At 70.8% G+C, this 57,671-nt stretch carries 47 protein-coding genes (2 of these 47 running past the window's edge); 33 read left to right on the plus strand and 14 right to left on the minus strand.

Annotated features, from left to right (window positions below):
* Both JYJ93_RS34255 and JYJ93_RS34260 read left to right on the plus strand, forming a co-directional pair.
* Positions 1-325 carry the 3' end of a hypothetical protein gene (locus JYJ93_RS34255; RefSeq protein ID WP_206798722.1) on the plus strand. It extends 740 nt beyond the left edge of the window, so the window shows 325 of its 1,065 coding nt (coding positions 741-1,065); its start codon lies beyond the left edge, outside the window; it ends in the stop codon at positions 323-325.
* Between the two features lie 25 nt (positions 326-350).
* Positions 351-1,625: a hypothetical protein gene (locus JYJ93_RS34260; protein WP_206798723.1), complete on the plus strand. Its 1,275-nt coding sequence runs from the start codon at positions 351-353 to the stop codon at positions 1,623-1,625.
* A 59-nt stretch (positions 1,626-1,684) separates the two neighbouring features.
* Here JYJ93_RS34260 and JYJ93_RS34265 read toward each other — a convergent pair whose 3' ends face one another.
* The 4 genes from JYJ93_RS34265 to JYJ93_RS34280 form a co-directional block, all read right to left on the minus strand.
* Positions 1,685-2,620 carry a hypothetical protein gene (locus JYJ93_RS34265; RefSeq protein ID WP_206798724.1) on the minus strand — a complete coding sequence of 312 codons (936 nt, stop codon included), beginning with the start codon at positions 2,618-2,620 and terminating at the stop codon, positions 1,685-1,687.
* Between the two features lie 58 nt (positions 2,621-2,678).
* A complete protein-coding gene (locus JYJ93_RS34270) occupies positions 2,679-3,941 on the minus strand; it encodes a sigma 54-interacting transcriptional regulator (RefSeq protein ID WP_242544852.1) in 1,263 nt (420 codons plus the stop codon).
* 135 nt (positions 3,942-4,076) lie between these two features.
* A complete protein-coding gene (locus tag JYJ93_RS34275) occupies positions 4,077-6,878 on the minus strand; it encodes a serine/threonine-protein kinase (RefSeq protein WP_206798725.1) in 2,802 nt (933 codons plus the stop codon).
* A 656-nt stretch (positions 6,879-7,534) separates the two neighbouring features.
* The gene (locus JYJ93_RS34280) at positions 7,535-8,362 is read right to left on the minus strand and encodes a hypothetical protein (protein ID WP_206798726.1); all 828 of its coding nucleotides are present in this window, start codon (positions 8,360-8,362) and stop codon (positions 7,535-7,537) included.
* 155 nt (positions 8,363-8,517) lie between these two features.
* Between JYJ93_RS34280 and JYJ93_RS34285 the strand changes: the two genes are divergently transcribed.
* Both JYJ93_RS34285 and JYJ93_RS34290 read left to right on the plus strand, forming a co-directional pair.
* Positions 8,518-10,821, plus strand: a complete 2,304-nt coding sequence (locus JYJ93_RS34285; RefSeq protein ID WP_206798727.1) for a thioredoxin domain-containing protein — start codon at positions 8,518-8,520, stop codon at positions 10,819-10,821.
* Between the two features lie 2 nt (positions 10,822-10,823).
* Complete coding sequence (locus tag JYJ93_RS34290) at positions 10,824-12,329, plus strand: FHA domain-containing protein (protein ID WP_206798728.1); 1,506 nt, start codon at positions 10,824-10,826, stop codon at positions 12,327-12,329.
* 5 nt (positions 12,330-12,334) lie between these two features.
* Here JYJ93_RS34290 and JYJ93_RS34295 read toward each other — a convergent pair whose 3' ends face one another.
* Entirely contained in the window at positions 12,335-13,684 is a 1,350-nt protein-coding gene (locus JYJ93_RS34295; RefSeq protein ID WP_242544035.1) for an MFS transporter, read from the minus strand.
* Positions 13,685-13,792: 108 nt separating this feature from the next.
* Between JYJ93_RS34295 and JYJ93_RS34300 the strand changes: the two genes are divergently transcribed.
* From JYJ93_RS34300 to JYJ93_RS34320, 5 genes are all read left to right on the plus strand, one after another.
* The gene (locus tag JYJ93_RS34300; protein WP_206798729.1) at positions 13,793-14,512 is read left to right on the plus strand and encodes a phospholipase D-like domain-containing protein; all 720 of its coding nucleotides are present in this window, start codon (positions 13,793-13,795) and stop codon (positions 14,510-14,512) included.
* A 30-nt stretch (positions 14,513-14,542) separates the two neighbouring features.
* Positions 14,543-15,184, plus strand: coding sequence for a hypothetical protein (locus tag JYJ93_RS34305; protein WP_206798730.1), 642 nt, complete (start codon positions 14,543-14,545; stop codon positions 15,182-15,184).
* Between the two features lie 259 nt (positions 15,185-15,443).
* Positions 15,444-15,893, plus strand: a complete 450-nt coding sequence (locus JYJ93_RS34310; RefSeq protein ID WP_242544036.1) for an OsmC family protein — start codon at positions 15,444-15,446, stop codon at positions 15,891-15,893.
* A 70-nt stretch (positions 15,894-15,963) separates the two neighbouring features.
* Positions 15,964-17,199: an acetyl-CoA C-acetyltransferase gene (locus JYJ93_RS34315; protein WP_206798731.1), complete on the plus strand. Its 1,236-nt coding sequence runs from the start codon at positions 15,964-15,966 to the stop codon at positions 17,197-17,199.
* 133 nt (positions 17,200-17,332) lie between these two features.
* Entirely contained in the window at positions 17,333-18,634 is a 1,302-nt protein-coding gene (locus tag JYJ93_RS34320) for an MgtC/SapB family protein (protein WP_206798732.1), read from the plus strand.
* 95 nt (positions 18,635-18,729) lie between these two features.
* Here JYJ93_RS34320 and JYJ93_RS34325 read toward each other — a convergent pair whose 3' ends face one another.
* Positions 18,730-21,282: a LamG domain-containing protein gene (locus JYJ93_RS34325; protein WP_242544853.1), complete on the minus strand. Its 2,553-nt coding sequence runs from the start codon at positions 21,280-21,282 to the stop codon at positions 18,730-18,732.
* A gap of 123 nt (positions 21,283-21,405) precedes the next feature.
* On the opposite strand from JYJ93_RS34325, the gene JYJ93_RS34330 reads away from it, so the two are divergent.
* From JYJ93_RS34330 to JYJ93_RS34370, 9 genes are all read left to right on the plus strand, one after another.
* Positions 21,406-22,719, plus strand: coding sequence for a family 16 glycosylhydrolase (locus tag JYJ93_RS34330; RefSeq protein WP_206798734.1), 1,314 nt, complete (start codon positions 21,406-21,408; stop codon positions 22,717-22,719).
* Between the two features lie 10 nt (positions 22,720-22,729).
* Positions 22,730-23,476 carry a Type 1 glutamine amidotransferase-like domain-containing protein gene (locus tag JYJ93_RS34335; RefSeq protein ID WP_206798735.1) on the plus strand — a complete coding sequence of 249 codons (747 nt, stop codon included), beginning with the start codon at positions 22,730-22,732 and terminating at the stop codon, positions 23,474-23,476.
* A gap of 24 nt (positions 23,477-23,500) precedes the next feature.
* The gene (locus JYJ93_RS34340; protein ID WP_206798736.1) at positions 23,501-24,346 is read left to right on the plus strand and encodes a glycoside hydrolase family 16 protein; all 846 of its coding nucleotides are present in this window, start codon (positions 23,501-23,503) and stop codon (positions 24,344-24,346) included.
* A gap of 74 nt (positions 24,347-24,420) precedes the next feature.
* The gene (locus tag JYJ93_RS34345) at positions 24,421-25,704 is read left to right on the plus strand and encodes an AAA family ATPase (protein WP_206798737.1); all 1,284 of its coding nucleotides are present in this window, start codon (positions 24,421-24,423) and stop codon (positions 25,702-25,704) included.
* 35 nt (positions 25,705-25,739) lie between these two features.
* Positions 25,740-26,105: a hypothetical protein gene (locus JYJ93_RS34350; RefSeq protein WP_206798738.1), complete on the plus strand. Its 366-nt coding sequence runs from the start codon at positions 25,740-25,742 to the stop codon at positions 26,103-26,105.
* Between the two features lie 103 nt (positions 26,106-26,208).
* Positions 26,209-27,636 carry a hypothetical protein gene (locus tag JYJ93_RS34355; protein ID WP_206798739.1) on the plus strand — a complete coding sequence of 476 codons (1,428 nt, stop codon included), beginning with the start codon at positions 26,209-26,211 and terminating at the stop codon, positions 27,634-27,636.
* The gene (locus JYJ93_RS34360; protein WP_269013069.1) at positions 27,626-28,285 is read left to right on the plus strand and encodes a hypothetical protein; all 660 of its coding nucleotides are present in this window, start codon (positions 27,626-27,628) and stop codon (positions 28,283-28,285) included. Before JYJ93_RS34355 ends, JYJ93_RS34360 begins: the two co-directional genes overlap by 11 nt.
* A 12-nt stretch (positions 28,286-28,297) precedes the next feature.
* A complete protein-coding gene (locus JYJ93_RS34365) occupies positions 28,298-29,836 on the plus strand; it encodes a hypothetical protein (protein ID WP_206798740.1) in 1,539 nt (512 codons plus the stop codon).
* A 347-nt stretch (positions 29,837-30,183) separates the two neighbouring features.
* The gene (locus tag JYJ93_RS34370) at positions 30,184-31,320 is read left to right on the plus strand and encodes a GntR family transcriptional regulator (protein WP_206798741.1); all 1,137 of its coding nucleotides are present in this window, start codon (positions 30,184-30,186) and stop codon (positions 31,318-31,320) included.
* On the opposite strand, the gene JYJ93_RS34375 is transcribed toward JYJ93_RS34370, so the two are convergent.
* Together JYJ93_RS34375 and JYJ93_RS34380 are read right to left on the minus strand one after the other, a co-directional pair.
* Entirely contained in the window at positions 31,308-31,595 is a 288-nt protein-coding gene (locus JYJ93_RS34375) for a hypothetical protein (RefSeq protein ID WP_206798742.1), read from the minus strand. The genes JYJ93_RS34370 and JYJ93_RS34375 overlap by 13 nt on opposite strands.
* A 41-nt stretch (positions 31,596-31,636) precedes the next feature.
* Positions 31,637-32,479: a class I SAM-dependent methyltransferase gene (locus JYJ93_RS34380; RefSeq protein ID WP_206798743.1), complete on the minus strand. Its 843-nt coding sequence runs from the start codon at positions 32,477-32,479 to the stop codon at positions 31,637-31,639.
* Positions 32,480-32,688: 209 nt separating this feature from the next.
* On the opposite strand from JYJ93_RS34380, the gene JYJ93_RS34385 reads away from it, so the two are divergent.
* Positions 32,689-34,194, plus strand: a complete 1,506-nt coding sequence (locus JYJ93_RS34385; protein ID WP_206798744.1) for an FG-GAP-like repeat-containing protein — start codon at positions 32,689-32,691, stop codon at positions 34,192-34,194.
* A 212-nt stretch (positions 34,195-34,406) separates the two neighbouring features.
* On the opposite strand, the gene JYJ93_RS34390 is transcribed toward JYJ93_RS34385, so the two are convergent.
* Positions 34,407-34,742 carry a hypothetical protein gene (locus tag JYJ93_RS34390; RefSeq protein WP_206798745.1) on the minus strand — a complete coding sequence of 112 codons (336 nt, stop codon included), beginning with the start codon at positions 34,740-34,742 and terminating at the stop codon, positions 34,407-34,409.
* Positions 34,743-34,937: 195 nt separating this feature from the next.
* Between JYJ93_RS34390 and JYJ93_RS34395 the strand changes: the two genes are divergently transcribed.
* Positions 34,938-36,119, plus strand: coding sequence for a bifunctional methionine sulfoxide reductase B/A protein (locus JYJ93_RS34395; protein ID WP_242544037.1), 1,182 nt, complete (start codon positions 34,938-34,940; stop codon positions 36,117-36,119).
* A 16-nt stretch (positions 36,120-36,135) separates the two neighbouring features.
* On the opposite strand, the gene JYJ93_RS34400 is transcribed toward JYJ93_RS34395, so the two are convergent.
* The 4 genes from JYJ93_RS34400 to JYJ93_RS34415 all read right to left on the minus strand — a co-directional run bounded on the left by JYJ93_RS34400 (position 36,136) and on the right by JYJ93_RS34415 (position 40,143).
* Positions 36,136-37,398 carry a saccharopine dehydrogenase NADP-binding domain-containing protein gene (locus tag JYJ93_RS34400; protein ID WP_206798746.1) on the minus strand — a complete coding sequence of 421 codons (1,263 nt, stop codon included), beginning with the start codon at positions 37,396-37,398 and terminating at the stop codon, positions 36,136-36,138.
* A 75-nt stretch (positions 37,399-37,473) separates the two neighbouring features.
* Positions 37,474-37,863, minus strand: coding sequence for a DUF2256 and DUF3253 domain-containing protein (locus JYJ93_RS34405; protein WP_206798747.1), 390 nt, complete (start codon positions 37,861-37,863; stop codon positions 37,474-37,476).
* A gap of 73 nt (positions 37,864-37,936) precedes the next feature.
* Positions 37,937-39,007 (minus strand): glycosyltransferase, encoded by a 1,071-nt coding sequence (locus tag JYJ93_RS34410; protein WP_206798748.1) that lies wholly within the window; start codon positions 39,005-39,007, stop codon positions 37,937-37,939.
* A complete protein-coding gene (locus JYJ93_RS34415) occupies positions 39,004-40,143 on the minus strand; it encodes a glycosyltransferase (protein WP_206798749.1) in 1,140 nt (379 codons plus the stop codon). The genes JYJ93_RS34410 and JYJ93_RS34415 overlap by 4 nt, the downstream gene beginning before the upstream one ends.
* 237 nt (positions 40,144-40,380) lie before the next feature.
* Between JYJ93_RS34415 and JYJ93_RS34420 the strand changes: the two genes are divergently transcribed.
* The 5 genes from JYJ93_RS34420 to JYJ93_RS34440 all read left to right on the plus strand — a co-directional run bounded on the left by JYJ93_RS34420 (position 40,381) and on the right by JYJ93_RS34440 (position 46,118).
* Positions 40,381-40,767, plus strand: coding sequence for a BlaI/MecI/CopY family transcriptional regulator (locus JYJ93_RS34420; RefSeq protein ID WP_014394523.1), 387 nt, complete (start codon positions 40,381-40,383; stop codon positions 40,765-40,767).
* A complete protein-coding gene (locus JYJ93_RS34425; protein ID WP_206798750.1) occupies positions 40,764-42,767 on the plus strand; it encodes a M56 family metallopeptidase in 2,004 nt (667 codons plus the stop codon). The genes JYJ93_RS34420 and JYJ93_RS34425 overlap by 4 nt, the downstream gene beginning before the upstream one ends.
* A gap of 90 nt (positions 42,768-42,857) precedes the next feature.
* The gene (locus tag JYJ93_RS34430; RefSeq protein ID WP_242544038.1) at positions 42,858-43,733 is read left to right on the plus strand and encodes a 4-hydroxy-3-methylbut-2-enyl diphosphate reductase; all 876 of its coding nucleotides are present in this window, start codon (positions 42,858-42,860) and stop codon (positions 43,731-43,733) included.
* Between the two features lie 136 nt (positions 43,734-43,869).
* On the plus strand, positions 43,870-45,588 hold the full coding sequence (locus tag JYJ93_RS34435; protein ID WP_206798751.1) for a PA14 domain-containing protein: 1,719 nt from the start codon (positions 43,870-43,872) through the stop codon (positions 45,586-45,588).
* 140 nt (positions 45,589-45,728) lie between these two features.
* A complete protein-coding gene (locus JYJ93_RS34440) occupies positions 45,729-46,118 on the plus strand; it encodes a VOC family protein (RefSeq protein WP_206798752.1) in 390 nt (129 codons plus the stop codon).
* Here JYJ93_RS34440 and JYJ93_RS34445 read toward each other — a convergent pair.
* Positions 46,115-46,747 carry a hypothetical protein gene (locus JYJ93_RS34445; RefSeq protein ID WP_206798753.1) on the minus strand — a complete coding sequence of 211 codons (633 nt, stop codon included), beginning with the start codon at positions 46,745-46,747 and terminating at the stop codon, positions 46,115-46,117. The two genes, JYJ93_RS34440 and JYJ93_RS34445, sit on opposite strands and share 4 nt — an antisense overlap.
* A 103-nt stretch (positions 46,748-46,850) precedes the next feature.
* On the opposite strand from JYJ93_RS34445, the gene JYJ93_RS34450 reads away from it, so the two are divergent.
* The 8 genes from JYJ93_RS34450 to JYJ93_RS34485 all read left to right on the plus strand — a co-directional run.
* On the plus strand, positions 46,851-47,669 hold the full coding sequence (locus JYJ93_RS34450; RefSeq protein ID WP_206798754.1) for a lysophospholipid acyltransferase family protein: 819 nt from the start codon (positions 46,851-46,853) through the stop codon (positions 47,667-47,669).
* Positions 47,666-48,607, plus strand: a complete 942-nt coding sequence (locus tag JYJ93_RS34455; RefSeq protein ID WP_206798755.1) for an NAD-dependent epimerase/dehydratase family protein — start codon at positions 47,666-47,668, stop codon at positions 48,605-48,607. Before JYJ93_RS34450 ends, JYJ93_RS34455 begins: the two co-directional genes overlap by 4 nt.
* The gene (locus tag JYJ93_RS34460) at positions 48,597-49,826 is read left to right on the plus strand and encodes an MFS transporter (RefSeq protein WP_206798756.1); all 1,230 of its coding nucleotides are present in this window, start codon (positions 48,597-48,599) and stop codon (positions 49,824-49,826) included. The genes JYJ93_RS34455 and JYJ93_RS34460 overlap by 11 nt, the downstream gene beginning before the upstream one ends.
* Before the next feature lie 142 nt (positions 49,827-49,968).
* On the plus strand, positions 49,969-51,159 hold the full coding sequence (locus JYJ93_RS34465; RefSeq protein WP_206798757.1) for a DUF559 domain-containing protein: 1,191 nt from the start codon (positions 49,969-49,971) through the stop codon (positions 51,157-51,159).
* 1 nt (position 51,160) lies between these two features.
* A complete protein-coding gene (locus JYJ93_RS34470) occupies positions 51,161-52,144 on the plus strand; it encodes a hypothetical protein (RefSeq protein WP_206798758.1) in 984 nt (327 codons plus the stop codon).
* Positions 52,145-52,165: 21 nt separating this feature from the next.
* Positions 52,166-55,501, plus strand: a complete 3,336-nt coding sequence (locus tag JYJ93_RS34475) for a DUF87 domain-containing protein (RefSeq protein ID WP_206798759.1) — start codon at positions 52,166-52,168, stop codon at positions 55,499-55,501.
* Between the two features lie 126 nt (positions 55,502-55,627).
* Positions 55,628-55,918, plus strand: a complete 291-nt coding sequence (locus JYJ93_RS34480) for a hypothetical protein (RefSeq protein ID WP_206798760.1) — start codon at positions 55,628-55,630, stop codon at positions 55,916-55,918.
* Between the two features lie 147 nt (positions 55,919-56,065).
* Positions 56,066-57,671, plus strand: the 5' portion of a protein-coding gene (locus tag JYJ93_RS34485; protein ID WP_206798761.1) for a PAS domain-containing protein. It continues 797 nt past the right edge of the window; 1,606 of the gene's 2,403 nt are visible here — the first part of the coding sequence; it begins with the start codon at positions 56,066-56,068; its stop codon lies off the right edge, out of view.

Here is a 57,671-nt window from a genome sequence, read left to right on the forward strand (position 1 = left end):
GTTCGGGAACACCTACTACGACGTCAGCTACATCGAGGGCCACAACACCTCGATGACCATCCAGCCGGAGGGTGGCGGCCGCCTGTCGGGCACGATGGACAACCTGCTGGCCTCCGCGCCTGACTCCGTGAAGGCCAAGGGAGCGGACGGCAGCGCGTACGGCATCAAGAAGAGCACCACGTCCAACGTGCAGGATCCGGAGGTGGTAGACTTCTTCCGCAAGCACGTGGGCGCGGATCAGGGCTACGTCATCCCCACGGATGACGCGAGCACGCTGGGCAGCAAGAACAGCAACCTCGTCGTCCACCTGAAGGACCTGGCCTGATTCCCCTCAACCGAGGCCCCCATCCATGAGTGTCCGCCTTCCGTCTGGTCTTCCCCGCCCGGGCCTGCCCCTGCAGAGCCCCGCGCAGGAGAAGGAGGAGAAGGCACAGTCCGGTGAAGGAAAGTCATCGGGCAAGGCCACCGGGAAGGGCGGCACCGGCAAGGGAGGTGTCGCCGTCAAGGGCGGCTCCGCGAAGGGAGCCTCCGCCAAGGGGGGCCTGGAGCAATCCGGCCCCCAGGACGGCATGGACTTCGGCCGCTCCGGCGAGGCGGAGCGCAACGAGGCCGGCGGTGGCGGCGCCCGGGGCGCCCAGCAGCAGGAGGGCATGGCCGCCGGCACGTCGCATGGCGCCGCCCCCCTGGGCAGCCTGGAGCAGCCCCCGGCCCTCGCGGCTCAGACACCCCAGCAGGCCCCGGCGCTCCCCCAGCCTCCGCCAACGGCGACGCAGGTGCCGGTGGCGCCCCAGTTCGAGCGCCGGCCCGGCGCGTCCGAATCCCCCCGGGAGCGCACCGCGACGGACGGGCAGTCGCCGGACGCCGCGAAGCAGGCGCTGGAGGGCCGCGGGAAGCTGAGAATCGCCGTCCTCCACCGGCTCCACCGCGGCCTCACGGAGGTGGCGGGGAAGATGACCGCCTTCCTCGCCAACCCCGGCCGCCAGGGCGTCGTCACCCTGCCGGTGGTCTTGAGCGTGAGCTCCGTCACCTTCGAGTGGTGGAAGTCCGCGAACGCGGTCCCCGAGGACCGGGCCTACCTGGCCCAGGTCCTGGGCGAGCCCGGCACGGCGGACGACGCAACGCTCCTGAACACGCTGCGCACGGAGATTGCTCTCGCCTTCGCGGAGTTCCCGCGCACGCCGCAGGGCGTGGAGGCCCGCAAGCTCTACGACGCCGTCCTCCAGAAGTACGAGGCCGCGCGCATCCAGCCCATCATCGCGGGCCACGACTCCGGCGCCGTGGTGGAGGAGTGCGCGCGGCTGGGCCTGTCCTGCGAGGGGGACTTCACCCGCTCCCTGCTGCTCTCGCCGTGGATGCTGGCCACCAGCCAGAGCCCGGAGGAGGGCTCCGCGACGCAGGTGATGGTGGCGGGCCTCACGCTGCCCCAGCTGGGCGCGCTGGTGGGCCACCTGCGCCAGCTCAACCCGCTGCTCAGCAATCCGCAGCTGCGGGCGCTGCTCCTGCGCGCCTCCACGGACAAGCGGCTCGCGCTGCGCAAGGTGATGGGCCTGCAGGAGGTGGAGCAGGTGCAGGAGCTCGCGCGGCAGCTCTTGCGGCTCCAGGCCGTGCAGCACCTCGTCGTCTGAAGCTTTCGCGCGGCGGATGGACTCCAATCCATCCGCCGTCAGGCGTTACGGCCTACGGCCTATGAGGACTCGCGGCCGAAGTTGGACATGGCGCGCGAGCCGCCACCGTCCGTGTTGCCCAGCGTGACGGCCTTCAGGCCGCCCTCCTGCGCGGCCTGGGCCTCGGACATGCCCTGGGCGCTTTCGACGATCATCTGCCCGCCGCCCTGGTGCCGGTTCCAGCTGATGTCCACGGAGTCCGCGAGCCGCTGGGCGTCCACCGGAATCTTGGAGCCGGTGCTGGGGTCCTTGAGCAGGTAGCGGCCCTGGTCGTCCTTGCCCTCCACGGAGACCCAGTGCGCGCGGCCCGTCTCGCCCGGCTTCGTGGTGGGGTCCACCAGGCTGGAGTCCACCATCACCGCGCCCTTGGCGCCGCGGGCGAGCGCGTCATCCAGGGCCTTGGTGTCGAGCTTGGACGACGTGTGCGTCACCTTGGTGCCCTGGTTGGCCAGCATGTTGGACAGCTCATGCGGCGACGTGCCCTGGCCCTGCGTGAAGCGCGACTCCAGCGCGGCCATCTTCTCCTTGTCGGACGCGGGCTGCGTCTGGCTGGTGCCCAGCTCCTTGCCCAGCATCACCGCCACCGCGGCGCCGCAGTCGTTCGCGTTGGCCTGCTTGACGACCCCGGGGTCCGTGGCCGCTGCGGCGTCCCAGCCGCCAATCTCCGGGGCCTGGGGCGCGTTCGCCAGCGTCCCCTGGACACCCAGGTCCTGCGCGGAGGCGCCCGACACCGGCTGGAAGCGATTCGCCCACGCCTGGTTGAGGGCCTGCACCGCCGCGAAGGCGTCCGTGGCCTGCTCCGTCTGCACGGGGGTGGGCGCGCCCTCCACCTGCGAGACGACCTTCTCCTCCGGCAACCCGACCTGCTCCGCGGTCTGCTGCGGGACGGCGGTCGGCTTCACTTCCGCCAGTTGCTGGAAGGTACGGAGGAGATTGTTGGAAAGGTTCACGCTCACGGTCGTGCTCCAAGGGGGAGGGAGGGGGATGTCATCCTACCTGTGATGCCGCCCCGTGTTAAGGCTCCCCGGACGGATCCAACCCGTGCTTGCGCAGGAGTTTCCGGAGGTAGACACGGTCGATATCAGCTTCGCGAGAAGCCCTGGAAATGTTGCCTTCGCAGCGCTCGATGAGGTTCTTCAGGTAGTCACGTTCGAACACTTCGATGAGGTGTTCTTTCGCTTCCTTGAAGGGCAGGTCCAGGTCCGGCCCCTTGCGGCCGTCCGTGCCCGGGGGCGCCTCCAGGTCCGGCAGGGCCTCCTCGCCCAGGTTGACGACCTGTTCCACCACGTTGCGCAGCTCGCGCACGTTGCCGGGCCAGGGGTACTGCATGAGCAGGGCGCGCGTCTGGTCCGACAGCGCGCCCGGCTGCCGGCCCATCAGCTTGAGCATGTGGTCGATGAGCAGCGGGATGTCCTCCGGGCGCTCGCGCAGCGCGGGCAGCGTCACGCGCAGCACGGCGAGCCGGTGGAAGAGGTCGCGGCGGAACTTCCCCTGCTGGACGGCCTGCTCCAGGTTGACGTGCGAGGCGGCCACCACGCGCACGTTCACCGTGAAGTAGTCGTTGCCGCCCACGCGCTTCACCTGCCGGCGCTCCAGCACGCGCAGCAGGCGCGGCTGCAGGTCCAGGGGCAGTTCGCCAATCTCGTCCAGGAAGACGGTGCCGTTCTGCGCGCGCTCGAAGGCGCCGGCGCGGTCGCCCTGGGCGCCGGTGAAGGAGCCCTTCACGTGGCCGAAGAGCTCGGACTCGATGAGGGTGGAGGGCACGCCCGCCAGGTCCACGATGACGAAGGGGCCCTTGGCGCGCGGGCTCTGCTGGTGGATGGCCTCCGCGCACAGGTCCTTGCCCGTGCCCGTCTCGCCGTGGATGAGCACGTCCGCGCCGCCGGGCGCCAGGCGCTCCAGCACGGTGAAGGCCTCGCGCATCTTGCGGCTTCCGCCCACGAGCGCGCCGAAGCGGTCGCGCGAGGACAGGGGCAGCGAGCGCTCGCGGGTGTCCTCCGGCACCAACTTCAATTCGGTGGTGCCCAGCGTGAGCACCGCGCCGGGGCGCAGCTCCATGGCGGTGAAGCGCAGCCCCTCCACGAACGAGCCGTTGTGAGAGCCCAGGTCCGTGGCGACGACGTGCTCGTCGTGCACCTCCAGCTTCAGGTGCTGGCGGGAGACGGCCTTGTCGGTGAGGACGATGTCACACGTGGGGTTCTTGCCCACCATGTACGTCCCCTGCTTGAGCGGGTGCGTCTTGCCGGCCTCCGCGCCGGAGAGCACCCGCAGCACCATCCGCACCTGTCCCGCACGGCCCCGGTTCAGGGTGGCCGTGGCATCCAGGAGCGCCTCGTCGTCATCCGGTGGCAGCGACACGGCGCGGGACGGTAGCACGCCCCGCCAGGGTCGCCAGCAGCCGCGCGTGTCGTCCTACCTGCGCCGGCCCCGGCCCGGCTTGCGGGCAGGCGGGCGCGGGGACTCCTTGGGCAGGGTCTCCAGCCACGAGTCCACCTCGCCCACGCGCTCGTCCATCCCGGACTCGCTGAAGCGCGCCCGGGCGCGGGTGGCCTCGCCGCGGGCTTCTGGCGACTGGCCCGTCTGGTACAGCGCCCGCGCCAGCGCGAAGCCGGACTCCGCCAGCGCATCCGGGGGCGCGGACGCGAAGGACACGGCGAGTTGGAGCGGCGCCACGGAGTCGCGCGCCCGGCCCAGGCCCAGCAGCGCCTGGCCCACGCCGTCGTAGGACGGCTGGAGCCCCTCGTCGCCTTCGGGCAAGAGCTCGCGCTTGAGGGCCACGGCCTGCTCGTAGGTCCTCAGCGCGTCGTCGTAGCGCTTCATCCCCAACTGGCACATGCCCAGCTCGTCCAGCGCCTCCGCCACCTGGGCGCTCTTCTCGCCGTGCAGGGCCTTGTAGAGGTCCACCACCGCCTGGGCGTGCGGCAGGGCGCGCTCGGGCTGGCCGGCGTCGCGCAGGGCCAGGGACAAGAGGCCGTGCCGGTTGGCCATGTCCGGGTGCACCGGGCCCACCGCCGCCTCGGTCTTCGCGAGCGACGCCTCCAACAGCGGCACCGCCCCCTTCGCGTCGCCGGTGCCCAGCGCCAGCCGCCCCAGCAGGAAGAGGGTCCGCGCGCGCTTGGGGTGCCCGGGGGGCAGCGCCTTGTCGTAGAGGGCGCTCGCCTCCGTCAGCCGCTCGCGGGCCTCCTCCATGTGGCCCTGGGACATGGCGAGGTTGGCCTGGTTCACCTTCACGTCGGCCTCCAGCACGGGCTCGCCGCCCAGGCGCTGGAGGGTGGCCTCCGCCAGTTCGCCCCAATTCGCCGCCGGGTCGTAGTGCTTCTGGCCGTCCTCCACGTAGAGGAGCTTGTTGAGGATGGCGACCTTCAGCCGGTCCGCCCTGCCGGCCTCCGCGTCGAACACCGCGCGCGACAGCAGGTGGGAGGCCTCCGGCGACTGGCCCGTCTGCTCCTGGAGCCAGCCCAGGTGGAAGCGCATCTCCGCCTTCAGCGGCAGGTAGCCCGTCTTCTCCACCGGCGCCTCCAGCGCCTTCACCGCCGTGAGCGCCGCGGGGTAGCGGCCCGCGTCCACCTGCGCGCGCACCTCCGACAGCTGGTCCTCCAGCGCCTCGATGGCGTCGCGCAGCGCGGGGTCGGAGGGGCGGCGCTGCTGTTCGGCCAGGCCCTCCACGTCCTCGCACTCGTGCAGCGCGGGCAGCGCGTGCACCATGTCCACGGACTTCACCACCATGGCGGCGTCCGCGCTCGCGAGCAGGTCCACCGTGGCGCGCAGGTCCTTGCGGCGGCGCTCCAGGCACACCACCTGCCGGTCCAGCTGCTCCTCCGGCTTCACGCCGCTCACGCGCGCGTCCTCGCACGCCTGGACGCGCTGGTGCTTCCACGCGTCCGCGTAATGCCCCAGCACCTGCACGGCGCGCGCGGCCATGCCTTCCGCGAAGGGCTTCCCGGTGGCGAGGAAGGCGGACGTCAGCTTCGCCTTCGCGTCCGGCGTCCACACGGTGTCCATCAGCGCTCCCGCGTCCGCGCACACCTGGGACTGCTGCCACGCCACGCCGCCCGCCACCGCGAGCGCGGTGGTCATGGCGCCCGCCGCGCCCAGCCAGCGCTTGCGCTGCCCGTGGCGCTGCTCCTGGGAGAGCGCGTCCAGCAGGGCCTGCATGGACGAAAAGCGCGCGTCCGCGTCCAGCGCCAGCCCGCGCAGCACCGCCTGCCGCACCCAGCCGGGCACCTTCACTTCGCGCGGCGGCTCGCGGATGAGCGCGGGCGGCGGCATGACCGGGACCGCCTTCGCGGGCGCGGCGTTCAGGGACTGCGTGCCGCCCAGCGACTGCGTGCCGGTGGCCTCCAGCTCCGCGCTGCGGCTGGCGGACGCGTAGGCCTTGATGCTGCCCGGGTCGAAGGGGCGCGTGCCGTAGAGCGCGCCGTAGAGCGCGGCGCAGAAGCTGAACTGGTCCGTGCGCGCGTCCAACTGCGTGCCCCGGAACTGCTCCGGGGACATGTAGTTGGGCGTGCCCACCAGCAGGCCCGCCTCGGTGAGCGTGGTGTCCAGCATGCGCCGGTCCGAGGACTCCAGGACCTGCGCCTCCTCTGGCGAGACCGGCGCCTCCGGCCCTTCGCCCACCTGCCGCGCCAGCCCGAAGTCCGTCACGTAGACGCGGCCCGCATGGCTCACCAGCACGTTGGCGGGCTTGAAGTCGCGGTGCACCAGCCCCGCCGCGTGCGCGGCCTGAAGGCCCCTCCCCGCCTGGAGGTAGCGCTCCAGCACCTCGCGCCAGGACGGCTTCGCCTCCTTCAGCCACGAGCCCAGCGTGCCGCCTTCCACCAACTCCATGGCGACGAAGACCTGGTCGCCCCACATGCCCACGTCGAAGACGGGGATGACGTTGGGGTGGGAGACGCGCGCCATGGCCTGCGCTTCACGCAACAGCCGCGAGCGCGCCTCTTCGTTGTCGTGGTTGGCGTTGGGGTGCAGCAGCTTCAGGGCAATCTTGCGGTCCAGGTCCGGGTCATAGGCGGCGTACACCACGCCCATGCCGCCCTGCCCCAGCTTGCGCAGGAGCAGGTAGCGGCCCACCTGGGGAACGGGCGGGACGTCCTCCGCGCGGCGCGGACGGGGGCCCGTTCCATAGCCCGAGCCACGGCCCGTCCCCGCTCCCGAGCGCGCGGAGTCCGAGTTGCCGGTGCCTGTGTTTCGCCTTCCGGTGTCTCTCTTCGTCATGGGGCCGTGACCTGATCCGCGAGTCTACCGCCGGCCCTCGCCCGCTCCGAACATCCTTCCGCGCCGCGTCAACCAGGACGCCTGCCTGGTGACAGGCGTCATCAGGGAAAGGACCCCAGTCACCAGGGGCCGCCCCCCGGCGGAGGGCACAACCCCCTGGAATCAGGGCGGGCCCGGCCGGCCGGAGGCTGGCACGCCAGACGCAATGGGTACGGAGCACGCGGGCAGGTTCGGGGTGCAGCCAGACCTCATCCGCGACAGGCCACATGAATATCGCCGGGCCGCATCGCGACTGAATGCGTGGCTCGGATGGAGGCGGCGGTGAACGGAGACACCGCCGCCTTCTTGCTTTTCAGCGCTTCACTCGCGGCGTGCGCCTGGAGTCCTCATCACGCGGCTTCGCGAGGGTGCGGCGGTCGCGGGTGCGTGCGTGCGCAACCATGCGAACGCTCCCTCCAGGTCCTTCGGCAGAGCCGCGCCGCGGACCAGGTGGAGGGTACGGCCCCGGGCCGCGTCCGCCCGAAACCTGTCCGACTGTCGGACAAGTTCGCGCGCCCCCCGGGTTCACTCGACGAAGACCTGTCCGACTGTCCTACAGGTTCTCGGCCTCCGGCTTCAGGCTGCGGGGCTTTGCCCGCGCTCGTCCTGGCACCTCCTCAGCGCTGGCGCATCCGGACGCGCAGGCACTCCGCCACCTCCTCCCGCAGCTCCTCCGGGAAGCCGGACAGGCCCGGGGTGTCATTGCATTCCAGCAGCGTGTAGGCGCCGTCCTTCGCCTGGAGGAAGTCCAATCCCAGCACGTCCGCGCCCAGGTGCCGCATGGCCCGGCGCGTGTGCTCCGCGAGCTCCGGCGGCGGGTCGATGACCTGGTACTTCCGCGTGTCGACGTTGGCCTTCCAGCCAGCGCTCGCCCGCGTCATCGCCCACATGCGCTCGCCCACCGCGAGGCAGCGGACGTCGCGCTCGTAGTCAATGAAGGGCTCGACGACCGCGTAGTCGTCGGCGGCGAAGAGGAGGTCCGCGATCTCCGGCCACGTGCCTGCGTCGCGCACCAGCGCCTTGCCCAGCCCGGCGTGGTGATTGCCGACCTTGACGACGAACGGCACGGGCCGCTCCAACCGGCGCAACATGTCGTCACCGAGCGCGGCGTCGAACGGGATGACCGGCAGCCCCGCCTCACGCATCTCCGCAAGCATCGACAGCCGGTCGTGACAGCGCGCCAGCACGGACGCAGGGTTGGAGCAGGGCACACCGCTCAGGCGGATGAGCTCCAGCGCCGCGCGATGCCTGGGGTCCGGGCGGATGGCGCCCACCCGCCAGAGCACGCCGTCCAGCCGGGTCGCGGACTCGCGGTCGACGCACCAGAGGTCACCACCGCGCAGGACCCAGGAACACTCCTGGAGCCTGCGGAAGACGACCTCGTATTCCGGGAAGTAGCGCTGCCAGTACTGTTCACCGTTGATGACCACGAGGGTGGGCCGCATCCGGCCATCGTTCCACGTCCCGCCCCCTGCTGTTCGCGGACGCACCCTCCGTTCCTGTCCGGAAGGGACGGAGGCCAGACTCCCCGTGACGCGCTGGTTGACGCGGGCTCCCGTCGCCCCTCTTATCTGCTCCTCCCCTTGAGCAGGAGTTCCCGTTGGCAGGTGTCCCGGTCGAGTTGACCCCGGAGGATTTCGAGGAAGTCACCCAGAAGCCCGGCATGTGCGTCGTGGACTTCTGGGCGCCGTGGTGTGAACCCTGCCATGCGTTCGCGCCGGTCTTCGCCGAGGCCGCCGCGCGGTTCCCGGACATCACCTTCGCCCGGCTCGACGCGGAGGCCCACGAGGCCGTGGCCGAGCCGCTGGGCATCGACGCCTACCCCACCCTCGTCGCGTTCAAGGACGGCCTGGAGGTCCGCCGCGTCTCCGAGGCGCTGCCCGCCGAGTCCCTGGACCGGCTGCTGAACGCGCTGCGCGCCGTGGACGTCACCGAGGAGAAGTCCCGCAAGGCGAACCGCGAGCGGACCGAGGCGGGCCAGCGCCCCTCCGGCGTCCCCGAGGGCGCCACCTGGGACGACGGCGACGGGGAGTGGTCCTTCGGACCGAAGGACGCGAAGGGCCGGCCGCACGGAACGTGGCGGTACTGGCGCGCCGACGGCACCCTCTGCAACGAATGCATCATGGAGCAGGGCACGCCGCACGGACCCTTCAAGCGCTTCCACGAGGACGGCTCGGTGTCCCAGGAGGGCGCCTTCGCGAAGGGCCAGCTCCACGGCCCCCGCACCTGGACGGCCTCCGACCGCTTCACCACCGAGCGCATGCACGAAGGCGGCGTGAGCGAGCGCGTGCGCAGGACGGTGATGCACTACGACCACGGCACCGTGCGCCAGGTGGGGCACTTCAACGCCCAGGGCCAGCGCGTGGTGCCCTCCACCGGCGAGCCCTACCCCACCCGTCCGGCCCACCTGCCCGAGGACGCGGAGCTGCGCGAGGACCTGAACCAGTGGGCCAAGGTGACGCTCAACGCGGACGGCGAGCGCCACGGCCTCACCCGCTTCTGGGACGCGCAGGGCCAGCTGCTCTGGGAGGCCGAGTTCGAGGACGGACGGCGGCATGGGCGCTACTGGTCGCGCGCGGAGGGCATCTACGCGGACTTCCGCGTCCACTTCGAGGAGGGCCGGGCGGAGGGCGACCTCGCGTGTGGCGAGTGGTCCCTGATGGACGCGCAGCGGGCGGTGGTGCTCACGCGCGACCTGGGGCAGGCGATGGATGAAGAGGCGCTGGCGCGCTCGCCGGTGTTCTCCAACCTCCCCCGGAGCGCGGAAGGCTGGCGCGAGCTGGCGAAGGAGGCCCGCGCGGACCGGCGCTACCGCGAGGCCTTACTGGCCACGGCGCGCGCGTGCGCAACGTCGCTGGACATCCAGCCGTTGAAGCAGGGCCTGGAGGAGCTGACGCTGCCGCGCACGAAGGACTCCGCGAGCGAGGTCGCGCACGGCGTGGTGGAGGACGCGGGCCAGGCCTGGGCCCCCATGGCGGACGCGCTCATGCGCGGCGGTGAGGCGGCGACCCTGCTGCGGGCGTACGCGGTGTTGCTGGACCAGACGGACCGGCCTCGCGCGGCGCTGGACTTCCTGCACGCGGCGATGCTGCTCGCGCCGGAGCGCAAGGCGTACCTGTTCACGCGCGGCCTCATCCTGTTGAACCTGGGCGTGGCGGATCAGGTGCACAAGGACGCGGAGCATCTCGCGGAAGTGGAGCCGGACACCGCCCGGTTCCTGGCCACGTACGCGCGGGTGTTGTTCCCCCGGTTCGACTTCTGGGCGGGACAGGAGGCTCCGCGCTGCGGCTACGACGGCCTGCCGGAGAAGCCCGCGCAGTCCCTGGAGGCCATCCAGCAGTTGGTGCGCAAGTACGCCACGCGGCTCCAGGCGATGCGTGGCGCGCTGCTCCAGCGGTACAAGCCCGGCGCCACGGTGCCCTGGCTGCCTCCGGACCTGTCCGGCCTGCTGGGCGATGGGCCCGTGGAGCTGAAGCAGGAAGCGCTGGAGCGGGACGAGGACGAGCAGGTGGAGGTCGACGAGACGCTCGACCTGGAGATGGGGTTCGCGGACCTGACGCTGATGCTGCGCGGGGACTGGAGCGCGCTGTCGTGGCTCTTGTGGTCGTGCGGCGAGACGACGTTCAAGATGCCCACGCGCATCGCGCCGCCGGCGGATTACGGACAGGCGGCGGGGCAGACCTCGCAGCGGCTGTGGCAGAGCCGGGACCGCAAGTTCCGGGGCAACGCCAGCACGACGAAGCCCGGCCAGGGCTTCCTGTTCGAGGGCGTGGCGCTGGGCGACCTGCACCCGAACCTGGTGTCCATCGCGGAGCGGCAGTACGCGGAGACGCAAGCGATGTTCTATTGGCTCAATGACCCGGACAACGTCTCTCCGTGGCAGAGCAATCTGAGGGGCAGCTAGGCATGAATCGGATTCGTGAAACCATCGAGGTCGCGGAGCCCCTGTGGCGCGCGCTGGAGCAGATGAGCCACGACCTGGGCGTGGACCGGAATGCCCTGGTCGCCCAGGCGCTGTTCCTGCTCGCGAGACAGAATGGCTACGTGTCGCCCACGCCCGTGGCGCTCGGGGTGACGGTCGCCGGAGAGCCCGTGCGGGCGCCAGCGGCCCGGGCCCCAGAGCCCGTGGCGCGTCCGGCGGAGCTCCCTGCCGCTGCCGTCGTCCCCGCGCCTGCCGCTGTCCCCGCGCCTGCCGTTGGCCCTGCGAAGGAACCCGTGGCCGCCGCTCCGGCCTCGGCGGTGTCCGAGCCCGTGAAGGCCCGGTCCTCCGTGGACGAGTCCGCGCAAGCGCGGGCGCGCATGCAGGAAGTCCTCGCGGCGGTGGATGCGGTCGCGCAGCCCCGCGATGTGCCGGTGGCGTCCGACGACGAGGAGGAAGAATCCGACGCCGAAGAGGACTCGAACGACGAGGAGTCCGACGACGAAGCGGCTGACGAGTCCTCGGACAACGATGAGTCCGACGAAGACGTGGCTGACGAATCCTCGGACGACAAGGAGTCCGACGATGACGGGGCCGAAGAAGAAGCGGCTGATGAATCCTCGGACGAGGAAGAGTCCGACGACACAGCCTCGGATGAGGAAGAGTCCGACGACGAATCTTCGGACGACGACAAGTCCGATTCCGGCGCCGCCAGCGCGACGGATGAGGATTCGGACGACGAGGACGCATCCGAGGCGGCAGCCGCCAAGGAGGGCTCGGACGACGAGGACGCGTCGCAGGACTCCGAGGAGGACGACGCCGCAGCGGCCGACATCGCGGCGGCGATCGGCTCCGAGGAACTCCCCGGCACCAACGAGCCCGATGACTCCGAGCCCGAAGAGGCCAGGACGGGTGAGGAGGCCACGGGCGCCGAGGAAGACGACGCGGCCGAAGAGCCTGATGCGCAAGCCGCCTCCTCCAGCGAGGACAACGACGAGGCCGCCGGGGACGAAGCACAGGACTCGGGCTCCGACGAACCCGAGGAACAGGACCTGCCCTTCGTGGCGCCTCCAGCCGCGAAGGCCCCCCCTGCCCGCAGGCAGGGCCGTGTGCTCCGGCAATCCGAACCCGAGGACGAAGCCCCCCCGGAACCCAACCGGGGCCGCAAGCCCACCCCCGCCGCCCGGGCCCCCGCGCGCATGGACCTGTTCGTGCGGCTGAGCCCGGACGGTGACGCCACGCGGGTGGACGTGGAGCGCTTCACGCTGGGACGCGGCCCGCAGTGCAGCCTCGTCGTGAAGTCCGGCAGGGTCTCCCGCGAGCACGCCGTCGTCACGCGCGACGGCGCGGACTACTTCATCGAGGACCTGGGCTCATCCAACGGGACCTGGATCAACCACCAGCGCATCAAGCGCCAGAAGATCGCGGACGGGGACACCTTCAACCTGGGGACCGAAGCCGTGTACTTCTCCCTCCAGCCCTCCGAGGACTGACGCGCTCAGGCGTCCCGCGGAGGATTCCGGATGCCCAGGGCGGAGGTGACTCCGCCCAGCACCAGCAGCACGGCGGAGACGAGCATCGCCCGGTGGAAGCCCGCGACGTCCAGTCGCGGTCCCACGATGAGCCCCGCGAACGCGATGGCGATGAGCCCCGCGACCCGGGCGATGGCGTTGTTGATGGCCGAGCCGATGCCCGCCTGCGCCTTGTGCACGGACCCGAGCACCGCCGCAGTCAACGGCGCCACCGTGGTCGTCAGCCCCAGCCCGAACACCAGCACGCCCGGCAGCATCTGCCGCCAGAAGTCCAGCGGCGTGCCGACGCGCAGCATGAGCAGGAACCCGGCGCCCGCGACACACGGCCCCACCGCCATGAACAGGCGCGGACCGAACCGGCCCGCGAGCCCGCCGAACGTCGACGACAGCAGCAACATGAGGATCGTCGTCGGCAACAGCGACAGCCCCGCCAGCGTCGCGCGGAAGCCTCCCACCTGCTGGAGGAACAGCGTGATGAGGAACTCGCTCAGCGCCAGCGCCCCGTAGATGAACGTCGTGGCCAGGTTGCCCACCCAGAAGTTCCGCGCCCGGAAGAGCCCCAGCGGCATCATCGGGTGCGGCGACCGCCGCTCCTGCCAGAGGAACGCGAGGAACGCCGGCACGCCCACGCCCAGCGACACCAGCACCGTGGGATGCGTCCAGCCCACCGTCCCCTGCTCAATCAGCGCGTAGACCGGGCCGCCCAATCCCACGCACGCGAGCACGGCGCCCAGCACGTCCACGCGCGCGCCTTCCGGGCGGGCGGGATCCTCCATGCGCGCGAGCAGCGCCAGCGTCAGCCCGATGGGCAGCACGTTGATGGCGAAGATCCACCGCCAGCCCACCGTGTCCACCAGCAGCCCGCCCACCAGCGGTCCCGCGATGAACGCCCCGCCCGTCCAGCCGGTCCACGCGCCAATGGCCTTCGCCTGCGCGGGGCCGGAGAAGAAGGACAGGATGAGCGCCAGCGAGCCCGGCACCAGGAGCGCGCCCGTGGCCCCCTGCAGCGCCCGCGCGAGGACGAGCACCGCGCCCGTCGGAGCCACCGCGCACAGGAGCGACGTGGCGCCGAAGCCCAACAGCCCCAGCCGCAGGATGCGCTTGCGCCCGAACACATCCGACAGCGAGCCCGCGGCCAGCATCAGCGAGCCCAGCGTGACGAGGTAGGCATCCACCACCCACTGCTGGAGCTTGAGCCCCCCGCCCAGGTCCCGCACCATCGCGGGCAGCGCGACGTTGATGATCGCCCCGTCCAGGAACGTGACGAGCGAGGCGAGCACGGCGATTCCCAGGGCCAGCCGCTGTGGAGACGTCAAGGTATCCGCCGACTCCCCCCAAAGTAGTAAGCCGTGCGCGCCTGGGGGACAGGCGGGACGCCAGGTTCCTTGTATAGAGTTCTTCGCCGCACCGTCTGTCTTGGACCCATGGACTTCAAACTCATCAACACTGAAGACACCGTCAGCCGCCTGCTCAACCTTCTGAGAGAAGCGAGGGAGCGGGTCATCCTCATCAGCCCCTATGTGACGCTGGGAGCCGATGACCGGGTGGGCCGCTCCATTCGCGAAGCGCTGGCCCGGAAGGTCAAGGTCACCCTCGTCTACCGGGAGGATGACCAGACGACTCCCAAGGAGAACTGGCTGGCCGCGATGAAGCCGCACGTAGAGGCCGGCCTGAAGCTGTTCGCCGTCCCAGGGCTGCACGCCAAGCTCTACCTTTCGGAGTCGACGGTCATCATCACGTCGCTCAACCTGCTGGCCTCCTCATTCCTCAACTCCATCGAGGTGGGGCTCTGGTCGACGGATCCCGAAGCGCTCAAGCAGGCCTATACCTTCATCGACAAGGAGATCCGGCCGCACGCCCGCGCCCCTTCGGCCACGGCGAAGCCAGCGAGGCTCGCCCCCGCCGAGCGCAAGGCGCGGCCCCGGGCGCCTCGGAAGCAGCAGGACGAGGGCTATTGCCTGCGCTGTGGTGACGCCATCCCGTTGAACCCGAAGCGGCCCTATTGCCGAGAGGACTTCGAGGAATGGGCCGAGTGGGAGAACGTGGACTACGAAGACAATTACTGCCACGGCTGCGGCGACGACCACCCGGCCACCATGGCCAGACCACTGTGCCGGGACTGTTACCGGAAGTCTGTCGCGTAGGCCTCTTTCACGTCGCGCAGGAGTGAAGCCATGAACCTGGAGTCGTTGCTGGCCAGCCTCGTCCCCGACCCTGAAGCCTGCCGCAAGAAGGCGGAAGAACTCCGGAGCGCCTTCCCCAATGCATCGCCGGAGGAACTCGCGGAGCGCCTCATCCGGCAGGCCAAGGTGCTTCTCGCCGCGGCAGGCGGTGGCAGTGGCCTCGTCGCCAATCCGCTCGCGGCGGCGCCCCTGGCCCTGGCGGAGACAGGCGTCGTCCTCAAGACCGAGGCGAACCTCGTGGGGAGCATCATCGCGCTGCTCGACCCGGACGTGCTCAAGGACCCGGGCCTCTTCACCACGGAGGTGCTGGCCATCGTCTTCCCGAACGCGGCCTCGCAGGCCCTGCGTGAATTCACGACGCGGGCGGGACAGGCAACGTCACGGACGCTCATCCGCCGGTACATCAGCAAGGGCGTGCTCAAGGCCCTTCAGCGCTTCGCATTGAAGTACCTGGGATTGAAGCTCACCCAACGCGCCATCATCACCAAGACTGTTCCACTGGTCGGGGCGGGAATCGGGGCGACCTGGAACTGGGTTGAGGTCCAGCGCGTGGGCAAGCGGGCCGTTCGCTACTACCAGGACACCTCCAACGAGCCGGAGACGCCGGACACCTCCGAGGATGCAGCCGCCTGACATTCACCGGACGCGGTGAGAGCGACCGTCCCCGTTCACGACGTCCAGCGTGATGACCTGCTCGGCCGCGTCCAGTGGTCGGGCCACGGACAGGCCCCTCCGGCAGGTCCGCGTGTGGCTCATCATGCAAGCGTCCTCCATGGCGGCTGGGCCTCCGTCCCCCCGTCCAGAAGTCGCGCGCCACCGCCGCACGCCCCTGAAACGCACGGCCGACCCATCCGGCGGCCTGCCTCCGTATGAAGCACAGGAGGCCAACGTCATGGCACAGCCGCTGTACACCGGACAGGTCCGCACCGTAGGCGAGAGCATGGCCCGCAGCACCACGGAGGCACAGGCGTTCAAGATCTTCATGGACGAGCCCGTGGAGCTGGGGGGCCGCAACGGCGCGCCCAGCCCGCTCGACTTCATCCTCGCGGCCCACGCGGGCTGCTTGAACTACATGACCTTCTTCATCGCCCGCGAGCTGGGCATCCCCGTCACCGGCACCGAAATCACCGTGCAGGGCTCGCTGGACCCCGGGAAGTTCGCCGGCACCCACCGCGAGGTGCGCGCCGGCTACCAGTCCCTCACCGCCACCATCCACGTGAAGGGCGACGTCACCCAGGAACAGCTGGCCCGGCTGCTCCGCGAGGTGGAGACGCGCTGCCCCGTCAGCGACAACCTCGCCCACGCCACGCCCATCCACCTCTCCATGCAGCCCGCGGCCTAGGTCCGCTCCCAAGGCTGCCTTGATTTCGAATTACGGCGATAATATTACCTTCGAAATCAAGGAGCCACACATGACCGCCAGCTACATCATCGACGCCGTCCGGACCCCGCGGGGGCGCGGGAAGATGGGCAAGGGGGCCCTGACGGGGCTGCATCCCCAGGAGCTGCTCGCGCAGACGCTCAACGCGCTCCAGCGGCGCGGCGGTTGGGATGCCCGGGAGGTGGGCGACGTCATCGCGGGGTGCGTGTCGCAGGTGAATGAGCAGGGCGCGAACATCGCGCGCAACGCGGTGCTGGCCGCGGGGTGGCCGCAGGACGTGTCCGCGGTGTCGCTCAACCGCTTCTGCGGCTCCGGGCTCCAGGCGGTGAACTTCGGCGCCATGGGGGTCGCCTCCGGCGCCATGGACTTCGTGGTGGCGGGCGGAGTGGAGAGCATGTCGCACCTGTCGCTGGGCGCGGACGGCGGCGGCCAGGACGGCGGCAACGTGCGGCTGCGAGAGCGCGTCTACCAGGTGCCCCAGGGCATCAGCGCGGACCTCATCGCGACGCTGGAGGGCATCACCCGCGAGGACGTGGACGCGTGGGCCCTGCGCTCGCAGCGCCAGGCGGCCCGCGCCATCGAGGAGAACCGCTTCGCGAAGGCCCTCTTCGCGGTGAAGGACCCGGCCACCGGCGCCGTGCTGCTGGAGCGCGACGAGTACCCCCGACCGGACACCACCGCGCAGGGCCTGGCCGCGCTCAAGCCCGCGTTCGTCGCCATGGGCGAGACGGCCGTGGGCCCGGACGGCGAGACGCTGGACGGCATCGCGCTGGCCGCCTATCCCCAGGCGAAGCGCATCCAGCACGTGCACACCGCGGGCAACTCCAGCGGCATCGTGGACGGGGCCGCCGTGGTGGCGCTGGCGTCCGAGCGCTACGTGAAGCAGAAGGGGCTCAAGCCCCGCGCCCGCATCCGCGCCATGGCCACGCTGGGCACCGAGCCGCTCATCATGCTCACCGCCCCCGCACCCGTGAGCGAGAAGGCCCTGCGCATGGCCGGCATGAAGGCCGGTGACATCGACCTGTGGGAGATCAACGAGGCCTTCGCTGGCGTGGTCCTCCAGACGACGCGCGCGCTGGGCATCGACCCGGACCGGGTGAACGTCAACGGCGGCGCCATCGCGCTGGGCCACCCGCTGGGCGCCACCGGCGCGATGCTCCTGGGCACCGCCCTGGATGAGCTGGAGCGCACGGGCAAGGGGACGGCGCTCATCACCATGTGCATCGGCGGCGGCCAGGGCATCGCCACCGTCATCGAGCGCGTCTAGCGCCCGGCGTCCAGGCGGACGCGTTGACAGGAGTCACCGTCTCCGACATGGAAGAACGTCGCTCCTGGAGGCACCGGGGCGCGCGGTCCAGTCGTCTTCGCTGGCCGTGAAGCCAGAGAAACTGGAGCGCCCCATGGATGCACCCGCCGAGCTGCCCTCCCTCCTCGCCCAGGCGTCGCACTGGCCCGTGGTGCCCGTGCTGACGCGGGTGGGGCTCGCCATCGCCATCGGCCTCTTCATCGGACTGGAGCGCGAGCACAGCCGCAAGACGGGCGTGCGCACGTTCGCGCTCACCGCGCTGATGGGCTGCCTGGGCGGGCTCACCGGCCAGGCCTTCGCGCTGGTGGCGGCGGGCTTCGTCACGCTGCTGGTGCTGATGATGAACGGCCGGGAGCTGCTGATCCACAAGCGGCTGGCGCTCACCACCTCCACGGCCCTGATGGTGGTGGCCTTCTGCGGCATCCTGTGCGGCATGGGCCACACGTTCACGCCCATCGTCGTGGGCGTGCTGACGGCGGCGCTGCTCGCCTGGAAGCAGTCCATCGCGGGCTTCGTGGGCGGCCTGTCGGACAAGGAGCTGCGCTCCGCCATCCTGCTCGCGGTGCTGACGTTCGTCGTGTTCCCCGTGCTGCCCGCGCACCCGGTGGACCCGTGGGGCCTCATCGAGCCCCAGTCCAACTGGGCCAGCGTCATCATCATCGCGGCGGTGGGCTTCGTGAACTACATGCTCCTGAAGACGCTGGGACCCAGGGGCATGGAGGTCACCGCGTTCTTCGGCGGGCTGGTGAACAGCCGCAAGGTCATCGTGGAGCTGGCCACGCGGCTGAAGGAGGTGGGCGCGCCGCTGCTTCCGTCCGCCTACCGGGGCATCCTCCTGGCCACCGGCGCGATGCTCCTGCGCAACGGCCTCATCGTCATCATCTTCGCCTCGCAGGCCGCCGTGCACTGCGCCATCCCGTTCACGCTGATGCTGCTGGTGAGCGCGGTGCTGTGGCGCCGCTCTCCCGCGCAGGCGTCCACGGCGGGCTCGCCTCAACTGGCGCTGGAGTCGCCCTTCCGCCTGATGGCGGCCCTCAAGTTCGGCGGCGTGTTCCTGGCGCTCAACGTCGCGGGCGCGCTGGCGCAGCGCAACTTCGGCTCCGCGAGCTTCTACTTCGTGAGCATCCTGGGCGGCTTCCTGTCGAGCGCGTCCTCCATCGCCTCCGCCGCCACGCTCATCAGCCACAACGAAATCTCCGCGGTCACGGGCGTCAACGGCGTCATCCTCTCCAGCCTCACCAGCATCGTGGTGAACATCCCGCTCATCCGCAGCATGGCGCAGGAGGCCTCCTTCCGGCGCCGCGTGTCCACCGCGTTGCTCGCGGTGGCGGCGATGGGGCTGGTGGGCGTGGGGCTCAACCTGATGGTCTTCGACGCCCTGCTCCACGCGGCGTGAAGCCGCGCGTCGCGTGAAGGCCCCCGCGAATTGGAATCAGACAGGCGCACCCTGACGGAATGGCCTGTCTGACTCCCCCCGGGTGCCGCGATGCCTTACGGGAGGTACCGCCACGGCGCCGTCACGGACGGCTGGAAGCAGTGCACGTGGGCCTGGGTGGCGCTGGGAATCTCCTGGACGACGCCGGCCCCGTAGCCCTGTGTGCGGCACCACTGGCTCACCTCCAGGCGCGAACCCGGGGCGGTGTAGTCGCCCAGGTTGGACACCGGCCCCAGCGCGGACTTCTCCACGTTCGTCTGGAGCCCGGAGTTGAAGCAGCCCACCCACGGCCGGGACGTCACCTCGAACACCTGCCCCGTCGTCCACCCCTGGCTGTTGCAGAAGCGGTGCGCCGCGGCGGCGCAGTGGGTGCTCGTCACGCCGCGCTCGTCGGTGCAGCCCGCGTGGATGCGCGTCAACTCCTCGAACGTCACGGCCACGCTCTCATGCTGGATGGGCGCGCACGCCACCGTCAGGTCCGTGGCCGTGGACGCCACCGGCACGCCCGCCAGCGAGATGGGCGGACGGTTGCTGACGAGCTGGAGGATGGTGTCCCAGGTGTTGGTGCTGTTCGCCAGCGCGTCACCCGCGCCCCGCTGCGCGCAGGCCCGGTGCATCGCGGACAGGCACGCCGCCGAGTTCAACGCGCTGGCGCCGTTGCACGCGGGCGCCTGGGCGCTCAGCACGAACTGGCCCGCGGAGGGCGTGTGCTGGATGGCCTCTTCACGGCAGTTGGCGCCGTGCGCGGTCATGCAGACGCTCCGGTTGGAGCGCGCGTGCGTGAAGATGCGCACCTCGTCGATGGCGCCCCGGAACGAGCCCTCGCCGTTCGCCGGGCAGCGCTGCGTGTCCAGGTTCGCGCCCGCGCCGATGTAGAGCGTCCCCGTGCCCAGCCGCGCCGTTCCCGGCGCGACGGGCAACGCTCGGTTCGTGGGCACGCCGTTGAGGTATTCCTTGAAGACGCCGGTGGTGCCGTCCCACGTATAGGCCAGGTGGCTCCACTGCCCCACCGGCAGCACCGGACTTCCCCCCAGCCGCACGCGCTGGCCGTTGATGACCAGGGAGAACTGCACCTGGTTGCTGGCCTCGTGGATGATGTCCAGCCCGCCGGGCTTGTGCATCAGGTAGCGGTAGGGATTGCCCGTGGTGCACCCCTGCTGGATGTCCGCGTCCGGCCGCACCGCGAACTCCACCGACAGGCCACGCACGAACGCGCCCACGCCGGGCACCGTGCCGGAAGGGTCCGCCAGGTTCACCGCGAGCGCCCCGCCACCGGGAACCACCAGCGCCTTGCCCTTGCCGTGCGGCTGCCACAGCGAATCCGGCGACGAGCGCGTCAGCGCGTTGCCCGGCGAGATGGAGGCTGTCCCCACCAGCGTGCCGGTAAAGAAGTGGCCGGACAGGTCCGGCGTGCGCGTCAGGTCATACGCGCCCGCGCGCGTGACCAGCTCGTTCATGGGCAGGAAGAGCAGGTGGAAGGGGTCCATCAGCTCGCCCAGGTCCACCTCGTTGTAGTCAGCGGTGTTGCTGCCGAAGAGGGCCAGCACGTCGTGCGTCTTCGTCACCGGCAGGTAGTGCGCGGCGTTGCTCTGCCCGGGCGGGAAGCTCTGCGAGGGCAGGCGCTCCTGCTCGAAGTTCCACATGGGCCCTGAATAGAAGAGGTGCGCGATGTCCATGCGGTCCGTGTTGATGGCCCCGTCGATGTGGTACGCGGTCCAGTTCGTGTCCGCGCCCACCAGGCTCACCGCCTCGCGCCTCGCGCCGTCCGTGTACGTGACGGCGATGTAGAGGAGGTTGCGGCCCTCGTGGTCCACCCACGCGTAGGCGCCGCGCACCATCGGGCCGGACGTCGTGTCACCGAAGTCCTCGCCCGTCGCCGCCTTCAGCCGCTTCCACGCCAGCGGGTAGCGCTTCACGCCCGCGTTCGGGTCGTTGAACATCATCGACAGCGGACGCGGGTTGCTCCAGCCCGTGGCCGCGCACGGCGTGGGGTTGTACGCGTACATCATGTGGTCGATGCCGCCGGTGTTCGCGGGCGCGCCCTGCCAGATGAGCAGCCGGCCGTCGGACGTCATCGTGGGCTCGATGCCGCGAATGGTGGCGCCGGTGACGGTGCGCAGCGTCTCCAGCGGGCCGGTGCTGAACGACGCGATGTCCGCGGACGTCGTGAAGGGCTGCGACACGCGGATGTCCGTGGTGCGCCGCCGGAAGACGTTGTCTCCGTTGAACATCATCGAGTCGAAGAGGTACGGCTGGTACACCGCCACGCCGCTCGACAGCGCGTAGGGCTGGGCGGGGTTGGTGAAGCAGAACGCCAGCGCGTTCTCTCCGTTGCGCACCGCCACCGTCTTGCCCGCGGAGAAGGCTTGCGCGAACGACGGCTTGCCGGCCGCGTCGTACGTCACCGCCTCCGGACGGAACACCCGGGCGATCCACGTCGTCGTCGTGGTCGCCTGATCCTCGCGGATGTTGCCCACGAAGATGCGCCCGTCCACCGTGGACGAGTGCCCGTTCGCCCCGAAGGGCGTCCCGATGCGCGTGTTCACCAGCGACGGCCGGCCTTCCGCGAACACCGCCCCGGGCATGCCCGCGAGCGCCGTCCCGAGCATCACCCCCAGAGCCCCACTAAGTAACTTTTTCATGGAAATAAGGTTAAGCCATTTTACCTGCCCTGGTCTAAGTGGGGCCATCTCCGCTCCCTGTCGGAGCTGGACGCACCTGCGAGGAAGACGATGGCGACGAGAGCCGGGAAGACGCTGTGGGCGCTGGCGGCGGTGCTGGGACTGACGGCCTGTGGTGGGGGCTCCGCGCCCGCGCAGGACGCGATGCTGACGACGCCGGTGGTGGCGGAGCAGTCCGCCACGGCGGCGCCGGTGGGGCAGACGGTGTGGCTGAAGGCGTGCGCGACGCAGAAGTTCGTGTCGGCGGACCGGAACCTGGGGGCCACGGCGCCGCTCGTCGCCAACCGCGACAGCGCGCAGGGGTGGGAGCAGTTTCAGGTGGCGGACGCGGGCAACGACTTCATCTCGCTGCGCGTGGTGGAGACGGGCCTGTACGTGTCCGCGGATCCGAACGCGAACGGCCAGGTGACGGGCTTCCGCACGGCGGTGGGCGACTGGGAGCGCTTCACCTGGGTGCCCTTCCCGGACGGCAGCGTGGGCCTGCGCGCCAAGAGCACCGGGCAGTACGTGTCCGCGGACACGAACCTGGGCGCCAGCGCGCCGCTGTACGCCAACCGCGCCGCGGCCGGCTGCTGGGAGTCGTTCTCCTTCGGCGTCGTGGGCGGCGGCGGCGAAGACCGCTGGGTGCAGATCTGGAGCGATGAGTTCGACGGCAACAGCGTCAACGCGGCCAACTGGACGCCCAACACGACCGTGCACGTGAACAGCGAGCAGCAGCAGTACACGAACTCCGGCGACAACATCTCCGTGAGCAACGGCACGCTGAAGCTCACCGCGCGTTTGCAGTGGAACAACGGCTACCCGTTCACCTCCGGCCGGCTGGAGAGCGCGGGCAAGCGCGAGTTCAGCCACGGCCGCATCGAGGCGCGCATCAAGATGCCCGTGGGCGCGGGCCTGTGGCCGGCGTTCTGGATGCTGGGCAATGACATCAACTCCGTGGGCTGGCCCGCGTGCGGTGAGCTCGACATCATGGAGAACGTCGGCTACGGCGACTGGACGTCCGGGGCGCTGCACGGCCCGGGCTACAGCGGCAACACGCCCATCAACGGCCGCTTCTACCCGTCGTCCAGCGTGAGCAACTGGCACGTGTACCGCACGGAGTACTCGACCTCGGACATCAAGTGGTACATCGACGGGGCGCTGGTGAAGACCACCACGCGCACCGAGGTCCAGCGCTACGGCGCGTGGGCGTACGACAAGCCGCTGTTCATCATCCTCAACCTCGCGGTGGGCGGCGGCTATCCGTTCGGCGTGAATGGCGCCTCCACGCCGTACTACGGCGTGCCGCAGTCCACGGTGGACCTGGTGCGCAACGCGCCGCAGACGATGGAAGTGGACTGGGTGCGCGCCTACCAGTGGCGATAGGCTGCGGGGCATGACGCTCCCGCCCCTCCTCCTGCTGGCTGACAGCGCTCCGCTGTTCTGGCGCGTGGAGGGGCGCCCCTTCCTGGACTTCGTGCGCGTGCTCACCGGCGCGGAGCTGCGCGTGCCGCCGGTGAAGGCCGCGTACCTGGGCGCGTCCAACGGCGACGTGCCGGAGTTCTACGACATCTTCGTCGCGGCCATGGAGGGCATCGGAATCACGCGCTGCCGGAGCATCCCGGCCAGGCCGTCCGGCGAGGACCTGTCGTGGCTGAAGGACGCGGACGTCATCCTCCTGGCGGGCGGAGACCCGCGCGTGGGCTGGGACGCGTTCCAGGCCCACGGCGTGGACGCCATCCTGCGTGAACGGCATCAGGCCGGAGCCGTGCTGATTGGCGTGTCCGCCGGGGCCATGCACCTGGGCCTGGGCGCGTGGTGCGAGGACCTGCCCGGCGAAGGCGAGCCCTTCCCGGTGCTGGGCCTGGCGCCCTATCTCATCGGCGTGCACGAGCCGCCCGAGTGGCCCGGCCTCAAGCTCGCCCTCCAGCGCAGGGGGTTGCCCACGCGGGGGCTGGGCATCCCGCAGGGGGGCGGCGTGCTGCTGCACTCGGACGGCAGCGTGGAGCCCGTGCGGCAGACCGTGGTGGACGTGACGGTGGACGTGGAGGGGCGGCTGCACGAATCGCTGCTCATGCCTCCGGCCACGCCCTACCGGGGCGAGTCCCCCGAAGCGCCGGTGGACCCACGGACGCTCCAGTAGATGACTCCCTTTCGAGGAACGACGATGACGATGAGCACGGGCAGGGCTGCGACGGCGTGGGCGCTGGTGGCGGGGCTGACGGCGTGCGCGGGGGCACCGAAGCGCGCGGAGGCAGTGGCGGACGGCTGGGTCCAGGTGTGGAGCGACGAGTTCAACGGCACGGAGGTGGACCCGGGCAACTGGCGCATCCAGACCGACGTGCACGTGAACAACGAGCAGCAGCAGTACACGACGTCGCCAGACAACGTGTCGGTGAGCGACGGCACGTTGAAGCTCACGGCGCGGCTGCAGACGGCCAACGGGTATCCGTTCACGTCGGGCCGGGTGGAGAGCGCGGGCAAGCGGGAGTTCAAATACGGCCGCGTCGAGGCGCGCATCAAGCTGCCGGTGGGCGTGGGGCTCTGGCCGGCGTTCTGGATGCTGGGCGGCGACATCCACACGACGGGGTGGCCTGCGTGTGGGGAGCTCGACATCATGGAGAACGTCGGCTACGGCGACTGGGTGTCCGTCGCGTTGCATGGGCCGGGCTACAGCGGCAACACGCCCATCAACGGCCGCTTCCATCCGCGCACGCCGGTGAGCGACTGGCACGAGTACGGCGTGGAGACGTCGCCAGAGGCCATCCACTGGTACATCGACGGGGAGCGCGTGAAGACGTCCACGCGTGAGGAGGTGGAGCGCCACGGCGCGTGGGCCTACGACAAGCCCCTCTTCATCATCTTCAACTTCGCGGTGGGCGGCGGCTACCCGGAGGGCGTCAACAAGACGAAGGAGCCGTACTTCGGCGTGCCGCAGGCCACGGTGGACCTGGTGCGCGACGCGCCGCAGACCATGGAAGTGGACTGGGTGCGCGTCTCCGAAAAGCGCTGAGGACTCCCTCCAACGGGGGATGGTTCGCACCGCCGCCGGGTTCCTAGGGTGCTCCTCCTTGGGAGGAGCAAGCCATGGCGGTCACGGTGGTGGTGGTGTCGGGGCCCATCGGCGCGGGGAAGACGACCCTGGCGCAGGGACTGGCGCGGCGGTTCGGCGCGCAGCATCTCCGCTCGGAGGATTTCCTGCGGAAGCATGGCGGTGAAGGTTCCCGGCGCACGCGCCAGGAGCTGACCGTCGCGCTGGACCGGACAATGGGGGGGCGCTGGTTGGCGGACGGAGTGCTCACGGTCCTGCATGGGCACGGACTGGACGCGCATGGCCGGACTCCCAGGCTGGTCACCGTGGACGCCGCGAGCAGCGAGGCGCAGTTGGACGGCCTGCGCGGGAGCCCTGGGCTCCGCGTCGTGCACGTCCACCTGGAGACGCCGAAGCCGGAGCAGGCGCTGCGCGATGCGGAGCGGCGTTCGCGCGCCATGCATGAGCACGAAAGGCCTGCCACCGCCGAGGCCGCCAGGCCCCATTCCGCTGAGCACCATCCGCGCACGCCGCATGACGACACGACACCTGCCGTCACCGAGGCAGACAAGTCACCTCATGCCGAGCAGGTTCCTCACACACCGCATGAGGTCGCGAAGCCTGACGCTGTCGAGGCGGCAAGACCTTCCGAGGAGCAGCCATGCACGGCGTCCCTGGATTCGGAGCAAGACCACTTCGAGGCAGCCTGGGCTCATCCCGCCGAGCGCGCGGTGCACGCATTGGCCTCGCTGGCGGATCTCGTGGTCGACACGGCGAGGACTCCGCCCGATGCGGTACTCGTGCGGGTCGCCAGCCGGCTCGGACTTTATGGACGGCCGGGCGAACGGCTCGTGGACCTGATCATCCCAGGGCCCCATGGCGGCGCGGACACGCGTCCTCTCACGGCGCAGCTCGCACCCCATTACGCGGTCCTGCTCCGGTCCGGCGCGGCCCCCTCACGCGAGGAACTGGAGGACGCCTTTGCCCGGGGGCACCGGGTGCTCGTCGAAAGCGCCGGGCCCTGCGCGAGCGGCTGCATCCAGGCGGCGGGCATCGCGCCGGCGCGGGTGCGGCGGGTGGTCCTGGCTTGCCGCTCGGAAGGCGGCGCGTTCGACTGGGTGGGGCTGCTCGAGGCCGCGTCCCTCAATGCCCCCACGGACCTGGCACTGACGCTCGCGGGGGACATGGCCGCAACCAACTGGTCCGTCCGGCGCTTCGACCAGCTCACCGACCCGGCCCGTCACCACCTGGAGGAACTCGAGCGCGTGGCGGGTGCGCCCGTGTCCTTCCTTGCCCCCTCGCCCGAAGCGCGCCACCTCCTCGAGCGGCGGCCCTGGTAAACAGGGCGCACACGAAGCGCCACCGGAGGATTCACATGGCATCCCGCACGTTGCTGACGATGACCTCGCTCCTGCTCATGCTCTCCACCCCCGCCTCGGCGGAGGACGACACGGAGGCGAGGAAGAAGCTTGTCGCCTGCATCAACAAGGACATCACTGCGGCGAACTCGGAGTGGAAGCTCCCTGCCGCGGACCTGAAGAAGTTCACGAACATCATCGATAGGGAGATCATGAAGGAACCTCTCGCCAAGAAGACGCAGGAGGCTCAGATGAAGATCATCGCTGACATCAAAGATGGTTCGCGGAAGGAGCTGCCGAACCTGGCCGATACGACGATTGATAAGATGATCGAGACGCTCAAGGTGAAGGGGCAGCACTGTTCCACGCTGGTGAAGCACTAGAAGTCCCCCACCGCGGTGAACCGGGCGCGCACGAATTTCCGAAACCTTTTCTGATTTTCCGGGTTGGGGTGTCCGTACAGCAGCACCCGTTCCCGGAGCCCGCGTGCCTCTCCCCATCCCCCCTCCGCGCCGATGGCTACTGCCCGGGCTGCTGCTGCTCGGGTTCGCGCCCCTGGCCGTGGCCATGCCCACTGGCCCCGGCACCTTCTGCGCCGAGTACCCCACCGCGCCCGCATGCCAGGGCACCCAGCCCGCCTGCACGTACTGCCACGTGGCCCCGCCCCAGCGGAACGGCTACGGCGCCGCGCTGGAGCCGCACCTCGCCCCCGGCAAGCCGCGCCCCCTCTCCGACGCGGACTTCGCCGCCGCCCTCCCCGCCGCGCTGCGCGCCATCGCCACCGAGGACACCGACGGCGACGGCGCCCCCAACCAGTTCGAGGTCGAGCAGGGCTCGCTGCCCGGTGACGCCTCCAGCGTCCCGCCCAGCGGCGTCTGCGGCGGCGGAGAGAACCCCCAGTTCAAGGTCTGCCAGTACGACCCGCGCTTCGCGTACCGCCGCATGCTCAGCGACTTCTGCGGCACGTCTCCCACCTATGCCCAGGTCGTCACCTTCCTGGAGCTGGGCAGCGCGGAGAAGCAGCGCGCCTTCATCGACCAGGAGTTGGATCGCTGCCTCCAGTCCGACTTCTGGCGCGGCAAGCACGGGCAGCTCTGGAAGGTGGCCCACCCGAAGATCCGCCCCGTCGGCTCCATCAAGTCCGGCGAGGACGCGGGCATCATCCCCCTGGCGGACTACTACGATGACTACGCCCTCTTCACCTGGTCCCAGACGGACGACCACGACGCGCGCGACGTCCTCACCGCCAGCTTCTACGTGAAGCGCTCGGGCTCGAGCCCCACCACGTACACCGCCGCCAACACCCTCTCCTCCCAGTTCGTGGAGGCCTCGCGTCGCGCCGGCAACATGACGAGCGCGTGGACGCTGACGTCGTTCGTCATGTTCACCGCGCTGCCGCGCAACGCCGCGTCTCAGATGTACCGCGCGTACCTGGGCCTGGACATCGCGAAGCAGGAGGGCCTGCACAGCGTCCCCAACGAGCCGCGCGACCATGACGCCAAGGGCGTCCAGGCGCCCCAGTGCGCCGCGTGCCACGCGACGTTGGATCCGCTGTCGTATCCGTACCGCAACTACAACGGCCTGGGCGGGCTGCCCAACCGCTACATCCCCAACCGGCTGGAGCTGCTGTTCCCCAACGAAGTGGCCACGCTGAAGAACACGCCCGAGCAGGGCGTCATCCTGGGCCAGCCCGTGAACAACCTCATGGAGTGGGCCCGGGTCGCCGCCAACAGCGACGCCTTCGCCATCTCCACCGTCACGGACTACTGGAAGCTGCTCGTCGGCCACGCGCCCCTGCCGGAGGAGAACGAGGAGTTCGTCCGCACCTGGCAGGCCTTCCGTACGACGCACGCGTACCGCGTGCAGAAGATGCTTCACGACCTCATTCGCACGGAGGCCTACGGTGCGCCCTGAACGCCTGCTGCTGACCTGTCTGCTGCTCACGGGCTGCTCCGACAAGCTCCCCACCGCCGTCGACCTGGGACCGGACGCGAACCCCGGCGTGACGCCCGGATGGGACGGCGGCGTCGCGAAGTCCCAGAAGGGAAACCTGCGCTTCAAGGGCCCCGAGCGCCTGTCGCTCGACCTGGCCCAGGCGCTGGAGCTGCCCGCATCGTCCGTATGCAACGAACTGGGCCAGTACCCCTGCCAGAACGTGCACGGCGTTGCGCTGGGCGGTGTGGACCCCTACCAGCACAGCGTCTACGAGACCGCCTCCGTCACGGGCGCCACCACGCCCATCGCCGTGGAGCGCACCGTGCTCTCCGCGTGCAACGCGCGCATCGCGCTGGATGTGAACACGCCCGCCGCCGCGGTGGTGTTCAAGGACGTGGCCCTCACCGCGGATGGCAGGCTGGCGGACGCCGCGAGCCCCTCCGTCGCCACGGCGGTGACCGCGCTGGTGCGCCGCGCGTGGCTGCGGGACCCGACCCGGGACGAGCGCGACACGCTGGTGCGGCTGTCCGCCGACGTGCAGGCCACCGGCGTGGCCACGCCAGGGGTCGCGTGGATGCAGGCCGTGTGTCTCGCTGTCTTCTCTTCCGCCGAAGCCGTCTTCTACTGAGGAACCCCTCCCATGACCCTCAAGACCACGGGCCGGCTGTCACGCCGGGAGATGCTGCGGGCACTGTCACTCTGCGCGGCGGGCACCACGCTCACGCCCCTCCTCTCCGGCTGCCGGGACTCCCTCCAGACGCCCGAGTCCCTGGAGAAGCTGGGCCGCAAGCGCGACGCACTCGACGGCAAGCCGAAGTTCCTCATCGTCATCGGGGCGGCGGGGGGCGCGTCCATCGTGGACAGCTTCCTCGCGGTGCGCCAATCCGAGTCCGCCAACGCCGCTGGGCTCAACACCTTCCCGGACGCGCAGGTGCAGGGCGTGGCGGACAGCCCCTTCCGCGCGGTGAAGTACAGCAACTCGCGCCTGGGCAGCATCAACATCCCGGTCAACACCGACCAACTGGCGTTCGTGAAGAAGCACGCGAGCCAGATGCTGGTGGCCACCTCCGTGGGCACGTCCGTGAACCACGGCATCGCGCAGAAGCGCTCGCTCACCGGCAACGGCGCCTGGCGGGGCCGCACGCTCCAGGAGGCCGTCGCGCTCCAGTGGGGAGGCGGCATGCCGCTGCCCAACGTCAACATGGGCACGGGTGGCTACGCCGAGCGCGGCACCGACGACAGCCTGCCCCTGTCCTGCTTCGGGGAGCCCGTGGTCAACCCGTCCCTGTGGCCCCTGGGCCTGGATGGCTCGCGAGGCATCGCCGGAGCGCCGTCGAAGGACGTCATCGCGCTGGCACGGAGCACGAGGGACGCCCTGGACCAGAAGTCCATCTTCGGCCGCACCTTCCAGGACAGCGGCGCGCTGAAGCGCTGGAGCGAACAGCGCGGCGTGCAGCAACCGAAGCTGGAGGCCCTGGACCTCATCACGAAGCTCAACGTCCTGCCGGATCTGCCGGCCATTCCCCTGTCGAAGTATGGACTGGAGAGCTCACCGGACGGAGCCCGGCTACGCGAGGTGTTCCCCGGCTTCTTCACGGACCCCGTGCAGGGCCAGGCGGCGCTGGCGTTCCTGTTGCTCAAGTACCGGGTGTCCGTGTCGGTGACGCTGGGGCCGGACTTCAACGTCGCGGTGGGCGGACCCAACGGCATCGCCAATCCGCCGCTCGCGTTCGACATCAGCCACAACGACCACCGGGGCGGACAGGCCTTCATGTGGGCGCGCATCCTGTCCACGGTGGACTCACTGATCACGCTGCTCAAGGCCGAGCCCTTCGACGCGGACTCGGGCGAGTCCATGTGGGACCGCACGCTCATCTACGTGGCCACGGAGTTCGGCCGCACGCGCCCGCGCCCCTCCGGCGCCACGGAGTTCGGCTCGGGCCACGACCTCAACAATGGCTTCCTCTTGCTGTCGCCCATGGTGAAGGGCAACACCGTGCTGGGAGGCGTGGACCCGAACACCACCCTCACCTACGGCTTCGACGCGCGCACCGGTGAGCGCCAACCGGGCAAGGTGACGTCCAACGAACCGGACATCTTCTCCGGCGTCCTCACCGCCATGGACGCGGACCTGAGCGGCAGCGGCCTGCCGGACGCCAGCGCCTTCAGGCGAACCTGAAGCCTCCCGGGTCCGGAGCCTCCCGAACCGGGCAACGGACAGAGGCACCCGCCCGGGCCCGGTTGCCTCAAAACCTGTCCGACTGTCGGACCGATTCCGCCGCATGGGTCCGAGGCCGCGCCGGTCCGACAAGGGTGCCACGTCATGCGTGCTCGGGTACCAAGGAGGGGCCATGGACGGAGGCGCCCTCCCGGGGCCGGTTGTCTCCAAAGCTGTCCGACTGTCGGACAGGTTTTCAGCCCATGCGGCCCGGGGGCGCGCTGGCCCGGCAAGCGACGCGGGGAGTGGGCCCACCCGTCCATGTCAGACCCCTGTGGTTGGATGGCCATGCTGGAACGAGGGAGGGGATGGGGATGGAACGGCGAGGACTCGTGGCCTATGTGGAGGCGCAAATCGAGCGCGATATCGCGCTGGGGCGGCTGCACCCGAGCGGGCGATTCGGCTCCGAAGCGAAGCTGGCGCGCCGCTATGAGGTATGCCGAGGCACCATCCGAGAGGCGCTGCGGCGGCTGGCTGCGCGGGGGCTGGTGGTGCAGCGCGCCGGACGCAAGACGCACGCGGTGCCGCTGGATGAATCGCTGACGCTGGAGAACCTGGGCCTGGCGCTGCATGACGCGAGCAACCCGGATGCCCGGTGGCTTCTGGAGGGCTACTTCAGCCTCAAGCGGCAGGTGCTGGTGGAGCTCCTGGTCGACTGCTGCGAGAAAGCTTCGGACCTCGACCTGGACCGGCTGGGGAGCGCGTGCTTCCGGCTTCAGGACGCGGCGCGCTGGGAGTCGGGGGAGTCCTGCGCGCAGGCGGAATTCGAGTTGCTGCGGCAGGCAGCGCGAGTGGCGGCACGTCCCGGGCACGTGCTCCTCGTTCAGTCCCTGCAGCGGGCCTTCCTGGGAGGAGCCGCCCAACTGCTGCCTCATCTGGGCGGAGAGGCGCTGCGCGAGTGGGCCTTCCGCCTGATGGCGATCCTGCACGAGCGCGATGTGCAGGCACTTCAGCATGAGCTGCCGGCACTGATGAAGGCTCGCGATGAGCGCGTGCTCGATGCCTTCGCTCCCGTCCCCGTCAAGCCTGCGTCCTCCGAGGCCCCATGCTCCCAGGAGGGTCTCGCCGGTGCTCCCGTGGCAGCCACTGGGATGGGGGACGCGCCGGAGGTAGTCCCTTCTGTCGAGGAGCGGAGCCCCGGTTGCCGCGTACCCGCCCCAGAGGATGCCGAGGCGCTCGGGGGTGCGCCGTGCCCTCAGGCAGCGGCCCTCTCCGTGGCTTCGGCCAGCGAGACACTGCCGTCTCCAACAGCTCCGGGGCCTACGCCTCCTGAAATGGGTGGAACGCGCGGCGAAGGCCGGGCGGATGGGGACGGTTCGTCTCCGGAGAGCGGCCTCCCGCGGATCGACGCTCCAGCCACCGGTTCCTCGGAACCACCCTGCGCGAGGATTGCTTCCGCGCAGGATGGGTCAACGCGCCTCGGGCCTTTAGCTCAGCCGCCGTAGCAGTTCAGGGTCGAGCCGCCACAGTAGCTGGAGCCGGAGTTGCTCCAGGAGCCCGCGGAGTTGGTGCAGATCTGGTTCTGCCGGCGCTCCAGCGTGGGCGTGCAGCAGCCCACCTTGATGGTGCGCGTCTGCCCGGGGATGCAGCTGGCCTGCGCGGACACCTCCCGCGTGTCCTCCTCCTGCACCGGCGCGCCCTCCTCCGGCGCCTCCACGCCACAGCCCACGGCCCCCAGCAGACAGCCCATCAGCAACAGTCCACGCTTCAGCGTCTTCATGTGTCGCTCCCGGTGGTGAGTCACGGCCATCCGGAACGGTATCAAGCGTTCCTGGACCCACCAGGATTTCCATTCTTCCCCGTACCCGGCAGTCGGGCCCACAACACCGTGGCGTTGGGCCGGGCGGGCTCCGGGGTGATGCCCAGCTTCTTGAAGTCCTTCGAGTAGCGCGAGCCCTTCAGCACCACCATCCGGCGTGCCACGCGCCGGGCCTCGTCCACCGTCTGTCGCGTCAGCGGCGAGTAGTCCGCGTGGCGGCGCAGCGCTTCGAACGCGGCGGAGGACTTGCGCTCGCGCTCGAACATCGGGTCGAAGAGCACCACGTCGAACGCGCCGTCCGGCAGCGTGCGCAGGAACTCCGCCGCGTCCGCGTGCACGACCTCCACCGTGCTGGAGGCCGGGTGGCTCGGCAGCCCCTGGAGCCCGTGCCGCACCAGGAGATACAGCGCCGGACTCTTCTCCAGCGCGATGACGCTTCCGCCCGGCCCCACCAGCCGCGCCGCCACCTGCGCATCCGCGCCCAACCCCAGGGTGCAGTCCAGCACGCGCTCCCCTTCGCGCAGCCCCGCGACGCGCACGAGCTGGTCCTCCGTCACGCCCGCGTCCAGTTGCTTCACGCGCAGGTGCGCGAGCCCCGGTGAGAAGCGCAGCGTCCCTTCCGCGTCCACCAGCGATACCGCCGTGGATTCAAAGACGACGAGCGCGTCCGCCATGTCGGTGAGCAGCTTCTTCAGGGGCAGCTTGTGGTGACGCTCCATATACGGCACGCCCACCGCCTCCGCCGCACTCCTCGCACGCTGTGCGAGCTGTGCGTCCACCCGGTCCGACGTGGTGACAACCAACGGCTGGCGGGAGGAAGGCGGGGTTTCTGACGGAAGGGACATGGGACGGCGCAGCCTACTCCGCGCGCAACCCGTCCTTCCGGGGACGTGCGCCTGTCCACCGCCCGTCACCGCACCTTCCCCCGGGACGCATGGCCCCACCCGGCCCCCCTTCTTACTTCTTCGACATCACGCGGGGATGTCACGGAAACCGCGTTCATACGGCCTTGCCGGTTCAGGGCCGTGAATCGTGAATGAAGAGGGGGACGAACATGAGACACCCACGAATGGCCCATGCGGGCGTGATGCTGTTCAGCGTCGCGGTGTTGATCGCCATGGCGCTGCCGCGGATGGCCATCACTCCGGCCCGGCCGCTGCTGGATGCGCCTCGCGCATCACCCACGGGGATGGGGCCTCGCTCCGTGGCGCTGGGTGACTTCGACGAGGACGGGCGCGTGGACGTCATCACGGCCAACCACACCGCGGGCACCGTGTCCGTGCTGCGGAGCCGGGGGGACGGCACGTTCGCGCCCGGCATGGAGCGGCCCACCGGCGCGTTGCCCGGCGCGGTGGCGGTGGGGGACTTCGACGGGGATGGCCACCTGGACGCGGTCACCAGCCACTTCGGGGGCACGGTGTCCGTGCTGCTGGGGCGCGGAGATGGAACGTTCGGCGCGCGGACCGACCACTCCGTGGGCGCGGAGCCCTCGGCGGTGGACGTGGGCGACCTGGATGGCGACGGCCGCCTGGACGTGGTGACGGCCAACTCGCTGGAGGACTCCGTGTCGGTGCTGCTGAACCGGGGCTCCGGACGGTTCGTGTCGCAGAAGGACGTGACGACCGGCACCAACCCGTTCGCGGTGAAGGTGGCCGACGTCAACCACGATGGGATGGCGGACCTGGTCACCGCGAACTTCGTGGACACGGTGTCGGTGCTGCTCGGCAACGGGGACGGGACGTTCCGGCCGCGCATGGACTTCGCCACGGGCAACGCGCCCTACTCCGTCGCGGTGGTGGACGTGGATGACGACGGGAAGCTGGACGTGGTCACCGCGAACTTCCGGGGCCAGAGCGTGTCCGTGCTGCGCGGCACCGGCACCGGGACGTTCCCCGTGCGCGTGGACTTCGCCGTGAAGGGCGGGCCGTACTACGTCGCGCCCGGCGACTTCAACGGCGACGGGATCCTGGACCTGGTCACCGCGAACTTCAACGAGGACACCGTGTCACTCCTGCCCGGCCAGGGCCACGGCTCCTTCGGCGCGCCCACGCGCCTGCCCACGGGAGAAGGCCCCGCGGCGGTCGCGGTGGGCCTGCTCGATGGCGACCTGAAGCCGGACGTCGTCACCGCCAACACCCGGGGACATGACGTGTCCGTGCTTCGGGCCGCGGCTTCCGCGGACGTGGAGGTGACGCTCACCGCCGTCCCCAGGCCGGGCGTGGCCATGCCGCGCATCGACTACACGCTCAACGTCACGCAGCACGGGCCGGATCCGCTGACCCGGGCCGTCATCACCGTGGCCCTGCCCCCGGGCCTCCAGGCCAGCACCCGGGACTGCCTCATGGCCGCCGGCACGCTCCAGTGCGAGGTGGGACCGCTGGCCGTGGGCGACACCACCGTCCTGCGCTTCTCCGCGCCGCTGCCGCGCTCCAGCGTGGGCCTGTCCTACCGCATCACCGCCACGCGGACGCTCAGCGTCCCCGCGGATCCCCACTCCGCCAACGACACCGCGAGCCAGGACTACGTGTCCCTGGGAGGGCTCGCCGCGACGTGGTGGTAGCGCCTTGCCTGGAGCGCTTCAGCGGGAGCGCTCCAGCCAACGACGCCGCGCCCCAGGACTACGTGTCCCTGGGAGAGCTCGCCGCGACGGGAGGGTAGCGGCTCGCCTGGAGCGCCTCAGCGGGAGCGATTCAGCCAACGACGTGGCGAGCTTGGACTGAGTGTCCCTCTCCGGGCTCGCCGCGACGTGGTGGCCGCTGCCGCGGGTGCGCTTCAGCGGGAGCGCTTCAGCTTGGACCACATGAGCCCGACGAAGGTGTCGGGGGCGGGCTCCGCGGTCATCAGCTCTTCGTCCTCGTGACCGCGCACGGGTGGCGGCAGGGGCTTGGGCGCCACGGGAAACGGCAGGGGCTCCGCGCTGTTCAACCCCTGCGCGTGGCGATCCATCACCTCCGCGAAGGAGCGCCGGGGCGCGTTGCGCTCCGCCACCGGCGCGGCTCCCTCCACGCCCTGGAGGGCCCGGATGCGAAGGATGACGTTGGCGCCTTCCGCGCGCGAGATGCCCGTCACCCGCCCGATTGGACCTCGCGGCCCGCGTTCCCGGCTCATCGGCTTCCTCCCGGTCCTCGCGAGGAACCGTAGCCCCTCCGGCCCCCCGCCGGCCACTGCCCGGCCCTCCGGCGAGCCACGGGGAGGCCCGCCCGGCTGGCAGGTCTTCGGAAGCCCCGCTGTAACCGCTCCCCGGTGTCGCGCGTAAGGAGAGGTGGCGCCCTTCTTCCGGCGGCGCTGGAGGCTTCGCGACCCATGTCGTCCGCCCGAGCAGTGTCTTCTTCCCCCCGGCTGTCGCTGGCGCGCGGGCTGTGGCCCGCCGTGCTGGTGCTGGCCACCGTGCTGAGCGCGTGCACCGAGGCGCGTGGCGCTCCACCCGACGCCAAGCCCCAGGCCACCGCGTCCGCCACCGCGAAGGACGGCAGCAAGTTCACGAAGCCGTCCGACGCGGAGCTCAAGCGCACCCTGTCCCCCCTGGCCTACCGGGTGACGCAGAACGAGGACACCGAGCCTCCCTTCCGCAACGCGTACTGGAACAATCACGACGAGGGGCTCTACGTCGACGTGGTCAGCGGCGAGCCGCTGTTCTCCTCGCGCGACAAGTTCGAGTCCGGCACCGGCTGGCCCAGCTTCACTCGCCCCGTGGACAAGGCCCACGTGGTGGAGAAGCGTGACAACTTCCTGGGCATGGAGCGCGTGGAGGTGCGCTCCAAGGACGGCGACTCGCACCTGGGCCACGTCTTCGAGGACGGCCCCAATCCCACGGGCCTGCGCTACTGCATCAACTCCGCGTCGCTGCGCTTCATCCCCGTGAACGAGCTGGCCGCGAAGGGCTATGGCGCGTGGCTGCCCTCATTCGGCCGCGCGGCCCCGAGCGAGCCCCAGGGTTCGCTCGCCCCCGCCGCGGGCGCCGTCGTGCTGGCGAAGGCCACCGCCGCCACGGAGGTGACGCGCGAGACGGCGTACCTGGCGGGCGGGTGCTTCTGGGGCATGGAGGACATCCTCCGGAAGATCCCGGGCGTCATCGACACGGAGGTCGGCTACACGGGCGGCGCCTTGAAGGGCGCCACCTACGATGACGTGCACACCGGGGAGACGGGGCACGCGGAGGCCGTGCGCGTCGTCTTCAACCCGAAGCTGCTGACGTACGAGGCGCTGCTGGAGAAGTGGTTCTTCCGCATGCACGACCCGACGACGCTCAACCGCCAGGGCAACGACGTGGGCTCGCAGTACCGCTCCGCCATCTTCTACCTGTCGGACGAACAGCGCCGGACGGCGGAGGCGGTAAAGGCCCGCGTGGACAAGTCTGGCAAGTGGTCCCGGCCCGTCGTCACGCAAATCACCGCCGCCGGCGAGTGGGTGCCCGCCGAGGGCTACCACCAGGACTACCTGGTGAAGAACCCCGGCGGCTACACCTGCCACTACCTGCGCGACTGAGGCCCGGGCCGCGCCCTCACGCGGCGCGGTCGTGCACCTCGAACGTCATGCCCGCCTTGCGCAGGCGCTCCACCAGCACCATGCCCATGGCGGACGCGGGGGTGAGCACACCGCCCCGCTTGGGGATGGTGTCGAAGGCGAGGCACAGCGCGGACTCCGCCAGCATGCGCGCCGTGGCCGCGTAGCCCGGGTCGCCCTTCGACGCGACCTTGCCCTCCACCTTCACGCGCTGGCCGCTCTTGGGCGAGTGGCCTTCACCGAGCAGCCGCACCTCGAAGAGGCCGCGCTCGCGCACGGTGGCGGACGGGCCCTCCCCCGGCGCGGGCAGCACGTGCTTCTCCAGGAGCTCCCGCACGGGGTCCACGTTGGACAGGACCATGAAGCCGCCCAGCCCCGCGGTGGTCGCCGTGGCGAGCGCCAGGCCCTTGGGCCCGGGGCCGAAGTCGGAGACCTCCGAGTAGAAGAAGTCGCGGCCCCACGGGTAGCCGAGCAGCGCGTTGGAGCGCCGCACGACGCGCGTGTTGACGGAGGCCATCACGAAGGGCGCGGTCCACGTGCCCGTGTCCGGGCTCTTCTTCACCGTGGCCAGGTCGCGCTCCTCCTTCGTGCCCCGGGAAGGCTCCGGGTCCAGCGCGTGGGCGCTGGTCAGCACCTTCTTGAGGGACGGGTCCGCCTTCACCGCCGCCAGCGTGTCCATCATGCTGGCGATGGTGCCGCCGCTGAAGCCGCCGCGCATGCGCGTCAGGTGGAAGCGCACCTGGTCGCAGTGGCCGCCGTGCTTCTCCCGCATGTAGTCCTGGACCATCAGCGTGCCCAGGTCGGAAGGGATGGAGTCGAAGCCGCACGTGTGCACGATGCGGGCCCCTGTCTCGCGCGCCCGCGCGTCGTGGGCGTCGATGGTCTTGCGCATCCACTGCACCTCGCCCGTCAGGTCGCAGTAGTCCGTGCCGGCGCGGACGCAGGCGGCGACCAACTCGTTGCCGTAGCGCGCGTAGGGGCCCACCGTGGAGATGATGACGCGCGTGCGCGCCACCATCGCGTCCAGCGAGGCCGCGTCCTTCGCGTCCGCGAGCACCATCGGCAGGTCCGCGAACTCCGGCCGCACCTTCACCAGCTCCGAGCGGACCTGCTCCAGCTTGCCTTCGTCGCGCCCGGCGATGGCCCACTTCGCGCGGTGCGCGTCCTGGTTGCGAGCCAGGTACTCCGCCACCAGGCGGCCGGTGAATCCCGTGGCGCCCCACAGGATGATGTCGAACGCGGGCTTCGTGTCGTGTGCCATGGGGCGGCGCGTAGCCGGACCTTCCATGTGAGCGCAAGAGCGATTGCACCGCCCGTGAAGGCCCTGTGCGGAGCGCTACACCCCGGGGCCTCGGGCGCGCAGGCGCAACCGGATGGGGCCGCGCGCGGTGGACGGGTCCACCACCCTTCCCCCCTGCACGATGTCCAACACCCCGCGAGCGACGAGCCTGCGCGCCGCCTCGCGCACGGGCTCCATGCACGCGCGCCAGTCCTCTTCACCGGATGCGCGGGCGACCTCGGAGGGGCACACGGTGGCGCCGCCCGCCCGCTGGGAGAGCAGCTCCAGGATGCGCGCCTCCCACGGGGAATCCCGCGCCCCGGTCCGCTTCCCCCGGCACGCCTCCGAGCAGTACCGCACCTGTTCCCAGTCGCGCGCCCACTTGCGGCGCCAGGTGATGGCGCGGCCACAGACGGCGCAGGGCTTGGGAGGCGGATGGGAGGTCATGCCCTCCCATCCATGCGTCCGGCCCCGCCGGGTTTCAACCCCGGCCGACGCCGATGCTCCGCGCCGGTCTGCGTCAGCCCAGCGCCGCCTCCACCTCCAGCGCGCGGTGCGCATACGTGTGCTCGGCCAGCACGCGCCGGAGCGCGGCCTGCCCCATGCGCCGCGCGTCCTCCAGGGTGAGGCGCTTCACGTGCTCGGCGACCTCCTCACCGGAACGGGCCACCAGCACCTCGCGGCCGGGCTCCAGGAACCGCTCCACGCCCTCGAAGGCGTCGGTGATGAGGCAGGCGCCCGCGCCCGCGGCTTCGAACATGCGCGGGGACGGCGAGAAGCCGAAGCGCGCCAGGCTGTCGCGGTGCAGGTTGAGCACCGCGCGCGCGGAACAGTTCAGCGCGTTGTGGTCCTGAGTGTAGACGTGGCCCAGGCGCCCGACGTTCGCGGGCGCGACGCGGTCCTCCCAACCGTTGCCGCCCAGGAGCATGCGCGAGCGGGGCAGCGCCTGCGCGACCTGGAAGAAGCAGGCCTCCACGCGCGCCTCGCGGTCCGGCAGCCGGTTGCCCATGAAGGCCAGGTCACAGGCGAAGCGCGGCTCGGGCGTCACGGGGTGATGCGTGTCCGGATCCACCGCCGGGCAGATGGGCACGCACTGCTTCGCGCCCAGCTCGCGGTACGCGTTCACCACCGGCGCGCCGCCGCCGGACGTGAGGATGCGGTCGAAGCGCGGGATGCGCTCACGAAAGAGGTGATGGGCGTCCTTCGCCACGTGCTCCAGCGTGGCGGGCGCGCTCATGTCCCAGAACACCACCTGCGTGCCGGAGCGGCGCAGCTCCAGCACACACGCTTCCAGATACGCGTCCTGGGCCCCCACGCCGCTGGCCTTCACCACCACGTCCGCGCCGAAGGCGTCGTCCAGGCACTCGTCCACCGAGCCCGGGTTGTTGGAGTAGACGACGACGCGGGCCCAGCCCGGCTCCTGGAGATCGCGGTGCTCCTGCCGTCCGGAGGCGTCCGGTTCATAGAAGGTGACCTGGTGCCCGCGCGCGTGCAGGGCGCGCAAGAGGCCCCGGTAATAGGTGGCCGCGCCGTTCCACCAGGTGGACACGAGGCTGGAACCGAAGAAGGCGAAGCGCAGGCCGCGGCTCATGCGAGGACTCTTTCGGAAGACAGCGGATGGAGGACGTCACCGGACATCCCCAGCTCCTGACAGAGGAGGAGCAGCGCCTCCACCCGGTGCGCGCAGGTGTGGCGTGACAGTACCGTGCGCAGGCCGGCTTCCGCGAAGGCGTGCCGCATCTCCGCGTCCGCGACCAGCGCGGACAGGTGGCGCCGCATCTGAGCGCCATCCCGGGCGACGAGGTAGTCCCGTCCCGCGCTGAAGAGCCCGTCCGAGTCCTCCCAGGGGGAGGACACCAGCGGGATGCCGCACGCCAGCGCCTCGAAGGGGCGGATGGTGGGGATGCCGGGCAAGAGCGTGGCGTAGGGGCGCCGGGGGATGTGCACGGTGACGCGCGCCTGGGAGAAGGCCAGGGGCACGCGGTGGTTGGGCAGCCAGCCGGCGTACTCGATGCCCGCGTCGAAGAGGGCCCGCAGGGCAGGGGGCGGGTAGCGCACGCCATGCACCCGCGCGGTGAGGCCCAGCTCGTGCACCGGATCCACGAGGAACTCCTGCAGCTCCTTCGTGCGCTCGTCGTCTCCCCAGTTGCCAACCCAGACCAGGTCCCGCACCTCGCGGTTGCGCGGGTGCGGGTGGAACACGCGCACATCGGCGGCCTCGTGCCAGGTCCACGCTCGCGGGGCCCAGCCACGCTCCCGATAGAGGTCCCGGAGCGCGTTTCCGGAGGCGAGCACTCCGTCGTACCGGGACAGGTCGTAGCCGGCCATCACCTCCGGCGCGCTCACGCCTCGGTGCCCGGTGTCATGGAAGAGGAGGCGGAAGCGCCCGCCGTCACCGCGATGCGCTCCGATGCGGCGCACCAGGTCCGGCGGCGTCCAGGCGTGCACCAGCACCAGGTCCACGCCTTCGAGCACGGCCTCCAGGTCCAGCGTGCCGGGGGTGAAGCGCTCCGGACGCACGTGCGGATGGAGGGCGCGGGCCTCGTTGAGCGCGGCCACGCCGTAGGGCTCCTCCAGCAGGCACTGGAAGCTCCTGGAGTCCTCGGGTTCGAACACGCGCACGGAGTGGCCTCGCGCGGCCAGCTCCGTCACCACTCCGCGCAGGAAGTGGGCAGCGCCGTGGTTCCAGTCCGACAGCAGGGAATGACAGAAGAGGATGACGCGCATGGATGGACAGGCTCCTCGGGCTCCCCCGCCGCGTGGCCATGGGCCCGGTCTGGAAAACGGTAAACACCCCACCGTCGGGTTCACCCCTCCCTGATGGCTTGTCTGGGCGTCAGCCCTCGGGAACGCCCTTTCCCCTCCCCACGGGGCGCCTTGCCCGTGAAGTACGAAAGGCTTCGTTGACACCTACGAAATCGTTCGTATAACTATGCGTAGGAAGCGGTGAGGAGAGAGGAAGCCATGAGCCGAGGAAAGCTGCCGCGCCCCACGGATGCCGAGCTGGCCATCCTGCGGGTGCTGTGGGACGGGGGCGCGCGCACGGTGCGCGAGGTCCACGAGACGCTCCAGGACGGGAGCGGCTACACCACCGTCCTGAAGACGATGCAGATCATGACGGAGAAGGGGCTGGTGACGCGCGACGAGTCCCAGCGCGCGCACGTCTACAGCGCCCGGCTCCCCCGGGAGAGCACCCAGCAGCAACTGGTGACGGACCTGGTGGACCGAGTGTTCGGCGGCTCTCCGGCGCGGCTCGCCCTGCAGGCCCTGTCCACGAAGAAGACGTCCCCCGAGGAGCTGGCGGAGCTGCGCCAGTTGCTGGATTCGCTCGAGAAGGAGTCGGAGTCATGAACGGTCTCATCCTGGAGGCGGTGGGCTGGGCGCTCGTGCACCTGGTGTGGCAGGGCGCGCTCGTGGCGGTGGCCCTGGCGCTGGCGCTGCGGTGGGTGGGGCGGCGCTCGGCGAACCTGCGCTACGCGCTGGCGTGCGGCGCGCTGGGCATCATGCTGGCGCTGCCGGTGGCCACCGCGTGGCGGCATGCCTCGCGCGCGGCGGAAGTCCGTCCGGCGCGCTCGGCGGTCGTCCCCCGGACCGTGGCGCCCCTGGTGTCCCCGGTGGCTCCCGCCCTGACGCGGCTGCCCGCCTCGCATCCCCTGCCCTTGAAGGAGACCGCGACGCTGCCCCGGTTGGACGGGGTGTTCCAGCAGGTGGGCGAGCACCTGCCCTGGCTGGTGCTGGCGTGGGGCATGGGCGTGGCGGCGTCGTCGCTGCGGCTGCTCAAGGACTGGATGGGGCTGCGCCGGCAGGTGGACGAGGCGGTGCACGCGTCGTGGGAATGGCAGCAGCGGCTGGAGGTGCTGGCGCGGCGGCTGAACCTCACGCGTCCGGTGCGCCTGCTGGTGTCGTCGAAGCTGGACGTGCCGTCCACGCTGGGCTGGCTGAAGCCGGTGGTGCTGGTCCCCACCGCCACGCTCACCGGGCTGGCCGTGCGCGAGCTGGAGCTGGTGCTGGCCCACGAGCTGGCCCACATCCGCCGTCACGACTTCGCGGTGAACGTGGTGCAGACGCTGGTGGAGACGCTGCTCTTCTACCACCCGGCCGTGTGGTGGATGTCCCAGGTCATCCGCGTGGAGCGCGAGAACTGCTGTGACGACCTCGCGGTGCGGCAGGGCCCCGGCGCCCTGCCCTACGCCCGGGCGCTCACCGCGCTCGAAGCGCTGCGGTTGCAGGGCATGGACGCCCACGGCCCCGCGATGTCCGCGCTGGGCGGTTCGCTGAAGGACCGCGTGCGGCGGTTGGTGGTGGCGCCCCACTCGCGGTGCTCGTCGCGCTGGGCGGCGGGGGTGTCCATCGTCACGCTGGCCAGCAGCCTGGCGCTGGCGGCGCCGCTGACGGCGCTCGCGGTGCAGCCCGTGAAGACGCAGGAGACAAAGGCCCCGGCCATGAGCGCCGCGCCCCGTACGGATGCCGCTGCCTCCTGGGGCCTGGCGCGCGCCGCCGCGAAGCCCGCGCAGTCGGCCGATGCGCCCCCGTCACTCGCCGCCGCGAAGCCCGCGCGGTCGGCCGATGCACCCCCGTCACTCGCCGCCGCGAGGATCGCCCTGGCGCCCGCGCCCGCCGCGTCCACGTCGCTCGCCGCCGCCGCGAAGACCGCCGTGGCCCCTGCCCCGCCCGCGCCGCTCACGGTCCTCGCGGCGCCCCCGCCTCCGCCCCCGGCGCCCGCGCCGGTCGTCGCGCCGGCTCCGAACCCCGCGCCCTCCGCGAAGGAGAAGGCCCGCGCGGCGAGGAAGGCGTCCGACGACGCCGACGAGAAGACCCGCGTGGGCGTGGATCCGCTGAGCGTGGACCAGCTGGTCGCGCTGAAGATCGCGGGCGTCACTCCGGAGGTCGTCGAGCGCATCTCCGCCATGGGCTACGAGCCCACGGTGGACACGCTGGTGGGCTTCCAGCACGCCGGCGTCACGCCGGAGTACGTGAAGTCCATGACGGACCGCTTCGGCCACTCCATCCCCGCCGAGCAGCTGCTGTCCATGAAGCACCTGGGCGTCACGCCGGAGTGGCTGGGTCAGATGGCCGCCCTGGGCTTCGACAAGGAGGACTCCGACGCCCTGCTGTCCGCGAAGGCGCTGGGCGTCAACGCCGCGTGGCTCAACGAACTGAAGGCCGCGGGCTTCGGGAAGCTGAGCCTGGATGGAGCCGTGCAGCTCCGCGCGCTGGGTGTCGACTCCAGCTACCTGCGCGAGCTGGAAGGCGCGGGCGTGAAGCCCGCCACCGTGGATGAATTGGTGCGCCTGCGCACCGGCGGCGTGGACGCGGACTTCATCCGCCGCATGCAGAAGCCCCGGAAGTAACCCCTCCCTTCCTCTCCCAAGCGGCCCCACCGCGCGCGCCTTCCCGGGCGCGCGGGCAGGCCGCGCCTTGCCCGAAAAGGAGTCGCCGTCATGACGTCGCGCCTGTCTCCGTGGCTCACCCTGGCCGTGATGCTCTTCACCCTCCCCGTGCTCGCCGCCGATGCGCAGCGCACCGGTACGTGGGGCGCGTATGTGAAGGAGCAGCAGTTGCAGTTGTCATTGCAGCCCAAGGACCGCCCTGATTCGCACCACGGCTTCTCCGCGCCGCTCGCCGACTTCCAGGGGCTGTCCACCGCGGACGGGAGCAGCGCCCCCTTCAAGCTGGTGCGCGAGGCGGGGACGTTCGACTTCGAGGGCCGCTTCAACGACGGCCAGGGCGTGGGCACCTGGCGCTTCAGCCCGGACGCCAGCTTCACGAAGAAGCTGGCGGAGCTGGGCATTCCCAGGCCGGACGCGGACGAGCAACTCCTCCTGGCCAGCGTGAACGTCGGTCCCCAGCGCGTCCAGGCGCTCGCGGCGGTGGGCCTGAAGGTCACCACCGTGGAGGAGCTGGTCCAGGTGGGCATCTTCCGCGTCACCCCGGAATACGTCCGCACCATGGCGGCCGAGGGCTACCCGAAGCTGACGCTCGAGCAGTTGGTGAGCAGCCGCATCCACAACGTCACGCCGGAGCGCATCCAGGGGTTCGCGGCGCTGGGGTTCAAGGGCCTGCCCCTGGACTCGCTCCTGTCCATGAGCATCCACGGCGTGACGCCGGACTTCATCCGCGAGATGCGCGGCCTGGGCTTCAAGGACCTGAGCGCGGAGGACCTGGTGTCCATGCGCATCCACGGCGTCACGCCCGCGTTCGTGAAGGAGATGCGCGACGCGGGCTACGAGAACGCCACCGCGGAGGACTTCGTCTCCCTGCGCATCCACGGCATCGACTCCGTCTTCGTCCGCTCCCTGTCGAAGAAGCGCAAGTAGCCAGACCCGCGAGCGCCTGCAATCCACGGCTCCAAGGGACGCGCAAAACAAGACAAAGCCAACTTCACCGCAAGACGCTTCGAAGTCTTGAACAACAAGGATATCACGTCGCCTCCCACCTCACTGGAGGCGAAAGATGATCCCATCCCCGCGTTCCCGTTCCCGCGCGCTCGTCCGGACGTGCCTGGTGCTCCCCCTGTGCTCGCTGGCGGCCTGTGAAGTCCACGAGCCCCCTCCAGACGCACGCGTCGCGGCGTCACGCGGCGCGGTCACCGGCGAGCTGGCCGCGACGCTCATCGACGACGGCGGCTTCAACTACCCCTGGCAGGTGAACGACGGCGATGACGCGTCGGGCGCGTGGGGCGCGGGCGACAACGCCTTTGTCGGCTACGACCTGGGGACGCTGAAGCAGGTGCGGGAGGTGTGGAGCCTGGGCGACCAGGCCCATCGCTTCCACGTCCAGCTCTTCGACGCGAGCTGGTCCCAGACGGGCTGGTACGACTGCGACGTGGACGGCAGCGTCATCCAGTGGAAGGGCTGCGACATCCCGGACACGAACGCGCGCTTCGTCTACGTGCGCTACCGCACGAACACCGGCGGCGCCTGGGTCCAGGAGGTGAAACTCCTGGGGGACGCTGCGGGCACGGGTGAGCTGCCCATTCCCACGGGCGCCTTCCGGGGCACCTACTTCAGCGACCGGAACCTGACGACCCGGGCCTTCCAGCGCCAGGACGCCGCCATCCAGTTCTCCTGGGGCACGGGGAGCCCCGGCGCGGGCGTGGGCGTGGACGACTTCAGCGTGCGCTGGGAGGGCGACTGGAGCTTCGCCAGCGCGGGCACGTACCGGTTCTCCACCACGTCCGACGACGGCAGCCGCGTCTATGTCGACGGGGCGCTCGTCGTGGACCACTGGGGCGACCACGGCACGTCGACGCGGACCGGCGACGTCACGCTCACCGCCGGCACGCACCGCGTGAAGGTGGAGTACTACGAGGCCTCGGGCGAGGCGTCCGCCCAGGTAGGCTGGACGTTGCAGTCCGGGAACACGCCCGGCGTGGGAGGCGTCCCCACGCCGCCCACCGGTTGGGTGCTGGACCTCCAGGACGACTTCGACTCGCTGGACTGGAACACGTGGAAGCAATGGCAGACGAACGTGCCGCTCAACCACACGGTCATGGTGATGAACACGCAGAGCCAGTGCGTGACGGTCAACGGCCAACTGGAGATGCGCGCCCGCAAGCGCGGTGACGGCTCGGGCATCTGGGACGGCTGCTACCTGGACCAGGGCACGTGGTGGGACGCGCAGAACTTCCGGCCGGCGCATCCCGGCTACGCGGACTACCAGGTGTCGTTCAAGGCGGACCTGCCGCCGGGCGTGGGCACGGGCATGTACTTCCTGATGTGGCCCGTCGCGGAGAGCTGGGGCGGGACGCCGTGGCCTCCGGAGCTGGACCTCGTCGAGCTGCCCAACAACGACGGCACGAACGTCATGACCACGTGGCACTGGGACCCGGACAACAAGCAGTCGGAGGTCCGCCCCGCCGTGGACCGCCGCAATGGCAAGCAGTGGGTCTACACCGCGCGCCGCGTGGGCAATGACATCCGGATGTGGATTGGCGACCCGGCGACCAACGCCATCCGGGAGGTCCCGCTGCCGGCGGCGTTCTCCAACAACCCGGATTACAAACGGATGCTCGTGGGCATGGCGAACTTCGTCGCGTCCACCTGGGCCCTCACCGGCAGCGCTTCCGCGTTCTGGTACGGCGACGCGAACGCCACGGGCGCCACCGCGTGGACCGCGTCCATCGACTACGTGAAGGTCTGGAAGCCGGGCCCCGGCATGAGCGGGCAGTAGGCCTTCTGTCCGGGCGCGGACGGCTCGGGGAGGGCCGTCCGCCCCTTTCACTCCGTCGTACCTTCCACCCGCTTTTCGGTGTATCCCTGGCTCCCCCCCCAACGGGCTTCCCCCCTGCCCGGCCCCCCAGGAGCGCAGCCATGCACCACAGCCGACTCAGCACGTTCGTCATCGACTGCAAGGTCGAGGACATCGAAGCCGCCACCCGCTTCTGGAGCGCGGCGCTGGGACGGAAGGCGAAGCCGGTGGATCCGGACTCACCCCACTACCGCGAACTGGAGGCGAAGGACACCGAGCCCTCGCTGCTCCTCCAGCAGGTGGAGCACGAGAGCCGCATCCACCTGGACATCGAGTCGGATGACCTGGACGCGGAGCTGGAGCGGCTGGAGGCCCTGGGCGCGAAGCGCGTCGCCTACGTGAAGCGCTGGTGGGTGATGGAGGCCCCCACGGGCCACCGCTTCTGCATCGTCCGCCCGCAGCGCGGTCCCCTGGAGGGCCGCGCCAACGTGTGGGACGGCGAGGGCCGCTAGAGGCGCCCGCCCTCCGCCGGGCCCAGCGCGGCCTGGAGCAGGTCCAGCAGCCCCGGCCACTCCTCCGCGGACAGCCACAGCCCCTCCGGCGCGTGCTCCGCGGTCATCCGCAGGGAGGAGGACTCGAAGAGGCGGGCCGCCAGGGCGCCCTCCTTCGGCAGCGCCCCCTCCACCCGGAGCACCTGCCCGTCCCAGGCCAGCCCCGGCGGCAGCAGCTTGCGCGCCAGGGCCTGGAGCGCGGCCCTGCCCGCCCCCGTGCGCAGCGCGCCCATCAGCAGCGAGGACGCGCCGGGGGACTCCTCCAGCTCCACCCGGCCCGGCGTGGCCAGCCACAGCGTGTAGCGCCCCCGGGCCAGCTCCACGCGCTGGGGGCTGGTCTCCACCCGCAGCTTCCAGCCGCGCACGTCCAGCCGCAGGTCGTACACGGCCGGGGTGCTGTCCCAGGAGCGCAGGGTGAGCCCCTTCACGCGGCCCAGCACGCCCCGGGACAGCGCCTCCACCCGCGCGTGCGACAGGCGCACCCGCCGGCCCGCCACGTCCACCGCCACCTGGTTGGACAGCCCCGCCGGCAGGGCCCTGGCCCACGCGAGCACCCCGTCCAGCATCTCCGTCCACGGCTGCCCCGCCATCACGCGTCACTCCCTGGTGCCCCGGCCGGGGCACCCGTCGGGCGCACAATGGGGGACGCGGGCCCCCCGTGCAAAGCGCACGCGCGGTGCTACGGTGCGCCCCGTGCCCCAGAGCGAGTCGCTGTCAGAGCGGGTGGAGCGGTTGGAGCTGCCCTTCAACGAGTACGGTGTCGACCCGTACGGCATCTCCAAGAAGCACCTGAAGCTGGCGTTGGAGTTCTTCGCCTTCCTCTACCGGAACTACTTCCGGGTGCGCTGCACCGGCGTGCAGCACATCCCGAAGAAGGGCCGCGGCATGCTGGTGGGCAACCACTCCGGCGGCGTCGCGGTGGACGGGATGATGGTGCTCACCTCCACGATGCTGGAGATGGACCCGCCCCGCCTGGCGCAGGGCATGGTGGAGCGCTTCATCCACAAGTTCCCCGTGGCCTCGCTGTGGGCCAGCCGCACCGGCCAGTTCACCGGCCTGCCCGAGCACGCCGTGCGCCTGCTGAACGACGACCGGCTCCTGATGATCTTCCCGGAGGGAGCGAGGGGAACCGCGAAGCTCTACCCGGACCGCTACTCGCTGGTGGACTTCGGCACGGGGTTCATCCGGCTGGCGCTCCAGACGCGCTCGCCCATCATCCCCTTCGCCTTCCTGGGCGGCGGCGCGGCCATCCCCACGGTCACCAACGCGTACGCGCTGGGCAAACTGTTGGGCGTTCCGTACATCCCGCTGACGCCGTACCTGCTGCCCCTGCCCCTGCCCGTCGGCCTGGAGATCCACTACGGCGAGCCGCTCGTCTTCGAAGGCACGGGTGACGAGGAGGACCACGTCATCCAGGGCTACGTGGACCAGGTGAAGGCGAGCATCCAGCGGCTCATCGAAGACAACCGCGCCGAGCGCAACCTGCGCCGGGCCCGGAGGCTGTTGCCATGAGGGTGTTGATCGCGGGCATCTCCGGCGGCATCGCGCGCAAGCTGGCGCTCAAGCTGAAGGACAGCGGCCATGAGGTCGCGGGCATCGACGTGCGCCCGTGGCGGGACGCGCCCAGGGGCATCGAGGTCCACCCGGTGGACATCCGCAAGCGCGCCGCCGAGGACGTCTTCCGCCGCTGGAAGCCGGAGGCCGTCATCCACATGGCCACGGTGACGGCGTTCACCGTGCAGGGCCACGAGCGCGGCCGCATCAACCTGGACGGCACCAAGGCGCTGTTCGACCACTGCGCGGCGCACGGCGTGAAGCAGGTGCTCTTCGTGGGCCGGCACACGTTCTACGGCGCGGCGCCGGACTCGCCGCTGTACCACAGCGAGGACGAGCCCCCGCGCGCGCTGGAGGCCATCCCGGAGCTGGCGGACCTGGTGGCCGCGGACCTGTACGCGGCCACGGCGCTCTGGCGCCTGCCGGACGTCACCACCGCGGTGCTGCGGCTCGTCTACACGCTGGGCACGCCGGGCACGGGCACGCTCGCGAACCTGCTGCGCGGCAAGCGCGTGCCCATGGTGATGGGCTACGACCCGCTCTTCCACGTGCTCCAGGAGGAGGACGTGGTGACGGCGCTGCAGCTGGCGCTGGAGAAGAAGGTGCGCGGCCTCTTCAACGTCGCGGGGCCCGCGCCCATCCCGCTGTCCGTCATCATCCGGGGCACGGGCCGCACGCCGGTGCCGCTGCCGTCGCCGGTGCTGTCGCTCCTGCTGGGCCGCGCGGGCTTCCCCCGGCTGTCCGTGGGCGCCACGGACCACCTGCGCTACCCCATCGTGGTGGACAACAAGCGCTTCCTGGAGGCCACGGGCTTCCAGTACACCTACGACGAGGGCCGCATCCTGCGCGCCTACGCGGACGCGCTGCCGGTGGACAGGCCAGGCCATGGTGGCTGAGAGCGTGGGCGCGGCCCCCACGGCCTCGCCGGGCCTCATGCGCCGGGTGGAGGCGGTGGTGTTCTTCACCGTGTTCCTGGACCTGGTGGGCTTCGGCATCGTCATCCCGATGCTGCCCTTCTACGTGCAGTCCATGGGCGGCTCGGCGCGCACGGTGGGCATCCTGCTGGGGTGCTTCAGCTTCACGCAGCTGCTCGCCACGCCGCTGCTCGGGCGCTACTCGGACCGGCACGGGCGGCGCTCGGTCATCCTGTTGAGCCTGCTGGCGAACGCGGTGGCCATGGTGCTGTTCGCGCTGGCCAGCCACCAGCGGATGCTGCCGCTGCTCTTCGCGTCGCGCATCCTGGCGGGGGCGACGTCCGGCAACATCGCCGCGTGCCAGGCGGCGCTCGCGGACGTGACGACGAAGGAGACGCGCGCGAAGGCCATGGGGCGCATTGGCGCGGGCATCGGCCTGGGCATGGTGCTGGGGCCCACGCTGGGCGGCCTGTTCTCCGGGCTGGGGCCGTGGGTGCCGCCGCTGCTCGCCGGAGGCCTGGCGCTGGTGGGCTTCCTGGGCGCGCTCCTCGCGATGCCGGAGACGCACCCGGTGGAGAAGCGCGTGGCGGCGAAGTCCCAGTCGCGCTGGTCCGCGTTGCAGGACCCGTCCCGGCGCAAGGCCTTGGGCATGGTGCTGGGGTTGTTCTTCGCCGTGTTCCTGTCCATGACCACGCTCCAGGTGGCGTTCGCGCTGCTGGTGCAGGCGCGGCTGGGCTGGGGCTCCAAGGAGGTGGGCTACACCTTCGCGGTGGTGGGCGGCCTGGGCATGGTCATCCAGGGCGGGCTGATTGGCCCGCTGTCGCGCGCGGCGGGGGAGTTCCGGCTGCTCATCTGCGGCGCGCTCCTGCTCGCGTGCGGCATGGCGGGGCTCGCGGTGTCGTGGCAGGCCCTTCCGATGATGCTCTCCGTGGTGCTGGTGGGCGTGGGGACGGGCTTCCTGCAGCCGTTGATTTCCAGCCAGGCCTCCCAGGTGGCCCCGCCGTCGCAGCAGGGCGCCGTGCTGGGGCTGGCGCAGTCGTGCGGTGGGCTGGCCCGCACGGTGGGTCCGGTGGCGAGCGGCTGGATGTATGCGTCGTGGAGCACCCAGGCCCCCTTCCTGACGGGCATGGTGTCGGCGCTCGCGGCGGCCGGGTTGGGGCTGCTGCTCCATCGGGAAACCGGCGACGACGCGGGGCGCTAAAGCCTTTCAGACCCACCCGGGTCCTTTCTCTCCGGCAACCCCATACCTCCTTTGGGGGGCTTGTCTTCACCCGACCCGTGGGAGCAGGCTTTTGCTCACGAGGGGCGGTGAAGCCATCACTCCCGGGGGGTAGTGCTTGCCATTGGCGGGTGAAGTCGCGCTGCTGGATGCGTTGGACCGTCACGGCCGGCGCCGGGCGGAAGGCATCCCGACGCTGAGCGTGTTGGAGGGACCGGAGGCCCTGGGAGAGGCCCTCTGGAGCCAGTGGGCCGCGCGGCACGGGCTGGCGGTGGTGGAGGTGTCCGGGGAGGACGCGCACGAGGCGGCGCTGGGCTGGGCCCGGGCGCTGGCGGCGACCCGGGACCTGGGGGCGGACGCGGAGGCGCTGGCGACGTTCAGCCTGACGGCGGCGAATCCCAGACACACGCCGGTGTTCCGGGGAAAGACAGCGCATGAGCGGCGCGTGTTGCTGGATGCGCTGCCGCCGCCCGCGATGCTGGCGGACGCCACGTGGGCGCTGTGTCGGGAGCTGGTGATGGGCCGTGAGGCGGTGGTGCCAGGAACGCTCCCGGAGGCCGTGCGCACGGCGTTCGCGAAGAGCCCGGGCGCGGGGCTGCGTGCGTTGCACGCGCTGGTGCCGCCCGGACAGGCGCCGGTGGTGCGAATGGCGGTGGGGGAGGCGCCATCGTACCGGGGGCTCCAGGTGGGGGCGGCGCTGAGCAACGCGCTGCCAGCGCTCGCGGTGGCCTGCGTGGTGTCCAGCGAGGCGCTGGGAGCGTTCCTGGCGGGCGGGGAGACGCGGCTGAAGGCGATGGTGCGCGAGGGCGTGGTGGCGGTGCCGGAGCCGGCGTCGGGGGCGCAAGGGGCGGTGGCGGCGCTCGCGGAGCTGGAGCGGGAGGGGGCCTCCGAGGCGCGGCGGGTCCAGGCCGCCGAGGTGGCGCTGGCAGCGCATACCAGCGCGAGGAGCCTGTCCGAGGAGAAGGCCCGCAGCACCTACGAGACCTACCTGCGCGACAGGCTCGCGGACCACCCCACCACTTCAGGCGTCTTCAGGCTCAACGCACCGGTCGACACCGGAGGTCCGCGCCCGTGGGTGGTGGACTTCCTCAGCCGTGAGCTGAAGCTCGCGGTGGAGCTCGACGGGTACCACCACTTTGGCGACCGGGAGCGGTTCCGGCGCGACCGGCGCAAGGACCTGGACCTGCAACGCGCGGGCTACTGGGTCTACCGCATCCACTGGGAAGACCTGCTGCCCCGGCTCGAAGAAATCCTCCAGACCCTCGACACCCTGATTGATGCCCGCAGGCGCGAGCTTGCAGGGCGGGAGCGCTGACATGGACACCGATACCCCCGACACCCGGCTCCAGGGCCTGGCCCTCGCATGGCTGGCGACACGCGCGGACAAGAAGCCGGGCACCCGCAACGCGCTGGCTGCGACGCTGCATGCCTTCGTGGAGCACCGCTGGAGCCGGGGCGAGTGGACCGGGCGGCTCGATTCGCTGGTGGAGCGGCTCCTGGACGCGGGGCTCGTGCAGAAGCGCTCCAGCGCCTCGCTGGCGCTGACCGCGAGTGGCCGCCAGCAGGCCTTGAAGTTCCTGCGGGTGGAGTCTCCCAAGGGGCTCACCTGGAAGCGGGTGCGGCAGCAGTACCTGCTCGCGAAGGACCTGGGCCTGCCGACCTCCAAGGCGGCCCTGGGCCGGGTCTCGAACGCGGATGGCATGCGGGCCCTGCTGCTCAAGCGCGCGCATCAGGTCGAGGGGCCCGACCTCCCGACGCTGGCCCAGGTGCGGGACCGGCTGCTGTGGCGGAAGCTGGGCGTGGAGACGCACGAGAAGTTCACCCTGCGCGCCGTCCAGGCCCACCTGCTGGGCAAGCTGCTGGAGCAGGAGGTCAGCGACCCGAAGCGCGGCCTGGAGCAACTGACGGCGCGCGCGGTGGGGGCTTCCCGGGTGGACGCGGAGGCCCTGCGGCTGGCCACCCTGCGCAAGTGGGTGCTGACGGAGCAAGCGCCAGAGCCCGGGACGAGAGCAGCGGAGCCGTCGGACGCCGCCTCCTTCGCGAAGAACGTGCTGCGCGTCGCGCGGACCCTTCCCACCGGACGGTTCGGCGACGACAAGGTCTTCATCTCGCACGTGTGGAAGGCGATGCAGCCCGGGTGGGCCAGCCGGGAGTCCTTCGACTCCGCGCTGCTCGAAGCCAACCGCAAGCGCCACCTGACGCTGACCCGCGCGGACCTCGTGTCGGTGATGAACCCCGCCGACGTGGCGGAGTCCGAGGTCCGCTTCTACGGCGCCACCTTCCACTTCGTCGTCGTCTAGTCCGCTTCCGAAGGAGCCTCCATGCCCACCGACGAACGTCTCGAAGCATTCCTGGCGGATGGCCCCGAGGTCTTCGCCAGCGTCCAGCAGGCCCAGTCGTTCTGGAAGCCAGACCCCTTCGACGTCGCGACCATCAACGTCCCCGCCCGCCGGACCTTCGAGCGGCTGGTGAAGCGCGCCACACGCAGCCCCGACTCCGGCAAGCTGTTCCTGCTCAAGGGTGAGTCCGGCAGCGGAAAGACGCACCTGGTCCGCGCCTTCCGTCACAGCGTGCACTCCCGGAAGCTGGGCTACGTCGGCTACCTGCCGATGACGGTGGATGCCTCCAGCTACGACCGCTACATCCTGTCGAACCTCATCGACACGCTGGACCGCACCTACGACGTGACCGTGGACGAGGACGACACGGGGCTGACCCGGCTGTCCAACGCGCTCATGAAGTACTGCAAGAGCGCGTTCGAGCCGCTCATCCACGACGAGGGCATCCTGGAGGAGCACGAACTCCACGACATGATCCGCGCACTGGCGGACGAGCTTCACGAGAACCCGCTCTTCCGCCACGTGGACGTCCAGCTCCTGCGCGCCCTCATCTACCTGCAACGCCGGGAGGCCAAGTACCACCACCGCGTCCTGCAGTGGCTGCGCTGCGAGGACATGGTCCCCGCGGACCGGCAGGTGCTCGGGGACATCGTGCCCCGCACGGCGGACAACGACCCCATGCGCATGCTCACCCATCTGGGCAGGCTCATGGGCGCGATGGAGCAGGCGCTGGTCCTCTGCGTGGATCAGGTCGAGGACATCAGCGACTTCGAGAAGAACCCCGGCATGGAGCCGTCGTTCCGGCGCGCCATCAACAGCCTGGCCGCGTTCGCGGGCAACGTCCCCACGGCGGTCATCGTCGTCTGCTGCCTGACCGACTTCTGGACGGAGATGCGCAAGCAGCTCACGCGGGCCATGCTGGACCGCATCGAGAACGACCCCGCGCCCGTCACCCTGGATCATCTGCTCACGGAGCAGACCGCGCAGGACATGGTCGCCCAGCGGATGCGCGTGCTCTTGAGCCATCACGGGCTCGAAGTGGACCCCGAGGATCCGACGTACCCCATTCCCCGCGCGGAGCTCGAGCGGTTCAGCGGCCTGCGCGTCCGCGACGCGCTCAATGCCTGCCGCCGCTTCCAGGAACAGGCCTGCCAGGACGGAAAGCTGCCTCGGACGCTCCCGCTTCCCGGAGAGGACAAGCAGAAGGCCGGCGAGGAGTTTCAGAAGGTCCAGCACGCCACCATGGACCAGAGGTGGACCGACTTCCGGGCGAAGTTCAACGGCACCGTCCCGGAGGAGGACGCGGAGATCGTCTCCCTTCTGGCCTGGGCCATTGAAGCGGGAGGAGACGAGCTGGGGGCGGCGGAGCAATACAAGGTCAAGGCGCGCACGGAGGCGTCCCTGGACATCAGCCTCCCCTCCAGCGCCCAGGGGCTGTTCGTGGCCCTCTGCAACCGCTCACCCCGAGGTGGCGGTCTCGGCCGGCAGATGGCCGAGGCGCTCCGGTCCGCCGCTCGCAAGCTGCCCGTCATCCTCCGCACCGCGGAGTTCCCCGGCAATCCCAATGGGCTGGTCGCGGAGCAGGTCGGCGTGCTCCTGAAGAGGGGGGGCCGGCGCGCGGTGGTGAGCAACAGCGACCTGCGCGAAGTGGTGGCCCTGCAGTCCTTCCGGAAGGAGCATCCGGAGTCCGCGTTCCGCGAATGGAGCCGGTCAGCGAAGCCCCTCACCCGGTTGAAGGTGATCTCGGACGTGCTCGCGCTCGAGAAGCTCCCGCCCCCTCCCCCGCCTGCGCGTGAAGCCCCACCGGCGCTCCAGCAACCGGCCCAGGGGGAGCGCCGCACCGCGCAGCCCGCGAGTGCGCGACGCGCGGACGCGCCCATCGAGAAGGGCTCCCCGAGCGCAAGCCCCCCGCGGGAAGAGGTCGAACTGGACGGGCAGCGCTTCCAGGCCGTCAGTCCGCCGCTCGTGGGCAAGAGCCCGAAGAGAACCCAGACGCCCACGGAAGTGCCTCAGGTCAAAACGACCGCGAAGGCCCCGGGAGACACGAAGCCCGGCGCGCTGCGGCTCGGTGAGTCCGAGGGGATCTTCACCCGTCCCGTCTTCGTGCAGACGGAGGAACTGACGAAGCACAGCGCGTTCCTCGGTGGCTCCGGCAGCGGCAAGACGACGCTCGCCCTGAACCTCATCGAGCAGTTGCTCCTGCAAGGCATCCCCGCGTTGCTGGTGGACCGCAAGGGGGACCTCGCCGCGTTCGCGCGCGACGAGGCGTGGGAGGAGGAGCTGAACGACCCCGCGATGGAGGAGCGCCGGCGCCTGCTGAAGGAGCGCGTGGACGTGGCCCTCTACACACCGGGCCGCACGGACGGACGCGCGCTCGCGATCCCCGTGGTCCCCCGGGGGCTGGAGTCACTGCCACCGGAGGAGCGCGAGCAGAGCGTGCAGCAGGCCGCGGACGCCATCGCGAGCATGCTCGAGTACCGCAACAGCGCCAGGGACAGGGCCGCGAAGGCGCTGCTCGCCCAGGCCCTGCGGCTCCTGGTGGAGCGCCCCATCGGCCAGGAGCTGACCCTGGACCTGCTCCAGAAGTTCATCGCGTCCGAGGACGTCACCCTGGTCCAGGAGACGAGCGGCATCGACCTCAAGGTGTTCCCGAAACTCGCCCAGGACCTGGCGACGCTGCGGCTCAACGCGCGAAACCTCCTGGCCTCCCAGGGCGAGAAGCTGAACATGGAGGAGCTGCTCGGGCTGGGGAGCGCGAAGGTGCCGGGCAAGACGCGGCTCTCCATCATCAGCACCAAGTTCCTCGGGGGAACGCAGGGCGCGCTCTTCTGGGTGTCCCAGCTGCTCGTGGAGGCCAACCGCTGGGCGAGCCAGCACCCCTCCTCCAAGCTCCAGGCCATCCTCATGTTCGACGAGGCGGACATGTACCTGCCGGCCGTGGGCATCCCCGCGACCAAGCAGCCCATGGAGAACCTGCTCAAGCGCGCACGCTCGGCGGGCATCGGGGTGATGCTCGCGACCCAGAGCCCGGGCGACCTGGACTACAAGTGCCGGGAGAACGTGCGCAGCTGGTTCATTGGCCGTGTGCGGGAGGATCGCGCGCTCGGCAAGCTGCGGCCCATGTTCTCGGATGCGCGCGTGGACCCGGCCACGCGCCTCCCCGCGCAGAAGACAGGGCAGTTCCACGTCCTGCGGGATGGCCAGGTGGAACAGCTCAAGGCGGACCGCAACATCGTCAAGGCCGACCAGCTCTCCGAGGACGAAATCCTCCAGCTCGCGCACCGCACCCGCCCTCACGACAGCGACGACACGGAGTGAGTCCATTCGGGTCGTTCATCCAACACAGCCCAGGCATTTGAGAGCCATTGCGCCCCGCCACGGACCTTCGCTCGCGCCGTCATGGCATCATGTCCAGGCAGCGCCCCCTCTCTCCTTGGAGTCACCATGCGCCGTTCATTGATGCTGGGCCTTGCCGTCGTCGGACTTCAGTTTGGCTGTGGAATGGACGAAGCCGAGCAGCGCGCGGCCTCCGAGCCGGAGCGGCGCGTGGACGCGCTCTACCGCTGCACGACCGACTCCTTGACCATCTATTACAGCGACGCCACGTACACGACGGAGGTCGGCTCGGATCGGTGCTTCTGCGGCAGGACTCCCTTGCGCACGGGCCAGTTTTCCCCGTACGCGCTCACGGGCTTCAGTGAGGAATGCCCCGGGTTCGCGCCGGCGGCCCAGTAACCCTCCGACACCAAAGCCCGCGGGCAGGGGGACGCTCCCCTCCCGCGGGTGCGACCGGCCCACGAGCAGGAAACCGGCCTCGCGCGGCTTCCCGCGGCAGCAACTCCCATACTTCCTTCAAGTGTCTTTCATGGAGGGATGGGAGGAATGGCCGTGCCACAGGGCCAGGAACGGACCGCGCCCGAGGGCCCCTCGTCCATCCAGGCCCTCGATGCCCTGGAGCGGATCTCGGACGCGGTCTTCGCGCTCGACCGCTCATGGCGCTTCACCTACCTCAACACGAGCAGCGAGTGGCTGCTGCGCCGCCCGCGCCAGGAGCTCCTCGGGCGCGATGTGTGGGACGAGTTCCCCGAGGCGCGCGGCTCCATCTTCGAGCAGGAGTACCAGCGGGCGCTCCGGGAGCAGGTCCATGTCGCGTTCGAGGCCTACTACGAGCCCCTCGATGCCTGGCTGGACGTGCGGGCGTACCCCTCCTCGGAAGGCCTCACGGTCTGCTTCCGGGACGTCAGCCCCCGCAAACGCTTTGAACACGCGCTGCATGAGTCGGAGAAGTTCCTGCGCTCCACGCTCGACTCGCTGTCCACGCACATCGCCATCCTGGATGGCCGGGGCGCCATCCTCGCCGTCAACGCCGCATGGAAGCGCTTCGCGAGCGACAACGGCTGCGCGGACGGGGACGTGCGCTGCGGCGTGGGCGCGAACTACCTGGAGGTGACGGAGGCCGCGCAGGGCGAGAACGCCGAGGAGGCCGCCGCCGTGGCGCAAGGCATCCGCGACATCCTCGCCGGCCGCAGCGAGTCCTTCCTCCTGGACTATCCGTGCCACGCGCCCGCCGGGGGCCAGCGGCGCTGGTTCCTGCTGCGCGCCACGCGCTTCGTCGGGTCGGGCCCGCTGCGCGTGGTGATGGCCCACGAGGACATCACCGCCCGCCACGAAGCCGACGAGGCGCGCAACCGGCTCATCCGGGAAGAGGCCGCCCGCGAGGAGGCGGAGGCCGCGCGCGAGCGGCTGAACGCGGTGCTCGAGCGCATCACCGACGGCTTCGCCGCGTTCGACCGGGACGGCCGCTTCACCTATGTGAACCGGACCGCGGAGACCCACTTCGGCCTCAAGCGCGAGGTGCTGCTGGGCCGCAGGCTGGAGGAGGTCTTCTCCGGCGACCACGGCCCGGCCATGGCGACCCTGGTGCGCCGCGCGGCGGAGGCGCAGCGCCCCGTGGAGGAGGAACAACCCTCCATCGTGGACAACCGCTGGCTGCGCGTCGTGGCGTACCCGTCCCCGGAGGGGCTCTCCGTCTACTTCCGCGACATCACCGAGAAGCGGCGCGTCGAATTGTGGGGCCGCTTCCTCTCCGACATGGGCGCCGCCAGCACGCGGACGCTGGACTGCGCGGAGGTGGTCCGCACCGTGGTGACGCTCGCGGTGCCCACGCTCGCGGACGGCTGCGCCATCGCCACGCGGGGCGGCTGCCTTGACGAGGGGCCCTCCACCGAGGTCTCCGCCGTGACGCCCGGGCTGGCGGACGCGCTGCGAGCGGCGTGCACCCCCCGGGCCGAGACCCCGTTGGGGCGGACCGTGGAGCAGGCGCTGCGCACGCAGTCGGGGGCGCGTATGCCGGGGCCCTCGGCGGACACCCCCCGAGTGGAATCCGCGGTGGCCGTGCCGCTGGCCCTCCAGGACCACTCCCTGGGGGTGCTGCTGCTGGTGTCCACGCACTCGGGCCTGCGCTACGGAGCGGAGAGCATTCCCCTCG

This window comes from Corallococcus sp. NCSPR001, from assembly GCF_017309135.1.
In the GTDB taxonomy this organism is placed as follows: Bacteria; Myxococcota; Myxococcia; order Myxococcales; family Myxococcaceae; genus Corallococcus.

Coding starts and splice junctions, on each gene's coding strand:
- JYJ93_RS34320 (WP_206798732.1), top strand. CDS start 17,333: ATGGATGCACCCGCCGAGCTGCCCTCCCTCCTCGCCCAGGCGTCGCAC.
- JYJ93_RS34300 (WP_206798729.1), top strand. CDS start 13,793: ATGGACTTCAAACTCATCAACACTGAAGACACCGTCAGCCGCCTGCTC.
- JYJ93_RS34400 (WP_206798746.1), bottom strand. CDS start 37,398: ATGGCACACGACACGAAGCCCGCGTTCGACATCATCCTGTGGGGCGCC.
- JYJ93_RS34325 (WP_242544853.1), bottom strand. CDS start 21,282: ATGCTCGGGACGGCGCTCGCGGGCATGCCCGGGGCGGTGTTCGCGGAA.
- JYJ93_RS34370 (WP_206798741.1), top strand. CDS start 30,184: ATGGGGATGGAACGGCGAGGACTCGTGGCCTATGTGGAGGCGCAAATC.
- JYJ93_RS34345 (WP_206798737.1), top strand. CDS start 24,421: ATGGCGGTCACGGTGGTGGTGGTGTCGGGGCCCATCGGCGCGGGGAAG.
- JYJ93_RS34315 (WP_206798731.1), top strand. CDS start 15,964: ATGACCGCCAGCTACATCATCGACGCCGTCCGGACCCCGCGGGGGCGC.
- JYJ93_RS34365 (WP_206798740.1), top strand. CDS start 28,298: ATGACCCTCAAGACCACGGGCCGGCTGTCACGCCGGGAGATGCTGCGG.
- JYJ93_RS34445 (WP_206798753.1), bottom strand. CDS start 46,747: ATGGCGGGGCAGCCGTGGACGGAGATGCTGGACGGGGTGCTCGCGTGG.
- JYJ93_RS34395 (WP_242544037.1), top strand. CDS start 34,938: ATGTCGTCCGCCCGAGCAGTGTCTTCTTCCCCCCGGCTGTCGCTGGCG.
- JYJ93_RS34310 (WP_242544036.1), top strand. CDS start 15,444: ATGGCACAGCCGCTGTACACCGGACAGGTCCGCACCGTAGGCGAGAGC.
- JYJ93_RS34470 (WP_206798758.1), top strand. CDS start 51,161: ATGGACACCGATACCCCCGACACCCGGCTCCAGGGCCTGGCCCTCGCA.
- JYJ93_RS34350 (WP_206798738.1), top strand. CDS start 25,740: ATGGCATCCCGCACGTTGCTGACGATGACCTCGCTCCTGCTCATGCTC.
- JYJ93_RS34330 (WP_206798734.1), top strand. CDS start 21,406: ATGGCGACGAGAGCCGGGAAGACGCTGTGGGCGCTGGCGGCGGTGCTG.
- JYJ93_RS34375 (WP_206798742.1), bottom strand. CDS start 31,595: ATGAAGACGCTGAAGCGTGGACTGTTGCTGATGGGCTGTCTGCTGGGG.
- JYJ93_RS34425 (WP_206798750.1), top strand. CDS start 40,764: ATGAACGGTCTCATCCTGGAGGCGGTGGGCTGGGCGCTCGTGCACCTG.
- JYJ93_RS34385 (WP_206798744.1), top strand. CDS start 32,689: ATGAGACACCCACGAATGGCCCATGCGGGCGTGATGCTGTTCAGCGTC.
- JYJ93_RS34420 (WP_014394523.1), top strand. CDS start 40,381: ATGAGCCGAGGAAAGCTGCCGCGCCCCACGGATGCCGAGCTGGCCATC.
- JYJ93_RS34480 (WP_206798760.1), top strand. CDS start 55,628: ATGCGCCGTTCATTGATGCTGGGCCTTGCCGTCGTCGGACTTCAGTTT.
- JYJ93_RS34410 (WP_206798748.1), bottom strand. CDS start 39,007: ATGAGCCGCGGCCTGCGCTTCGCCTTCTTCGGTTCCAGCCTCGTGTCC.
- JYJ93_RS34335 (WP_206798735.1), top strand. CDS start 22,730: ATGACGCTCCCGCCCCTCCTCCTGCTGGCTGACAGCGCTCCGCTGTTC.
- JYJ93_RS34305 (WP_206798730.1), top strand. CDS start 14,543: ATGAACCTGGAGTCGTTGCTGGCCAGCCTCGTCCCCGACCCTGAAGCC.
- JYJ93_RS34460 (WP_206798756.1), top strand. CDS start 48,597: ATGGTGGCTGAGAGCGTGGGCGCGGCCCCCACGGCCTCGCCGGGCCTC.
- JYJ93_RS34405 (WP_206798747.1), bottom strand. CDS start 37,863: ATGACCTCCCATCCGCCTCCCAAGCCCTGCGCCGTCTGTGGCCGCGCC.
- JYJ93_RS34455 (WP_206798755.1), top strand. CDS start 47,666: ATGAGGGTGTTGATCGCGGGCATCTCCGGCGGCATCGCGCGCAAGCTG.
- JYJ93_RS34380 (WP_206798743.1), bottom strand. CDS start 32,479: ATGTCCCTTCCGTCAGAAACCCCGCCTTCCTCCCGCCAGCCGTTGGTT.
- JYJ93_RS34475 (WP_206798759.1), top strand. CDS start 52,166: ATGCCCACCGACGAACGTCTCGAAGCATTCCTGGCGGATGGCCCCGAG.
- JYJ93_RS34270 (WP_242544852.1), bottom strand. CDS start 3,941: ATGGTGCTGCGGGTGCTCTCCGGCGCGGAGGCCGGCAAGACGCACCCG.
- JYJ93_RS34415 (WP_206798749.1), bottom strand. CDS start 40,143: ATGCGCGTCATCCTCTTCTGTCATTCCCTGCTGTCGGACTGGAACCAC.
- JYJ93_RS34430 (WP_242544038.1), top strand. CDS start 42,858: ATGACGTCGCGCCTGTCTCCGTGGCTCACCCTGGCCGTGATGCTCTTC.
- JYJ93_RS34275 (WP_206798725.1), bottom strand. CDS start 6,878: ATGACGAAGAGAGACACCGGAAGGCGAAACACAGGCACCGGCAACTCG.
- JYJ93_RS34290 (WP_206798728.1), top strand. CDS start 10,824: ATGAATCGGATTCGTGAAACCATCGAGGTCGCGGAGCCCCTGTGGCGC.
- JYJ93_RS34280 (WP_206798726.1), bottom strand. CDS start 8,362: ATGCGGCCCACCCTCGTGGTCATCAACGGTGAACAGTACTGGCAGCGC.
- JYJ93_RS34260 (WP_206798723.1), top strand. CDS start 351: ATGAGTGTCCGCCTTCCGTCTGGTCTTCCCCGCCCGGGCCTGCCCCTG.
- JYJ93_RS34340 (WP_206798736.1), top strand. CDS start 23,501: ATGACGATGAGCACGGGCAGGGCTGCGACGGCGTGGGCGCTGGTGGCG.
- JYJ93_RS34440 (WP_206798752.1), top strand. CDS start 45,729: ATGCACCACAGCCGACTCAGCACGTTCGTCATCGACTGCAAGGTCGAG.
- JYJ93_RS34390 (WP_206798745.1), bottom strand. CDS start 34,742: ATGAGCCGGGAACGCGGGCCGCGAGGTCCAATCGGGCGGGTGACGGGC.
- JYJ93_RS34435 (WP_206798751.1), top strand. CDS start 43,870: ATGATCCCATCCCCGCGTTCCCGTTCCCGCGCGCTCGTCCGGACGTGC.